The sequence below is a fragment of the Acidicapsa dinghuensis genome (assembly GCF_025685685.1).
Lineage (GTDB): Bacteria > Acidobacteriota > Terriglobia > Terriglobales > Acidobacteriaceae > Acidicapsa > Acidicapsa dinghuensis.
Window position 1 is genome coordinate 1 of the sequence record NZ_JAGSYH010000002.1, and the last position, 56,843, is coordinate 56,843.

Consider the following 56,843-nt stretch of genomic DNA (forward strand, 5'->3'; position numbering starts at 1 on the left):
CTCGACTGCGATAGCTCAGTCGGGCATTCTTATGAATGTCCATTCGATCCTCCGAAGATTCCTAGTTGCTCGTCACAACCAGCTTCTCCGGTCCAAATCGAATGGACAACCTCCTGAAAGATCACAGGTAATGCACTCTATTCGGTGTGCAGATAGCGGCTTGCGAATTCGATAAAAGTTGGCCAGTTCGGTGCTGGAGTGTGGCCGCCGGTGTGTTGGCGGAAGGCGAGGTCGCCTTGAATGAGCGGGGTTTCTATGGGAGGGAAGGTTGTGGTGTTCAGGCCCTTTGCTCCGAGCAGTTCGTAGACAGGGTTGGCTGCGGCGGCGGCCATGAACATGCCTTTGGCATCGACCCAGCCGTCGCCATCGCTGGCGTTACCGCTTGGCCCATTGGTTGCTCCGCCACTGATGAAGACCGGCCTGGGTGCGCACATGGCGATGAGTTCGTGCGCGTCGACGGGAAGATCGTTCCACTGCAAGGGGCCTGCGTACTTGAGGAAGTTGCCTGCCATCCAGTGATATTCGGTAGCGTTGGCTACGTTTTCGATGGGCTCGCCCCAGTTGCGGCGGCTGAGCTTGGCGCCGCCCTCACCTGAAGAACTGATGTAGCCGATTGCGATGCGCTGATCGTAGGCCATGGCAACAATGGCTGCTTTGCCATAGCGCGAGTGGCCGGTGATGCCGATTTCTTTTGCATTCACATCCTTGTCGGTTTCAAAGTAGTCGATGGCTCGGCTTGCTCCCCAGGCCCATGCTTTTAATGCACCCCAATCATCTGGTTTACGATATTGGCCTTTGTTGCATAAGCCGATGATGCCTTCGCGTAGACCTGCGCCATTGTCTGCCTGATACGACGCGGGGATGAGCTCCGCGTAACCCCAGCCTTTGGCGAGCACCTGCTGCTGCCATGTAGGTCCAGAAGGCGTAGGCGGGAACTTGAAGCCTTGCGCTTCGAAGCGCTTGCGCATGGCGGCCATGACTGCGGGGTCGATGCCGAACTCGATGATGACGGGGACGGGACCTTTGGCGTCCGCGGGGGTTGACAGCGTCATCTCGATGTTGACTGAGATGGCCGGATAGGACGAGTTATCGACGTGGCCGACGAGCTTTTTAGTGACGATATTGAAGTCGCCGTTTTTCTCGCGCGTGGTGCTTGTAACCTGCCATGTGACTTTGGGCAGGTGATAGGGAGCGAAGCCATACATCTCGCGATCGAACATCTCCATGATTTCGGAACGGCGCTCATGCCACCACATTTCAGAGGATGTAACTTTGCGGCCATCGTTCATGGTGAGTGGGTCCGGAAGATCGGGATAGGGATTGGCTTTGGACTCGTCGTAGTTGGTGTAGAGGGGATTTTTGGGGTCCATACCGTTGCGGAAGGGGCGCAGGGATTGGATGTGAAGCTGATCCATCATCTGCTGGTGGTCGGCTTCAGAATCATGCTGAATTTTTAGCTGCTCAGGCGATGGCGGAGGCGGTGCGGGTCTGGGAGTCGTGGCCGTTTGTGCACACAGGACAGAAGCGGAAATGAGAATGGCAACGATCGAAAGGCAGCGCGACGAAGTCGAGTGAGGAGGCATGATGGCTCCGATTTTCGATTTTCTACGGGAGTCAAACTAAAGGACGGAAAGAAGGATACAAAGTTCGAGCGGCGTTGACAAATTTGTTTTGCGACGATTCTCTCCTTGACAGCTTAGGAGAGCGGGCGTACTCTCCTAATCAAATTAGGAGGAGTAATGGGAGAACAGGCGCAACTGCTGCCGGGAACGCTGGATTTACTGATACTGAAGGCGGTTTCGCTTGGGCCGCTGCATGGGTATGGCGTGCTGCTGCGGATTGCGCAGATCTCGGGGAGCGCGCTGCTGGTGGAGCAGGGGGCGCTGTATCCTGCATTGTTTCGACTGGTGCGGCAGGGGCTGCTGAAGGCGAACTGGGGAACGTCTGAAAACAACCGCAAAGCGAAGTTTTATGAGCTGACTACGGCGGGGCGTAAGAGGCTGCGCGAGGAAGCCGATGGATGGAGCAGGCTGGCGAACGCGATGGCGGCGGCGCTGGCAGCTAAGGCGGAGGAGCTATGAGATTCTTCGACGCGCTGCGCGGTCTGTTCGCGAAACGGACGGCGGACTATGAACTCGATGCAGAGTTGCGTTCCCATATGGAGCATCGCGCGGATGATCTGGAGCAGGTGGGTGTTCCGCGTAAAGAGGCAGAGCGCCGTGCGCGCGTGGAGTTTGGGGGCTATGTGCGGTTTAAGGAAGAGAGCCACCGGGCTGCGGGTGGAAGATTTGTTGAGATTCTGGGGCAGGATGTGCGGTTTGCGCTGCGGGTGCTGCGTAAATCGCCGGGCTTTGCCATTACCGCGGTCGTGACGCTGGCGCTGGCGATTGGCGCGAATGCGGTGGTGTTTGGGGTGATGGATGCGTTTGTGCTGCATTCGCTGAATGTGCCGGATGCGAAGACGCTGTGGGGCACGGCGTATGGAGATGAATCGGGGTTTCAATCGTACGAGAACTACGTCGATCTGCGCGACCGTAATCACAGCTTTGAATCGCTGGCTGCGTTCAACTTTGATTTTCCAGGACTTGAGACAAATAACCAAACGGACGGAGCGGCGGCATTTGCGACTACGGCAAATTACTTTGATGTACTGCGCGTGCAGCCTTATCTGGGGCGGTTCTTTCATGCGGCGGATGAGCATGGATCGGGAAGCGCGCCTTACATTGTGCTGAGCTATGCGTACTGGCACAACCGCTTTGCGGATGATCGCAATGTGGTTGGCAGGGTGGTGCTGCTGAACAAGCATCCTTTCACGATTCTGGGTGTGGCTCCGCCGAACTTTCACGGGACGCTCATGTTCATGTCGCCGGATTTCTTTCTGCCGATTGTGAACCAGGATCAGGTGGATGGAACGAGTTTGCTGCATGATCGCTCAAGTCAGGGAACAGTGTTTGAAACATTCGGGCATTTGAAGCCGGGCGTGACAGCGGAGCAAGCAACGAACGATGTGAATGCCATTGGGGATGCGCTTGCGAAAGCGTATCCGAAGGATGTGAGTCATAAGGAATCGAAGCTGATTCATCCGGGGCTGACGGCGTTTGGCGGGCCTGCGAAGGCTTTTCTTGCGGGGTTGATGCTGCTGGCTCTGTTGATCTTGCTGGCGGCGTGCGCGAATCTGGGCAGCCTGTTTGCGGCTCGTGCGGCGGACCGTGGGCGCGAGATCGCTCTGCGGTTGGCGCTGGGGTCGAATCGCAGCCGCATTCTGCGGCAGCTGCTTACGGAGGCCATGCTGCTCTCGTTCGCGGGTGGTGCAGTGGGGCTTGCGGGGAGTGTAGTGCTGCTGCGCAGGCTGGCTACGTGGCAGCCGTTTCCAGGGGCGCCGATTCATCTGCCGGTGTCGCCGAATGCGGAGACTTACGTGGTTGCATTGATGCTCGCTGTTTTGTGCAGTTTGCTTTTTGGCACACTGCCGATGCGGCAAGTATTGCGGACCGATGCGCATGCGGTGCTGCGTGGCGGAGGTAGTGCCGCGGCGATGGGGCGGCGAATCACTGTTCGCGATGTGCTGCTGGTGGTGCAGATCGGGATTTGTGCGGTGCTTGTGACTTCATCGCTGGTGGCGGTGCGGGGGCTGTTGCGATCGATGCATGGTGAGTTTGGGATTGAGCCGCATCTGGCGATGACGGTGAATACCAATCTTGCGATGGCGGGCTACAGCGACGAGCGTGTACCAGTCATGCAGCGGCGCATGATTGAGGCGATGCAGGCGATACCGGGAGTGGAGCATGCGGGGCTAGTGGCTGGGTATCCGCCGCTGGTGTATACGGCGGGTGAGTCGGTGAATGTGTTTCGCAATGAGACAACAGACCTGAAGCAGGCGAATGCGGTTGCGGCTCCTTACAAGTATGTTGTTTCGCCGGGCTATATGGATGCGGCTGGAACGCGCTTTCTTGCGGGTCGAGATGTGTCATGGCATGACGATAAGAACGCGCCGGAAGTGGCGCTGGTGAATCGCCAGTTTGCGGAGAAGATCTTTGGATCGGTCGGTGGCGCGGTGGGGCGCTACTTCAAGTTGCAATCGGGGATGCGCGTGCAGGTGGTTGGCGTTGTTGAGAACGGCAAATATGTGACGCTAACGGAGGATCAGCAGGCAGCGGTCTTTCTGCCATTTCTGCAATGGCCTGTCAGTAACTCTTATCTGATTATTCGTTCGCGGAGAGAGGCTCAGCCGCTGATAGCGGATATCAAGCGCAGTCTGAAGCAACTGGATGCTGGATTGCCAGCAGATGTGGAGAGCTGGAGCTCGCTGATGGATGTGGTGCTGTTTCCGGCCAGAGTGGCGACTGCGGCGCTGGGGGTGATGGGAGCGATGGGCGCTCTGCTGGCGATCACAGGGATCTTTGGACTGGCTACGTACTCGGTGAGCAAGCGGCTGCGGGAGCTTGGGATTCGCGCGGCGCTGGGTGCGCAGCGGAGAGAGATTCTGGCTACAGCGCTGGGACGATCGCTACGGCTGCTGGCATTTGGCTCGATCGCGGGTTTGATTCTTGGACTGCTTGCAACGCGGGTGTTAGCTTCGATTGTGTACGATGCGACGCCACGCGATCCGCTCGTAATGGCTGGCGCGGTGCTGGTGATGCTGTTGCTTGGGTTGGTTGCTACGTGCATACCGGCGCGCAGAGCGCTCAAGGTGAATCCGCTGGTGTTGTTGCGCGAAGAATGACGCAGATCATTCCGCGCTGAAGTTTTTGTCCGCTTTCATCCACATTCCGGTGGAGCATGCTGAGAGGGTATATGTCATTGTTTCGATGGTTTCGGCGACGATCGCAAAGTTCTATCTCCGATCGAGAACTGGACGCGGAGCTGCGGGCGCACATGATGCATCGTGCGGATGATCTGGAACGAGAGGGATTGACGCGCGCGGAGGCGGAACGACGGGCGCATGTGGAGTTTGGCGGCTATGTGCGAATCAAGGAAGAGAGCCGCGAGGCGATGGGGCGGAACTGGATCGAGAACATCTGGCATGACGTGCGGTACAGCGCACGCATGCTGCGTAAAGCGCCGGGTTTTACTGCTGCTGCGGTGATTACGCTGGCGCTGAGCATTGGCGCGAATGCTGTAGTGTTCAGTTTGTTGAACGCGCTGATTCTGCGCCCTCTGGATTTACCGAATTCAGAAAGGCTGTACATGGTTGACCGAGGCGCCGATCACTCGCCTTCGCAGTCATATCCGGATTACAAAGATCTTCGTGACAGGGCGCGCAGTTTTGATGGTCTGGCTGCATACGACATGGCGCCTGCAGGTCTTAATGTGAATGGTCACATTATGCAGACGTGGCTGTATGAAGCGAGCGGGAACTACTTTGATGTGCTTGGTGTGCAGCCTTATCTCGGACGGTTCTTTCACGCGGCAGATGAGCATGGCTCCAATAGCGCTCCCTATCTCATACTGAGCTATGCGTACTGGCAGAGCCATTTCAATAGCGATCCGTCAGTTGTGGGACGCGCTGTTCTGCTGAACAAGCATCCTTTCACTATTGCCGGCGTTGCGCCGCCACGTTTTCGCGGGTCGGAATTGTTTTACGCCCCGGACTTGTGGGTACCGATGGTGGATGAGCAACAGGTGGAAGGCAGTAGTTGCCTCGAAGCAAGAACATGCAGGGGACGGTGGGTTGTGGGCCGCCTGAAGGCTGGTGTGACGGCACCGCAGGCCAAGGCGGATCTGCAATCGGTAGCGTTGTATCTACAAACGGCCTATCCCAAGGATGATGACAAGATTCAGTTTGGGCTGGTGCGTCCCGGCCTTCTGGGCGATATGTTGGGTGCGCCCGTGCGTGCGTTTGTGGCCGCGCTTATGCTGCTGGCGGGACTGATTCTGTTAGCCGCATGCGCGAATCTTGGCGCTTTGTTTGCTGCGCGGGCTGCGGACCGTGGGCGAGAGGTTGCGTTACGTCTGGCGCTGGGATCTAGCCGAGGTCGAATTCTGCGGCAACAGCTCTCCGAAGCAGTGCTGGTAGCGTTGGTTGGAGGGGCAGTTGGAACGGCGACTGGCGTGTTCCTGCTGAGGTGGTTAAGCGCGTGGCATCCAGTGCCGAATATCCCGATCAATATAGCCGTGCAGCCGGGCGTGGCTACTTATGCGATGGCACTTGCCCTAGCTGTTGTGAGTGGACTGCTGTTTGGCGCGGTGCCGATGCGGCAAATTCTGAAAGCCGACCCCTATCAGATCGTAAAGTCAGGCAGTGCTGCTGGAAGTGGGCGGCGAGTTACGCTGCGCGACGTGCTGGTGGCAGGACAGATTGCAGTGTGCGCGGTACTGGTGACGGCGTCGCTGGTCGCCATACGCGGCATGGTGCGATCGATGCAGAGCGCGTTTGGATTTGATCCGAATGGTGCGTACCAGGTGGACACAGATCTGGACATGGCGGGATATCAAGGCAACCAGGTACCGGTAGTGCAGAAGCGCATTCTCGACGCGATTGCAAACATTCCAGGCGTGAAGGATGTTGCATTTGCGGATCGCATTCCATTGGATTTGGGTTGGAGCGACTCGTATGTGTATTCAGACGCAACGACGGATTACCGGTCTTCAAACACGATGCTGGATGCGATGCAGTACAGCGTATCACCGGGGTATTTTGTCACTGCGTCGACGAAGCTGCTGACAGGACGCGAGTTCAACTGGCACGACAATATGAACGCGCCGAAGGTAGCGGTGATCAACAGCGAATTTGCGCGCAAGGCATTTGGATCGGCGCAGAAGGCGGTTGGATCGTTCTTCAAGACAGGGGACGGACAGCGGGTGGAGGTGGTTGGTGTGGCAGAGACGGGCAAGTACACAACGCTTGCCGAGGACCCACGACCGGCGATGTTCTATCCGATTTTGCAGGTTCCAAACAGCGATACCTGGCTGATTGTGCGGTCAGACCGCAGTTTAAGTGATCTGGAGCCGTCGATTGAGAATGCGGTGCATAGCGTCGATCCGGGGCTGCCGCTGGTGATCAACACGTGGAACAAGGAACTGGATACTGCGTTGTTTGCGCCGCGTACTGCAACGATCGCATTGGGTGTTCTTGGTGGACTGGGCGCGATGCTGGCGATCACTGGTGTGTTTGGCATGGCTTCATATTCGGTGAGCAAGCGCATGCGGGAGCTAGGAATCCGCATTGCACTGGGCGCCCAGAAGCGCGAGGTGTTGGCGACGGCTCTGGGGCGATCACTGAAGCTGCTGGCGATTGGCTCGCTGACTGGGCTTGGGCTTGGAGTTGCGGCCAGCCAGGTACTGACATCCATCGTGTATCAGGCAACATCACGCGATCCGGTGGTGCTGGGCGGCGTGGTGGTCGCGATGATGCTGCTTGGACTGCTGGCTACGTGGATTCCTGCAAGCCGGGCGCTGAGAGCTGATCCGCTGCTGCTGTTGCGGGATGAGTAGAACTGTCGTTCGAACTGAACCGGCTTTTGAAATTCAGCCCAGGTCTCAAAATCGAGACCTGGGGCACCCGTCGACAGAGGGGAAATGTGCATTGAGTATAATCGGCTGCATTCTCCTTTGGCGCACTCATCCCCCGAGCCTTGACGCCGGAAAGTCGGCATCGGATGCGGCTGCTCACTTCTTTGCGGATTTCAATCGCGTTGTTGTCCGTCGCGTTTTGCCTTGTTTGCATAGGGCAAGACAAACCCCAATTCAACACTGCCTCTGCGGGCGTCAAAGCCACGGATATCGAAGCTGCGATGCGGCTACTTTGCAGCCAGAAACATCTGACGCGCGACAAGGACGGCAGCGTCTCGGGATGCAGCGTGTGTCCCGATGGGGCTGCGTTTGCTGGAGACAACGCGAGCAAGCTTGAGATCTATGCGGAAACTCCGGGGCATTTCACCTCAGTACAGGCGAACAATCTGATTCTCAGCGGCTACGGTTGCGAGCCGCACTCGAATAATTTTGGCGGCAGCTATGTGTTCTCTGTTGAGGCAGGCAAGGCGCGGCTGCTGCATTACAGTGCCGGGCTCATCACGGATGAATGCCATAAATTTGCGTTTGCGGATGGGCGTGAGTATCTGATCTGCCGCGGTGGATGGGGTGGGCAGGGAGAAGCCGATGCGTATGTGTTCACGGCCGCGTTCAGCGCGGCGGGAACTGAAACACGCAAGACGCTGTTGTCTGTGAGGGATACTACGGGCGAATGCGGGGATGAGAGTCAGATTGAGCGAAGCTCTGAGATCAAAGGGTTGAAGTTTGTTCCTGCGGATACTGGGCAGATTACCGGTCTTACCATTACGGCGACGATGGGCGAAGTGACCTGCGGGCGCGTGGCCGCAGCCGAGAAGAGCAAATCGAAAGGTGAGTTGCCAGGCGTGAAGAGCTACGATGTGGAGTTTGTGTTTGATGGCAAGCGGTTCACTGTGAAGCCGGGGAGCCGGGCTGCTTTGAACAGGCTGACTCCGAATGATTAGACAATTAGCTGATGCACGGATGTAGCGTCTATGAGGCGGGCCTTCAGCCCGCGTGAGTCATTCCTGGCAATTCGGACCCAGGGCGTCATGCGAGCCGAATCTAACGATTCGGCTGGGCTATTTTGCCCTGGGCTGGTATGAGATGCGCCTTTGGCGCATTTTCAGACTGCTGACAAAGTCCGGCAGGAGTTGCATCCCTCAGCGGCTGAAGCCGTGTTCTATTTGCGGCTTTTACGGCACGAGTAAACTCGCGCCCTTTCAAAGCAGCGGGTTTGTCAGCATTCTCGATACGCCTTTGGTGTATGGGATTGAGGGGTGCGTTATGCCTCTGCGGGAGCCGAGGCAGGTAGGTCGCGCGAGTCGTCGTTCCAGCGCGGGGCGACGATGGCTGCGGCGGCGAGCGAGGTCATTAGGAAGAGATTGAAGAGATTGTCCCAGCCGTAGTGGAGGGCAAACCAGGTGACGAGCAGCGGGGAAAGCATCTGGCCGACGGAACCGGCTCCGTTGACGGCGGCGATGGCGCGGGCGGAGCAGTCGAGGGGGACAGACTCGAGGACGGCGACGGAAACCATAAGGGCATCGACGGCGTAGACCAGCAGACCCATGGCGGCGATGCTGACGGCGGAGGCCCACCAGCCGAAGGTGGAGACGATGGGCTGAATGAGAGCGAGGAATCCGAGACCGAAAAGCAGGATGGCAGCGACGGGATAGCGGCGAGACTGGAACCATCGCGCGGAGGCGCGGACGGCGAAGACTGCTCCGACGAAGCCGAAGAATTCAAAGAGCGCGGCGGTAGATGAGGCGCGGCTGGGAGCGAGCTGCGTGGTCTGGACGAGGTAGAGTGGAAGCCAGAAAAGCAGGGCGTAGCGCGTCATCTTCAGAAAGAAATACATGGCGGCGATGGTGCGGATGTGGCTGTTGGAGAGAACAGTCCACCATCCGGACCAGAGGCTGCGGCGCGGCTTGCGGTCGCCGGGCTCGACCGGTGTCAGGCCGACATCTTCCGGCTCGTCGCGAGTGGTGACGTAGAACCAAATTGATATGAGGATGAGAAGAAGCGGCGGAAAGAGAAAGCAGCGTTTCCATCCCCAGCTGGGCATGAAGAGCTGGGTGGTTGCAAACCAGAGCGTGAGGCTGCCTGCGAGCACTCCGCCTACGGAATAGCTGGCGCTCCACCAGGCGAGCACCCCAGGACGCTCCTGCTGACGGAACCAGACGGCGAGCATACGGGCGAGTGCTGGAAAGCCGAAGCCCTGAGCAAAGCCGTTGAGCAGATCCAAAGCAAGAAGCGCTGGGGTGGAGTGGGTCCACAGCATGGAGGCGGTGCAAGCGGCGGAGATGAGACCACCGACGAGCGCGACTTTGCGCGCACTGCGGAGATCGGAAAGGCTGCCGGAAACGACGTGTCCGATGACATAGGCGAGGGAGAAGTTGAAAAGGAGGCCCGTGAGATCATTTTGTGCCTGAGGTGAGCCGGGCAAGGTGCGGACGCTGCGGAGGTTTTCGCGGCAGAGGTAATAACCGGCATAGAGGAGCCAGCTCGATGTGAAGGCTGCCGAGCGCCATCGGGTGTAGGATGCCTGTCCGGTGGGCGCGCTCATTGTGCGTCTCCCCAAAAGGTATTGCGCTGCCAGGCGCCTGTGGCAGTGTCGCGGTATTCGAGAACCTGAAGCACGCCGCGGCTATTGAAATGCTCGGTGAGGCCGTGGGGGAAGTTGTGTTCAACGGTGAGGTCTTCGAGCAGATGCCGAATAGCTGCTGCGTCGGTGCCCTGGACGTGCAAGAGCGATGGATCCTCGGGAAGGATGGTCAGCAAAGCCATGGCCGCGTGAGGGATGAGAGCTGAACCCTTCTGCGTGGAGGAGCGATGGTCGACGAGGAGGGGCAGATTGCCGTCTGCTGGCTGGCTGGCGGTTGCGGCGGTTTCGTGAGGAGTGGCGGTTATGGTCCAGCGAAGACGGCTGTCGCCTGGCTCTGTGGAGCTAATGTAGCCGACCTGGACGGAAGCCAGGGCTTCGGGCTTGACGCCGGTCAGGGAGTCGCTCTGCATGGTTGCGTCAACGCCATAACGCCCTGCGACCCAGACCAGAGGATAGAGGCTGGAGGCGAGGCTGGGGCGATCCTGCGGAGAGACGGACAGGACGAGGGCGCTGCGGCCGGAGAGCAGACGGTCCCAGAAGCGGAGGTATTCTTCGCGATTCTCCAGTTTGTGACGCAGCAGAAGAGTGCAGAGAAGCAGAGCGAGAAGCGCAGGACGCATGAGCGTCAGGGAGCTGATGACCGGCACTACAGCGGATCGAGCTGGAAGCTGCGCGGCGATAGTTTCAGCAGTGCCATGTACTGTTTCAGGTTGCGTCGGGGCAGCTTGAGGGTGGAGCGGTATTGAGTCGGGTATGAACCGCGGAATGTAGGTGCCGGTGGGGAGCTCGATGCGGATGGAATGACTCTCGACCAGAGCGTCACCGGAAGCGTAATAGGACGACAGGCGTTTGCGGACTTCGTTGGCGCGGACGCGAACGGTAGCGTCGGAGCTGGGCTCGTACGACGTGTCCCTGCCGAAGAGATCGATACCGATGGAACGCTCTTTCAGGGAGTCGAGCCGACCGGAAAGCGTGACCTGAACGATATAACGAAGGAACTCGCAGGAACGCCGGCTGGAACGAAAGTGGGGGCTGCTACAAACACGCTCCAGCTCCGCTTCCACGGCGAGGTGTTGGCGGGCGGCGTCCTCAAAGCTCTTGGGCAGAGGCGGTGCGGCGGCCAAGGCAGCTCTCCTGATCTACAGTGACGAAGGTAGGAAATCTCCTTTTCAGCATAATCCAGGTTTGTGAATGCGGATTAAATTGCTTTGGTTTTCGCTTATGAAGTTTCACAGTTTCGTGAACATGTTGCGAATACCTGAAATATAACTTCAATGAAATCAATAAAACGCTCGGATGCTGAACCGTTAAGAACCTGCCTTTCCCGGGGAAATGCCTGTTTAGATATGTCATGCAGAGGCAAGTGGGGTATACGTGTGCCTCGCGGATTTACCTGTAGCGATCTGTTCACCGTCTTCATCCCCCGCTTTCACAACGCATTTCTTCGCACATAAACGGAATTGGCAGACAGAATCAGCAGCAATCTTCAGGAGGCAGTACGTATGCAAAAGGCCACACATCCATCGCGATTGCGGAATCTGCGATGGACATTAGCAACTGTCATCGCATTACTGACACTGTTTCACGTACAGCTGCACGCTCAGCAGACGCAGGGCTCAGTTGATGGCACGGTAAAGGATTCCAAGGGCGCATTAGTGCCCGGAGCGACCGTCACGCTGACGAACACGGACGAGGGCGCCGTTCGCTCAACCACGACCACTTCCAACGGTGGTTTTAGCTTCCAGGACGCCAAGGCTGCTCACTACAACCTTGTAGTGGAAGCGCCAGGATTCGAAACGTGGCGGACTGACGGTTTCGTGCTCGAAGTGCGGCAGCAGCTGCATCTGGACGCGACCTTGGCGATTGGTTCCGTTCAGCAGCAGGTAACGGTGAGCGCCGACGCTGCCTCAGCGATCGAAACGGAAAGCCCTACGATCAGCGGCACATTTACCTCGGATGACGCCACCAATCTGCCGGTGAACACCCGAGCCAGCTTCAGCGGAACCAGCGCATTTGCGATTCTTGGCGCGCTGCCCGGCATGCAGGCGGACGGCAACAGCGGCAGCAACGGTTTCTCACTTCAGGGGGCATTGCCCTTCCAGACCGACGTCACGGTTGACGGCGTCACGCTGAAGGATCCTGGCGGCAGCAACATCCTGTCGGAATCTTTCCCCTCGACCGAGTCGATCTCAGAAATCCGCGCTGACGGCGCCCTGAACAGCGCCGAATATGGCGAGCCAGGACAGGTAATCGTCACCACCAAAGGCGGCACCAACCAGTTTCACGGCGCGGGATTCTGGTACTACCAGAGCTCGGACTTCGATGCGATTGCCTACACCAACCCAACGACGACCACCAAGCCTTCGTTGATCGGCAACACCTTCGGCGCAAGCGCGGGCGGCCCGGTCGAGATCCCTCACCTCTACAACGGCCACAACAAGAGTTTCTTCTACGGCGCTTATGAAGGATGGCGCCACCCGTCCCAGGTGACGCAATTCGCCAAGGTTCCCAGCACCCTGATGAAGCAAGGCGACTTCTCAAAGTACTCCTCGTCGAGCCTCGACGGCGCACCTGATCTTGTGGACCCCTTCACCGGCGCGAACCTGGGGACCGCGCTCCCGAGCGGCCTCATTAACAAAATCTCCTCGGATACGCTTTCAACGTTCTTCCCCGACCCGAACATCGGCGATCCCACTGCCTACACGGACGACGGCACCCCTAACTGGGAAAAGAATGTGGATGCGAGCGCTCACTCAGATCAGTTCGATATCCGCGGCGACCAGTACTTCGGCTCCAACCAGAAGCTCCTTCTCTGGGGCCGGTTCACCTGGAAAAACGATGCTTCAAATGCCTATGCTCAATACAATTTGCCTTCGTATGTGGATAGTGGCAAGAGCCGCGTGCTGAAGGTCGATGCCAACTGGTCGATCAAGCCCAACCTCATCAACGAAGGCAGCTTTGGCTTTACTCGCTGGACCTCAACCAGCGTCAACCCATACAACGGAACAGCGTGGACCTCGGGAGAAGGCTGGGTTGGCCTGCAAGATTTGTGGTTCAATGGGCTACCCGACATGGGCTTCAACAACCTGACTGGCCTCACCGTTGGCCGTCTCAATAGTCCCAGTAAGTCGTATACCTACGACTATAACGATGTCCTGATCTGGTCCAAGGGCAGGCACACCATCAAGGCAGGCGTAAACGTCCAGACGGTGGAAGCGTACTCGACCCTCGGCTTCCAGGGAGACGACAACTACGGCACGTACTATTTCAACAAAAGCAACAGTTCGGGTCTTTTCGAACCCGTCGACTTTGCCGACTTCCTGCTGGGAACTCCTTATCAGAGCTTCTACGACGTCGTGCGGCAGGATAATGACGGTGTCTCGTTCAAGTACCATGCATTTGCCCAGGATGAGTGGCGCGTCTCTCCCCGCCTGACTCTGTCCTATGGCCTTCGTTATGAACTGCAGCCCGGCTACTACGACAGGGGCGGCGACATCGGCAACTTCAACACGTCTCCTGCACTCTCCGGCGGGATCATCTATCCAGACGGCAAGCAATCGCTACTGGCACAGGCTTATCTCGCGAGCGCCAATGCCTGCGATCCGGATGGTGTTACTGCGTCCAATAGCGCAACGGTCAACGGCGCGCCCTGCATGCCCGTACAGGACTACAGCCAGGCTGGTTTTCCGCAAGGCTTGAGGAAATATCCGAAGCTGCGCTTCATGCCGCGCCTTGGCTTTGCCTATCGCCCCACCTCAAGCGACAACTGGGTCGTACGCGGCGGCTATGGCATCTACAACAACACTCTCGGCGGCTCCGCTTTCTACTCGCTTACCGGTACCATCCAGGCTGCCACCGCTACTTATACCAACTCCTACAACGCTTCGACGCACGCGGTAGGCTTCCAGTGGCCGAATGTCTACGCCGGTTCCAACGGCGCCTGCACGAACTGCTACGGAAGCGACTACTTCGGCACCGCGAACAGCACCAACTGGAAAGATCCATACACGGAACAGTGGTCGCTGAGCATTGACCATGACCTGGGCAGCGGATATGCAGCCCGCATCACCTACATCGGTTCGGAAACACACCAGCTCATTTGGGCGCCGGATGAAAACACGCTTCCCTATTCGTCGACAGTTTCGGCCAACAACGAGCCTCTTTCGGCTAGCCGCTATCCCAACTGGGGCGTAATCAATACGCGCGCCACAGGCGCCGATGCGAGCTACGAATCCGTGCAGCTCGAAGCGAGCCATCGTCTGCAGCATGGACTGGAGTTCCACTCCACATACACTTTCGCCAAGGCGCTGGCCGATAACCAGGGCCCTGCCGAAAACGGATTCGCCGGGGAAAACGGCGGCAACCGTTCCACCACTCCCTTCACTCCCAACGTCGATTTTGGCAACGTAGGCGGCACCCGCCGTCACCGCTGGAACACGACGGTGCTCTATGATTTGCCGTTTGGCCGTGGCAAGATGTTCGGCTCAAACATGGCGCGTGCGGCTGATCTACTCATCGGCGGATGGCGCCTTACCTCAATCCTCACTGTGCAAAGCGGTGACTTCGAAACCCCGTACTTCGACGGCGGCGAGGGCGACCCTTCAGGAACCGGATCTGGCCTGGGCGGCACACTGGCCGGAGCTTCTCTGCCGGGACGCGCACAACATGCCGATGACGTTCCCGGTGTGAGCCGTGTTCCCAACGGCCGCACCCGTTTCAACTGGACTAACGGCGCAGCCTTTGCCTGCCCCGGAGACCCAAGCTGGACGCTCGGAACCTCCTGCACCACGGGCGCCGGGTATGACTCCAATGGCAATCCACTTAGCGATCACCCGCTGCCTATCGGACGCTTTGGCGGCAGTCAGGTCGGCTCGGTAGTTGGCCCTAACCTTGTCAATCTTTCCTCTGGCTTAAGCAAGAGCTTTGCAGTAACCGAACGAGTTCACCTGAAAGTGGAAGGCACGTTTACCAACGTACTGAACCACACCAACCTGAACGATCCGAACCTCGACTTGAGCTCGTCCAGCTTTGGCGTCATCAACAACGCCATCAGCGCGGACTTTGGCGGGGCGCGTACAGGACAGGTTTCAGCGCGGCTCGAATTCTAACTAAGCTTCACAGTAACTCTCTGGTTGGCGTGAGCCCATTTGGGCTCACGCATTTTTTTTGCGTTTAGAGAGGATTAGAGAAAGAAGAAAGATGCGGTTCAGTGAGCGGCCGCAAGGCTTTTTTTCATGGGGTGGGCTTCGGTGTTGAAGATGATGGAGTCGAAGTCGAGAGTGGACTCGGGAGAAAAGAGGAGATAGAGATACTTCAAGGTTTCGGCGAAGAAGAAGCTCTCCATGGAATCGGTTTTCTTTTTTGTGCGCACGTCTTTGAGCGCAGCAAAGGCGTCGCTGGTGCGGCAGTAGCGCATGATGTTATCGAAGTAGGTCTTGCCCATGGCGAGGTACTTTGCATCGTGCGTTGCGTGGTAGAGGTAGTAGGTTGACTCGATGATCTCGGGGCGCAGGGGATATTCGGGAGAAACGATCTTCATCTTCGCGTAGTCGAAACGTTCGGGCTCGATGCCGGCGACGTTCCACATTTTGTAGCCGGAGTCCTGGAGTTTGGCGGCGCGATCGATTTCATTGGAGAGGACGAGCACGGCTGGGAAGAAGGCGTCGAGTGCGCCGTAGGTAGCGCCGGTGCGTGCGCCGGTGTTCATGTCGGCTTCGCCATACCAGAGGCCGGTGGGACGCTCGTCGGCGAGGTACTGGTTGATGGCGGGAAGGCTCTCCTGCCACATCTTTGCGCAGTCCTTGTCGTCGAAAAGGATGGCGGCTTTGGCCATGTATTCATAGAAGGAATCCGTGCCACCCTGGATAGTAGCGGTCGAGTCGAGCCATTTGCCTGTTTCGATGTTGATGGTGGAACCGAAGAGTCCTTTAGCAGAGCGGCGGTTATACAACTCGACCATCGCGCGCTTGGCTTTGTCGTAGTATTCGGGTTTGCCGGTGAGGCGGGAAAGCATGCCGTATTCAATGAGCATTGTGCCGACTTCAGCCGGGTTGCTCTCGTTGCCTCGAACGGCGCCGGTGTGCAGATTGATGTATTCCCAGGGCATGCCGGTGGGTGAGTTGAACATGGGCAGCATGCGATGGCCAAGATCGTCGGCGAGCTCAAGCAAGCGCTTGTCTCCGGTGAGCTGATAGGACGAGAGCAGGCCGCCGATCATACGGATGGTGATCTCGAAATCTTTAACGTAGATGTCCTGATCGAAGTTGAGCTGGGTGTCGATGAGGCCGTGGGCTTCGTCGGCCTGTGGCTTGAGATCCATGATGACGAGTGTGTCGAGGGCGTCGACGGGAGTCATGAGGAGAGAATGGCCGTACCAGTCAAAGGGCTCGTGAGTGAGGGGATGCAGTTCATCATGGCCCCATGCGTATTTCTTGTAAGCGTTCCAGGCGCGGAGGGTTTCGGCTTTGACGTGGGTAGCGTATTGCGCTTTTTCGGCGTCGCTCATGGGGGTTGATGGAGCCACGGGGAGAGCATGCAGAGCGGAGGTGGCGAAAAGGGATAGGACGAGCAGGAGCCGGATTTTCATAGGTGCCATTGTAGGTGGGTGTACGGGGAGTGGTTCGGGTTCGCGCTTACACGCGAAGATGATGCGGATTCCTTGCGGAATGACAGCAAGAAAAGCAAAGACAAAAACGAAAAGCAGATCCTTCGCTGCGCTCAGGATGACAAGCGGCGATGGCAATGTGCGCGAGAGTGATTTTCACTTTGTCCGGAAAAATGCAGAAAGGATGGGCATCCGGGGAGTTTTGGCTGGGCAAAAATTCAGGCCGGCATCTGTGATGGATGCCGGCCCGGAATGAATGGTGTAGGGGTTTAGTTGACTGCTTCGGCTGGTTCCTTAGCTTCCTTAGCTTCTTTGGCTTCCTTGGCAACGGCTGAGGCCAGACGGCCGAGGTCGCTGGCGATGCGCTCGGTGGAGAACGCTTCGATGACGTCGCCTTCCTGGAGGTCGTTGTAGCCGAGGCCGACACCGCACTCCATGCCGTTGGTGACTTCCTTGACGTCGTCTTTGAAGCGGCGTAGCGAGGCGATCTTACCCTTGAAGACCTGCTCGGTGCCACGCATGAGCCGGAACTCGGCGTCGCGACGGAGGATGCCGTCGGTGACACGCGAACCGGCGACGGTGCCGATCTTGGGAATGCGGATGACGTTGATGATCTCCGCACGGCCAAGGTAGTTTTCGCGGAAAGTTGGATCGAGCAGGCCGAGCATCGCTTTGCGAATCTCATCCTGCAGTTCATAGATGATGGAGTGCAGGCGAATTTCGACTTCTTCCTGCTGCGCGAGCTCTTGCGACTTACGCTCAGGACGCACGTTGAAGCCGATGATGATCGCATTGGATGCGGAGGCGAGCAGGATGTCGCTCTCGGTGATGGCGCCGACGCCAGAGTGAATGACCTTGATGCGCACCTTCTCGGTGGACATGCGGACCAGCGAGTCGGCGATGACCTCGACCGAACCGGTAACGTCGCCCTTGATGATGAGCGGCAGGTCTTTGACGCCAGCGGTGCGGATCTGCTCGGCAAGACCCTCGAGCGAAACACGGCTCGACTTGGCAAGCTGCGCTTCACGCTCCTTCATCTTGCGGAACTGAGCGATGTTCTTGGCACGGTCGCGGTCGGCGACAACAAGGAAAGTATCGCCGGAGTCGGGCATGCCTTCGAGACCGAGGACTTCGACCGGAGTCGAAGGTCCGGCTTCGACGATGGCGCGGCCACGGTCATCGAACATGGCGCGGACCTTGCCGAAGGTGTTGCCGACGATATAGCTCTCGTTGACATGCAGCGTACCGTTCTGTACCAGAACCGTAGCCACGGTGCCGCGTCCGCGGTCGAGCTTGGCTTCGAGCACCGTGCCGACGGCCTTGCGGCCGGGGGTAGCGGTAGGAGCCTTGACGTCGGAGACGAGACAGATCATTTCGAGCAGGTTGTCGAGGCCGATCTTCTTCTTGGCCGAGACGTTGACGTAGTAGGTATCGCCGCCCCACTCATCGGGGACGAGTCCGCGATCGGCGAGTTGCTTCATGACCCGGTCCGGATTGGCATCGGGCTTATCGATCTTGTTGACGGCGACGATGATGGGAACACCAGCGGCCTTGGCATGATCGATGGCTTCGATGGTCTGCGGCATTGGGCCGTCATCGGCTGCGACAACGATGACAGCGAGGTCAGTGACCTTGGCTCCGCGGGCACGCATGCGTGTGAAGGCCTCGTGGCCGGGAGTGTCGAGGAAGACGATTTCGCGGCCTGAAGCCGGGGAGCCTTCCTTGGCGAATTTAACCTTGTAAGCGCCGATGTGCTGGGTGATGCCGCCGGCTTCGCCAGAGGCGACATCGGTTTCACGGATGGCATCGAGCAGCGAGGTCTTGCCGTGATCGACGTGGCCCATGACGGTGACGACGGGCGAGCGCGGAACTTCAGCTTCGTCGAGGTTGTCGCTTTCGAGAATCTCTTCGAGAGCCTGGTTGGCGATCTCGTCTTCGTAGCTGATGACGGTAGCGCCTGCACCGAAGCGGGCTGCGACGTCCTTGACCATTTCAGCGTCGAGAGACTGATTCACGGTTACGAAGACGCCGCGCATGAGCAGGGTTGCGATGAGGTCCTTGGCGCGAATTTCGAGCTTCTCGGCGAGATCCTTAACGCTGATACCTTCGGTAACGGTGATTTCCTTGGTAATCGGCGGCGGCTCACTGCCCAGGTACACGCCACCGAGACGCGGCGGCGGCGTGAAGCCCTTCATCGGGCCTTCCTTGGTCTTCGGATACTGCTGCTGACGGCCACGGCCCCTGGGGGCGTTTGGACCGCGCGATGGGCGCGGCGCTTCACCCGGCGGCGGAGCCATTCCAGGTCCGGCACCGAAACCGCCGGGGCGGGGACCGCCAAAACCAGGGCGGGAGCCACCAAAGCCCGGACGGGGACCGCCGGGGCCGCCGGGACCAGAACCGGCAAAGCCTGGGCGCGTGGGATGCTTGGGACGCGGGCCCGCAGGGTGCTGTGTGTGCGGACCGGCCTGTGGACGGGGTCCGTAGCCGCCACCCGGGCCGCCCTGAGGACGGCGATCAAAGATAGGTTTGCCGCGCTGGATTCCAGGGCCACCCGCAGACGGGGTGGGAGCCGCAGAAGGTGGCGGCGGTGGCGGAGCTTTGTAGACGGGACGCGGGCCGGTCTGAGGCATGACCACGCGGCGAACCTGCGGCGGAGGTCCGGATGGTGCGGCTGGAGCAGCCGGGACGGCGACCGCAGGAGCCGGGGTTGCCGGAGCAGCGGTTGCAGCAGGCGTTACGACAGCAGGAGCAACTGGGGTCGTGGCAACGGGTTCTGAAACCTCGGGTTTTGCGACAGGCTCGACAGGGGCCGGAGCAGCGGGCTCAACCACTGCAGCGGCGGGAGCGGCAACGGTTTTTACCGGCTCCGGGGTAGCGGGCACGGGCGGCGCTGCGGGAACAGTAGCAGCGGGTGCGACAGCCACGACAGGTGGAGCAGCCGGCTTGGGCTGGGTTACGACAACCACGGCTTGTGCCGGAGTTGCCGGAGCAGGGGCAGCGGGAGCCACGGGAGGCTTGACCACGACTGCACCGGCGGGCGGCGCTACGGCAACGGCCGGGCGCGCTGGTGCCGGAGTGGGTGCGGAGGCTGCCGGCTTGGCGACTACGGGGCCTGACGGTGGACGGGTGCCGATGGCGGGTCCTGAAGCTGGCGGCGGCTGCACAATAGGCGGAGCCTGACGAGGCTGCGGAACAATGCGACGCGGCTCAGGCTTGGCTGGCGCAGCCGGGGCAGATGCCGCTGAAGGCGCGACGCGAGCCGTGCCTGGCGCCGGAACCGCGGGACGAGGCGCTGCCGGAGCGGATGTAGGCGCACCAGACGGCGGCCTTACAACCACGGGCGGAGCACCGCCGGGGCGCTGAGACAACTGGGCCTGACGCTCCATCTCCTGCTTGCGGGCGAGAATAGCCTTGAGAGCATCGCCGGGCTTGGAAATGTTGGACAGGTCGATCTTGGGCTTTTGCTCTGCGTCGTGCCGCGCACCGGACGCTGGACGGGAGCCGCGCTCAAAATGTGCTCGAACACGCTCCGCTTCGCCCGCCTCAATGGAGCTGGAATGGGTCTTGCCCTCGGCCAGACCCATGGTCTCCAGGGCATCGAGAATCTGTTTGCTTTTAACCTCTAGCTCACGCGCCAGATCGTTGATTCGAACCTTGCTCATCCGCCTCTTTTCGTTGCCTTGCTCAACTTCAGTTAACCGGTCATAGCAACCTCACGGTATCCGGAGGCAAAACCAGCCAGGAAGTCTTTCGAGGCGGAGATTGTGTGCTCACTGTTAGCCCATACAGGCCACCGAGCTGCCGCGAAAGACTGTCCCCGAAGGCTGGAATTGCCGGGAACTACGCCTATTGCTATTATCCTTCGATTTCTCCCATGCGGGAGAGCCGATATTTACAGGGCGGCACATTACTCGCCGCCCTGCCCTTCCCGTTCGTTCTCATTGATGCCGTCGATGGCCGCTTCCTCAGCAAACTCAGTTTCCTCGAGAGTTGCTTCGGGGTTGGCCTCGTGGACAGGCTCGGTCTCTTCGCTCTCGACCGGGTGAGCCCGCTCTGGATCGGCGGCGTTTTCAGCTTCCATGGTTTCTGCTGCAGCCGTCTCCTCGTGCTCCGCGGAGAGTGCCGCTGTTGCTTCTTCGACCGGCTGATCAGGAGTGCCGGGCTCATCTTCTTCGGTTGCAATGGCTTCTTGAGAAGGGGACGTCTCAGCCTGCGGCTGCGCCTCACCTTCCTCATACTGGCCGAAATAGTGGCGGACTGCGACGCTGATGCGTTCAAGCGTCTTTTCGCCGATGCCGGGGATCTCTTCAAGCTGCTCGGGAGTCATGTCCGCAAGCGACTCGACAGTGGTGATGCCAGCAGCCACGAGCTTCTGGATGATGGTTTCGCCCAGCTCGGTGACAGCTTCGATCGGCGTGGTCTGACCAGCACCAAAGCCACCCATCTGCTGCTCGACTTCCTGCCGCTTTTCTTCCTCGCTCTTGATGTCGATCTTCCAGCCGAGGAGCTTGGCGGCGAGGCGCACATTCTGCCCCTTCTTGCCGATAGCGAGTGAGAGCTGCGTATCGTCAACGATGACTTCGAGTTGCTTTTCGCTAAGATCAACGATGGAGACACGGCTGACCTTAGCCGGCTGCAACGCTTTCTCGGCGAAAGTGGTGATCTCTTCGTTGAACTCGATGATGTCGATCTTTTCGCCGCGCAATTCACGGATGATGGACTGCACGCGCATACCCTTCATGCCGACGCAGGCACCGACGGGGTCGACGTCTTTGTCACGGGACATGACGGCGATCTTAGTGCGCTCACCTGCCTCGCGGGCGATGGCCCGAATGACCACGGTGCCATCATAGATTTCAGGAACTTCCGACTGAAAAAGGTTCGAAACCAGCTCCGGAGCGGCGCGGGAGACGATGACCTGCGGGCCTTTCGCGGCACGGTCAACCTTGAGCAGAACGACGCGGATGCGCTCGCCGATAGAGAACTGCTCAAGACGCGACTGCTCACGCTTGGGCATGCGGGCCTCGGCCTTGCCGAGATCGATGATGACGTCCTGCCCCTCAATGCGCTTGACAGTGGCGGAAAGGACTTCTTTTTCGCGGTGAGCGTATTCGTTGAAGACGGTGTCGCGTTCCGCTTCGCGGACCTTCTGGAAGATGACCTGCTTGGCAAGCTGGGCGGCAATACGGCCGAGCGGGCGCGTGTCTTTGTAGAGACGGATTTCGCTACCGGGCTCAAGCTCAGCTCCAGCGGCAATAGCCTGCGCCTCTTCGAGCGTGATCTGATTGACGGGATCTTCGATGTCATCCTCGCCCGCCATCACGGTCTTGTAGGCATAGACGGCGATCTCGCCTGTCTCTTTATTCAACTCCCCGCGCATGTTCTCCTGCGTTTTGTAGTACTTGCGGGTAGCGAGGGCGATTGCCTCTTCGACGGCACCTACAACGATCTCGGGGTCGATGCTCTTTTCACGGCTCAGCATCTCGATGCTCTGGTACAACGCACTGGACATAGTGTCAGTCTTCCTACCTTCGCTTGCTTCGGAGCGGTGCGCGATTAACGCTGCACATCGCCCCCAGAAAATCTCTACTGCACCGGACGCATGCCGGGCTGCAACGTTCCGGACAGTTCCGCCAGTGAAGGAGGATTCTGTCCCACTGTCCGGCTAGAACTCCGGAACCAGATGCGCCTTTTCGATATTGCTGAAGGCGATTTCGACCGTACTCACACCGGCCTTACGCGATTTGCTGTTCTGGCGCGTCGCGGTAAGGTCGAGCGTAATGGCCTCGGCACTTACGGCGATGAGGCGGCCTTGCCAGTGGCGATTGTTGGCGATGGGCTCGAAGGTCTGCACCTTGGCCAAAGCACCCTGAAACCGCTCGAATTCGTCCGGACGGGTGAGCTTGCGGTCAAGGCCGGGAGAGCTGGCCTCTAGCGTGTACTCCCCATCGGGGATTAAATCTTCCACGTCCAGCAGCGTTCCAAAATCGCGGCTGAACTCGGCGCAATCTTCGTGGGTGAGCCAGGAAAGATGCTGGGGGTTGAGGTTACCCTCGGCAAGCCGAGCGGGAGCAGTACTCTCATCGCCGCCCTCGATGCTCCCGGCTGCCTTGCGAATCAGTTCCTCTCGCCCCGCCGCATTCTTCTCCAGATAGATGCAAAGTGTGCGTTGTTTCGCTGTACCGGTCATTTCGACATCGACAACGTCGAGGCCGAGCGATGAAGCGACCCGGTCAGCCGCGCTTCGAATTGCATCCAGATTCACTGCCATCCGTTGAATTGCGCCTTAAAACTTTGCCTTTCGCGCCGAAAAATTTGAACCAAAGAAAAAGTGGGCGATTAGCCCACTCATCTCTCCGCCAGCCGGAATACGCACGGACCTCGCGGACAAATTCGTCTGCTCTTCTAGGATACGGCGAAATGTGCGGAAATACAACGTTGGGACGAGATTTACCTACGTTTACCGTTGCGCCTTGGCGGCTCCGCTACAATAGCGTGAAGCGCAAGCCCCTCCCGGAGCTGCCTGATCTGCAGTTTGAAGCGCCGGGGTGTATTCGCGCATCCGAATCTTATGTTGAATCATCCGCTTCCTGAAGCTCTGACGTTTGATGACGTCCTGTTAGTTCCTGCCTTTTCCGATGTCGTACCGACCCAGGTGAGCACACAGACACAGCTCACGCGCGACATTACGCTGAATACGCCGCTGATCTCTGCCGCGATGGACACGGTGACGGAGTCGCGCATGGCAATTGCCATGGCACAGCAGGGCGGCATTGGCATAGTGCACCGCAATCTCTCCATCACCGAGCAGGCAGGGGAGATCGACAAGGTAAAGCGCTCGGAATCGGGCATGATTGTCGATCCGGTGACGATTGAGCCGGATCAGCCGATTTCGGCGGCCCTGGATGTCATGCGGCGCTACAAGATCTCGGGCGTGCCGGTGACGCGGGGCAAACGGCTGGTGGGTATCCTGACCAATCGCGACCTGCGTTTTGAGACGCGGTCGGATGTACCGATCGACGACGTGATGACGAAGGAGAATCTCATCACGGTGCCGGTGGGAACGACGCTGGAAGAGGCGGAGCTGATACTACATCAGCATCGCGTGGAAAAGCTGCTGGTGGTGAATGACCAGTACGAGCTGAAGGGGCTGATTACTGTCAAGGATATTCAGAAGAAACTCAAGTATCCGAATGCCTCTAAGGACTCGAAGGGACGGCTGCGTGTAGGCGGCGCGATCGGCGCTACCGGCGACTTTCTGGAGCGTGCGGCGGAGCTGGTAAAAGCACGGGCGGATGTGCTGGCGATTGACTCAGCGCATGGGCACTCCTCGCGGGTGCTGGAAGCGGTGCGCGAGGTGAAGAAAGCATTTCCGAACATAGGTTTGCTGGCCGGCAATGTAGCAACATACGAGGCAACGCTGGCGCTGATCGATGCCGGTGCGGATGCGGTGAAGGTGGGATTTGGTCCGGGGTCGATCTGCACGACGCGCATGGTGACGGGTGCAGGCATGCCGCAGGTAACGGCGGTGTCTGAGGCCTATCGCGCTGCGAAGGAACGCGGTGTGCCGATCATCGCCGATGGCGGCATCAAGTATTCCGGTGAAGTGACGAAAGCAATTGCTGCGGGTGCGAGTTCGGTAATGATCGGATCGTTGTTTGCCGGTGTGGATGAGAGCCCAGGTGAAACGATCCTGTACCAGGGACGATCGTTCAAGTCGTATCGTGGCATGGGCTCGTTGACCGCGATGGCGTTGGGGTCGAGCGAGCGCTATTTTCAGTCGAGCAACGATGCAGGCTCATCGGCTGAGAATGTGGAGAACGTGGTGCAGCGGGAGAAGTCGAATCAGAACAGGCTGGCGAAATTCGTCCCCGAAGGCATCGAGGGACGGGTGCCGTATCGCGGGCCCCTGGAGAACATGGTGCTGCAGCTTGTGGGCGGATTGCGCTCAGGTATGGGCTATCTGGGCTGCGGGACGATCCAGGAGCTGCAGGAAAATTCGCGGTTTGTGCGCATTACGGGCGCGGGATTGCGCGAGAGCCATGTGCACGATGTGATCATTACGCGCGAGGCGCCGAACTACCACGTTGAGTAGCCAGACTGCTGCATCGACAACGGAGCACCGGAAGCTATGGCCCATGTTAAGCGCGTGGCTGCCGGTGCTGTTTTGCGTGCTGGTGATTGCTGTCGAATCGACGGCATATTTTGGTGCGGACCATACGACTGGGCCTCTCCGGCGGTTTTGCGAATGGCTGCTGCATCACCGTTTCGCAGATGCGCAATGGGATGAAGTTCACCACTACATTCGTAAATGCGGCCACTTCACGGGCTATGGCATTTTGTCTGCCGCGTGGTTTCGCGCGTTCTGGATGACTTTCAGGCAGCGCTTGACAGATTTTTCGGCACGGTGGAAATTGCATGGGCTGGCGCTGCTGGGAACTCTTCTGGTGGCTTCAGCAGATGAGTTTCACCAGAGCTTTTTGCCAAACAGGACGAGTTCGATCTATGACGTTCTGCTGGATTGTACGGGCGGATTGGTAGTACAGTTGCTGATCTGGACCGTAATGCGCGGGCGGAATCGAGACTCAAAACATGGAAGCCTGGCGGGTTAGGTCTCAACCGGTTCTTTTCCCCCGTGATTTGTGCATCTCGCGGCACGGTTTTGCCATCTGGATAGGGAAAGTATTTAAGCAGGTGCGCAGGGTTGGTTGAAACTCTGCTCCTGACGAGACGTTTGCGGAAATCTCTTATATTCAACTCCCGCGAATGTACCCAGAGACCGTTCATTTGATCGAAGGGATATTGCATGGCGACTGCCGCAGGGGCTCTGCCCGCCGGACAGGCTGTAACTAAATCCGGCGAACCCCAAGTTACTGTTGAGAACCCAAACGTTTCGGCGCATGCGCACTGGAAGCCGCGTGTCAATCCGTGGCTGATTGCGATGACGGTGGCGCTGGCTGCGTTTATGGAAGTGCTCGACACATCGATTGCGAACGTGGCGCTGCCGCATATTGCGGGCGATATGGGCGCGAGCACCGATGAAGGAACATGGGTACTGACGAGCTATCTGGTCTCGAATGCGATTGTGCTTCCGCTGGGCGGATGGGCTTCGAACCTGATTGGGCGCAAGAACTTCTTTCTCCTGTGCATCACAATTTTTACGGTTGCCAGTTTTCTCTGCGGCATTGCGCCAACGCTGCCGCTTCTGCTGTTGTGCCGGGTATTGCAGGGCGCAGGCGGCGGTGGATTGCAGCCAATGGCACAGGCCATCATGGCGGACAGCTTTGACGAGCGGCAACGCGGACAGGCCTTTGCGCTTTACGGACTTGTGGCCGTGCTGGCGCCGTCGATTGGGCCTTCGCTGGGCGGATGGATCACGGACAGCTACTCGTGGCGATGGATCTTCTACATCAACATTCCGGTTGGCATACTGGCGTATGTTCTGGTGACGCGCATGGTGGATGACCCACCGTGGATCAAGCCCGATCGCAAGAATCTGTTGAATGTGGACTACATCGGACTGGCGTTCCTGGCGCTCGCAATGGGCGGCTTGCAAATCATGCTCGATAAGGGCGAGGAGAACGACTGGTTCGCCTCGAATTTTATCCGCGTGTTTTGCGCGTTGTTTGTCTTCGGTCTTATCGGGTTGATTGCGTGGGAACTGCGGCAGAAGAATCCGCTGGTAAATCTTCGGCTCTACAAGTACAAGAACTTTGCGATCTGCTGTTTTCTGATGATGCTGGTGGGCGGCGTGCTCAATGCGAGCACGGTGCTGCAGCCGCAATTTTTGCAGCAACTCATGGGATACACTGCGACGGATGCGGGGCTGGCGTTGACCGCGGGCGGCTTTTCGCTTGTGGTGGTGATGCCGTTTGCTGGCATCCTGACGGGCAAATTTCCTGCGCGCAATATCGCCGCCGTGGGATTCTGCTTTTTTGCGCTGTCGTTCTGGGTGACGACGAAGGTGCTGAATCTGGGGATGAGTTTTGGTGCTTCTTCCTGGCTGCGCGTGCTGCAGCTTGCGCCAATTCCCTTCTGCTTTATTCCGATCACGACAGCGGCATATGTGGGCATTCCGCGCGAGCAGAGCAACCAAGTTGCGGGCCTGATCAACTTTGTACGCAATATCGGGGGTAGTATCTTCATTGCCATCACGGGCGCGGCGGTAACGAACCGGTCGCTATGGCACCAGGCGCGGTTGCAGGAGAGCATGTCGAACCTGAATCAGCCGTTTGCGCAACAGGCAAGCGGCCTGGGTGGATTCCTTGCGCAGCACTTCGGTACGGGCAACAGCCAGCGGATGGCGCTTGGCTCGATTTATGACCAGCTCAACTTGCAGGCGGGAATGCAGGGCTATATCGATGTCTTCATGATGCTGTTCTGGATGTCGATTGGGATGATCTTTCTGGCGTTTCTGCTGAATAAGAACCGGCCTGGTGCTGGTGGTGGCGGCAGCGCGGCAATGCACTAATTTTGGGCGTGATTGCGCCCCAATGCCGTTTACGGGTTACAGTATTTACAAGATCCGCCGACTCATCGAGCTAACTCGTCCATTGGCTGCAAGCAGTCTCCCCCGAAGAGGCTGAAGCATGAAGTTGTCATCTCTTAGTATTCAATCGAAGTTTTTGCTGGCCGCATTAACCCTATGGTGTGCGTCAATTCTACTAGTCAGTCGCGTAATTCCTGCCCCAAAGGACGTGACTATCCTGTGCCTGTTTGCCGAGATTTCACTTGCCATTTTGGGGACAACAGAAAAGAACAAGGAATTAGGCCGAATTGTCGAAGCAATGTGCATCGGCCTATATCAGGCTGCCTTTATTTATTTAAATAAGCTACAAGGTTTTCTGTTTTGGGCGATGCTGGCGACGGTGTTCGTAATGACGTGGGTGTTTGTAAGGAACTCCTACAAAGCGCTCATCAAGCTGCACTCGGGAGCTTATTGTCGACCTCCAGTGTCATCTGACGTTAGCTAGCGCTTCTTGCCGATTTTGCATGTTCAATCAGATCGTCCGGCGTAAGATTGTGGCTTACGCCGGGGTGGCCTATCAGACATCTGCTGAAGATTCCGGGAAGGCACACGGGCCAACTCCTTCTCCGCTATCTCTGCGCAGCCTGTGTTGTCACAGGAAGCTGTGCACTGATGACGAGCCAAACAACTCCGCCCCTCGCGAAAAACTCCCCGCCCTTCACAATCCAGAAAAATGTCGATCGAGTTCTGGTACCGGTCATCGTGCGCGACAAAGAGGGGCACATTGTCGAGCACCTGGAAGAGAAGGACTTCCAGATATTCGACAACGGCAAGCCGCGCGCTATTAACCTCTTCATGATCGAACGCCGGGTAAAGACGTTTTCTGCGACGGCAACGAACGGGTCGCGGGGCACGATTCTCCAAGATCCTGCGATCAAACGCCGCGAGAGGTCTGCTCCGCCGCGGTTTATCGTGCTGGTCTTCGACGATATGCACCTGAGCATCGAAGATATGGCGGCCGCGAAAAAAGCTGGCACCGAGTTGCTTGCGGGTTCTCTGCTGGACACCGATTACGTTGCTGTCGCATCACTATCGGGGCGCACCAACAGCGGCCTTACTCAGGATCGCGCGAAGCTGCAGGAGACGATTACGAGTCTGCAACCACGAAGCGTCTTAAAGCCGAACCAAACAGACTGCCCAAAGCTTGACTATTATGAAGCGGACTTGATCGAGAACAAACACGATCAGACAGCCCTGCAAGATGCCGAGCAACAGTTGAAGATATGCAGCACGCCTCCCCCGGATATGTTGGAAGAAATGGCAGAGATGGCAGCACGGCGCACGTTTTCGGCTGGTCAGCTGGATGTAAAGACATCCTTCGGATGGATCGAACGGTTCATCCACGCGATGTCGGATTTGCCGGGGCAGCGAACACTGATTCTGGTTTCTCCAGGGTTTTTGACGATTACCCCCGAATCGATGGACGCTGAGTCACACGTGATCGATGCGGCTGCGAGATCGGATGTGATGGTCAGTGCGATGGATGCGCGCGGCGTCTATGTAGCCGAGATGAATGCGAGTGACGATATGCGAGGGAGATCGCCGCGTGCGGTCACTGACTTTCGCCGGAGCGCGATGATGGGAGCAGGAGGTGTAATGTCGGAGCTTGCAGATGCAACGGGAGGAACCTATTTCCATGGCAGCAACGATTTGAGCGCCGGACTGGAAAAGCTTGCCGATGCACCCGATTGCGTTTACATGCTGGAGCTTTCGCTCGACGGTATAAAGCAGAACGGGACTTATCACCGGCTGAAGATCAAGATCGATCAAGAGGGAGTAAATGTGCAGGCGCGGCATGGGTATTTTGCGCCTAAGCCGGAAAAGAAGAAGTAGCTGTTCTACAGAAGCTTCTTACACTTCATTGTTCGAGAGCCATTTGAGACCATTAGGAAGTGGGATCGAAGCGTAATCGATATGAATCACACGTCGATGGCTGGGTGAGCTAGAAGGCGAGGATGCATGCAACAGTAGCGGTCGCATCAACAGCACTCCTCCTCGGTCGACTTCACAAACGGCTTCGCGTCCGAGTTCGCGAACAGCAGCAATCTCATTCTCTGCGATGCGTCCCTTGTTATGGGAACCGGCGATGACTCGTAACGCACCATTGTCAGCATGGCATTTATCCAGATGAATACGAACAGTAAGTATCTTTTCGAGAATGCATGCGGGTGGCTGAACATGCAGAACGTCGGACTTGATGGACCAAGGGCCGAAACCTTCCGTCTCGATTCGCTGCTGCACGGCGATTGTCAGATCCTGATGCCAGGGAACCTTCCAGTTCGCATCGGGAATCTTGTCGAAGAGGATGCCGCGGACCGGGAAGAATTTGTCGCCGAGAACAGGCTCAACAAGGTTCCGGATGTTGTTGGAGTGAGCGAGTTCGCAAACGTCTGAAGAAACATCGAGGAGATTGCGGATGGCGAAGATGCCGCCGCGTCTGCGAACGGAATCAGTCTCGTTAATGTGACTCAGCGCCGCTATCAAATCAGTTACATATTCTTCAGAAGTGACCTCGCTATAAATTGCGAATCCGCTTTGCGAGATTTGTTCTGCAACCGACATAGATGCGAGCATGCCTTACTCTAACAGGCAGTGATCGCAATCATGTCTGGACACTAGGACGCGAGCGCTTCGATGGCAACGCAAAGGCTACAATCGTGTCTCCGAGCGCCGCTGACTGACGTGAAAAAAGGAAAGCGCCCACCATAAAAGATGGGCGCTTTTGTTTTTTTGATCAACCGCTGTTAATTACATCGGTTTCATAAACGTTTCAAATGTTTTATGCGGCTTCTTCGCCGCCCTCTTGCTGCTTCTGAGCCTCAAGCTCCTTTTCGAGAGCTTCGCGCTTCTTAGCCTTGACTTCGGCGCGCTTCTGGCGCTTCTCGTCGAGTTGCTTCTCGGCTCCGAGGAGCTCGACGAAGGCCTTTTCGGCGCCGTCGCCCTTCTGGAAGCCAGTTTTGACGATGCGCAGATAGCCGCCCTGACGATCACCGTAGCGGGGCGCGACGGTCTCGAAGAGGCGGGTGACCGACTCATCGGTGGTGAGGAAGGCCAGCGCCTGACGGCGTGAGTGGAGATCGCCCTTCTTGCCGAGGGTGATCATCTTTTCGACCAGCGGGCGGACAGCCTTGGCCTTGGCCACGGTGGTCTCGATACGATCTTCGAGGATGACGGACGTAGTCAGATTGCGCAGCAGCGCGCGGCGATGGTCCGTCTTGCGTCCGAGTTTGAATCCTGCATTGCGATGGCGCATGATTGTTGCTCTCTTTCAATTCAGTAGCCGCAACTCATGCGGCAGTAACTAAGTGTGAGTGTGGAGTGTGAGTGTGAAATGCGACCGGAAGGGGTTCACACTTCACACTTGCACACTCACACTCGGTTAGAAATTCTCGGTTTCGGTCGGCAGCATCATGTCCACCGAGTCCAGAAGCTCATCCTCATCGTCGAAGCGGCCAAAGCCACCGGCGAGCGCAGCGGAAGGAAGAATGCTGGTCGGTCCGGGTACGGCGTTGCCGTTTTCGTCGATCTTCATGCCGAGCGAAAGTCCCATCTGGGCGAGGATTTCCTTGATCTCGTTGAGGCTCTTGCGACCGAAGTTCTTGGTCTTGAGCATTTCGGCTTCAGTCTTCTGCACCAGTTCGCCAATGGTCTGGATGTTGGCGTTCTTGAGGCAGTTATAGCTGCGAACCGAGAGCTCGAGCTCTTCCACAGAGCGATTCAGATTGTCATTGCGGAGCAGCATGTGGCCGGCTTCGCCATGGGTGTCGGTTTCGATTTCTTCCTCGAAGTTGATGAAGATGTTCATGTGGTCCTTGAGCAGCTTGGCGGCGAGGCCCACGGCGTCAGCCGGGAGCACAGCTCCGTTGGTCCACACTTCGAGAGTCAGTTTGTCATAGTCGGTGATCTGGCCGAGACGAGCGGCTTCTACAACGTAGTTCACACGGCGCACAGGCGAGTGCACTGAGTCCACCGGGATAAATCCGATCCCTAAGTCGGCGTCGAAGTTCTTGTCGGCGGAGACATAGCCGCGGCCTCGCTTGAGGCGCATTTCCATGTCGAGCCGACCTCCTTCGCTGACGGTCGCGATGTAGATGTCCTTATCGAGAATCTCGACATCGCCGTCGGCCTCAATCATGCCGGAGGTGACAACGCCGGGCTGATCGGCGCGCAGATAGAGCGCCTTCGGACCATCGCCATTGAGCTTAAAGGGAATCTGCTTGAGGTTGAGGATGATGTCGGTCGCGTCCTCAACTACGCCAGCAATGGACTGGAACTCATGCAGCACGTCTTCGATGCGGACGGCGGTAACCGCGGCGCCTTCGATCGAGCTCAACAGGGTACGGCGCAGAGCATTGCCGATCGTGGTGCCAAATCCGCGCTCAAAGGGCTGTGCGCTGAACTTGCCGTATTTGTCTGTAAGTGTCTCCGCATCGAGTGCAAGACGCTTCGGTTTCTGGAATCCTCTCCACAACATCTCTTATTTCCTTTTCCTGCGCGGGATATACGCCGCGAAGCATTTTGCGGCGGGACCGTGCTGGTTATCCTTCGTTTCGGATGACCCGGACAGCGTGTTAGTCCGGGTGGTACTAGTGCGAGTGTGAAAGTGTGAGAAACAGCCGAATGGCTTTTCACACTTCACACTCACACTGGCTTACTTGCTATACAGTTCGACGATCAGCTGTTCGTTGACCGGGAGCTGAACTTCATCGCGCTTAGGCAGTGAGAGCACCTTACCCGAGAGGTTCTCATAATCGGGTTGGAGCCACGCTGGTGCATGGTTCTGCTGCGCGTAATCACGGGCACCTTCGACGATTACCAGTTTCTTCGAGCCTTCGCGGATGGCGATGGTGTCGCCAACCGAGACCTGATAGGAAGGAATATTGACCTTGCGGCCGTTCACTTCCACGTGGCCGTGGCGCACAACCTGGCGAGCCTGACGACGGCTGATGGCAAAACCCAGACGATAGGCAACGTTATCGAGGCGGCGCTCAAGCTGTTGGACGAGCAGTTCGCCGGTGACGCCGGTGGCGCGGCTGGCTTTCTCGTAGTACTCGCGGAACTGGGTCTCGAGGGTGAAGTAGATGCGCTTCGCCTTCTGCTTTTCGCGGAGCTGGAGGCCGTAGCCCACAACCTTGGCCTTACGGCTCTGGCCGTGCTGGCCGGGTGCGAAGTTGCGCTTTTCGATGGGGCACTTGTCTGAGAGGCACTTGTTGCCTTTCAGAAAGAGCTTGGTGCCTTCGCGGCGACAAAGGCGGCATACGGGGCCGGTATAACGTGCCATTCTTTCTCCTAAGTTCGGATGTCGATCGCTTTACACGCCGTGGCGCTTCGTCGCGATCCCTTGAAATTCAAGTGTGGAGTGCGAGTGTGAAGTGTGAAGTGTGAGAAGCGATCTTCACACTCCACACTTCACACTCACACCAGGTGTCTTACACGCGGCGGCGCTTGGGCGGACGGCAGCCGTTGTGCGGTACCGGCGTGACGTCACGGATCGAGCGAACATCAATGCCGGCGGCAGCCAGAGCGCGGATGGCCGATTCACGACCCGAGCCCGGGCCGGCGACGCGAACGTCGACAGCGCGCAGACCGTGATCGCGAGCGGCATTAGCGGCGTTCTGAGCAGCCTGCTGCGCCGCGAAGGGCGTGCCCTTACGCGAACCGCGGAAGCCGAGAGAGCCTGCGCTCTTCCAGCTCAGCGTGTTACCCATCGGATCCGTAATGGTCACGATGGTGTTGTTAAACGTGGCCTGAATGAAAACCAAACCTAGCGGCACATTCTTACGCTCACGCTTCTTGAACTTCTTGTTCTTGCCTGCCTTGCCTTGAGCGGCGCTTTGTTGCTTAGCCATTAGGTCTTGGTCGCTTTCTTCTTACCAGCAACGGTTGCCCGGCGGGGACCCTTGCGAGTGCGAGCGTTGGTGCGGGTGCGCTGGCCGTTCACAGGCAGCGAGCGCTTGTGGCGCGTTCCGCGATAGCTTTGGATATCCATCAGACGCTTGATGTGCATGCTGACATCTTTGCGAAGATCGCCTTCGACGCCGCCTTCATCTTCAATGACCTGACGGATGCGGTTGACCTCGTCCTCGTCCAGATTCTGGATGTGCTTGAAGGCATCCACATTCGCCTTCTCCAGAATCTTCAGAGCACGCGGATTACCGATTCCGTAGATGTACGTGAGCCCGATCCGCGCCTGTTTGTTGCGGGGCAGATCGACGCCAGCAATACGTGCCATGAGCTTCCTTCTCTGGTGCTACAGGTTGTGTGCCTCCGGCCTCTATCCGGTCCGCACGGTTAAGCGATGATTTTCCGGGGTTCAACGCAAGCCTTTTCGAACTTACTCAAAAGTTCCGGCTAACTAGCCCCTGAGATTCTGATGGACTTGGTTTCCCGTTGCCCAATCCCAGGAAAACATCGCAAGAATCAGAGCTGAACTTATCCCTGACGCTGCTTATGCTTTTGGTTTTCGCAGATCACACGCACCACCCCGCGGCGGTGAATGACCTTGCACTTGTCACAAATCTTCTTTACTGATGCACGAACCTTCATTGCTTCCGTTTCCCATCTCCGCGCCAGGCAAACCAGTGCGGGAAGTGTCAGATTTACTTGTAGCGGTACACGATCCGTCCGCGATTCAGGTCGTAGGGGCTAAGCTCAACCGCTACGCGATCACCGGGAAGGATGCGGATAAAGTTCTTTCGCATGCGCCCGGAGACGTGAGCCAGCACCTGATGCTCATTCTCCAGCTTGACCTTAAACATGGCATTGGGCAGGGTTTCAAGAACCACTGCCATCACCTCAATCGCGTCTTCCTTCGACAAGCCCTGTTCCGCTTCCGCCAGCTTCGATTACACCGGCCTGTTGTACTACTCGGTTAAAACCATCGCCCCGGTGGCAGTAACTGCAACCGTATGCTCAAAATGAGCGCTCATACTGCCATCTTCGGTCACTGCCGTCCAGCCGTCTTTCAGGACTTCGACGCCCGGCTTGCCGGCGTTGACCATCGGCTCGATGGCGATCACCATGCCTTCTTTCAATTTCATGCCACGGCCGCGCTCGCCGAAGTTGGGCACCTGCGGGTCTTCGTGCATCCGTGTCCCGATGCCGTGCCCGACAAAATCACGAACCACGGAAAAACCTTCTGCTTCGACCAGTTCCTGCACTGCCGCGCCAATGTCTCCCAGCGTCGCGCCGGGCTTGACCGTCTCGATCGCCGCCTTGAGTGAGGCCTGTGTCGCGTCCAGTAACCGGCGAGTCTTATCGTCGATTTTCTCGCCCACCGGAACAGTGATGGCCGCATCGCCATAGAATCCGTCGACAATCGCTCCGCAATCAATGGAGACGATATCGCCTTCTTTCAGCACGCGGCTCTTCGACGGGATGCCGTGGACCACTTCGCTGTTGACCGAGGTGCAAAGAACTGCGGGATAGCCGTGATAGCCCTTGAATGCCGCCTTGGCATTGAGCTTCTTTAGCAGTGCTTCGGCTGCATTCTCAAGGTCTTGAGTCGTGGCGCCAGGCTTAACCAGGTCGCGCACGTGATCGAGCACCTGACGGACAACCTTGCCCGCACGCCGCATGTGCTCAACTTCCCGCGCCGACTTGAGAATGACTGCCATTAAAAATCCTTCTACTCACACACCAACCCGCCGAGACAAACTGCTGCTTAGTGAGAATTCAACTAAGCCCGCAACCGCTCGACAGAAGACACAATACTGGCGGCCACTTCGGCCACCGGCTGATCCCCATTGACCTCAAAGAATCTGCCCTGCCCGCGATAGTGCTCAATCACAGGAGCCGTCAGTTTCTCGTAGGTTTCCATCCGCCCCGCAAAACACTCTTCTGTATCGTCGCTTCGTTGCTGCAGCGACGCACCTTCTAAATCACAGATACCCGGAACTTTGGGTGGATTGAGATAGATGTTGTAGATCGTTCCGCAGACAGGGCAGTTCCTGCGGCCCGCAATGCGCCGCAATAACTGAGTATAGTCGACTTGAATCCGAACCGCAACCACCGGAAGGCCGGCTGCGCCGGTCTGCTTTGCGAGATGGGCATCAAGCCAATCTGCCTGGGCAAGAGTGCGAGGAAATCCGTCGAGGATGAAGCCGCGAGCGCAATCGGGCAGCGTCAGCCGCACGGCAACCATCTGATTCACCAACTCATCGGTGACGAGCTGGCCTTTTTCCATGATCTCTTTCACCTGATGGCCCAGGTCGGTACCGCTTGCGGCGGTGGAACGGAGCAAATCGCCGGTGGAGATCTGCGGGATGCCCCAGAGTTTCATTAACTCTTTTGCTTGCGTTCCTTTACCTGCGCCAGGAGAACCCAGCAGGAGGATCGGACCGGGTACGACTTCGTGATGTGAGCTCATGTCGGCTGCCGGAGAAGAAACTGCCGAGGCCATTACCACGCCTTCCTTCCGCGTACGCGGCCGGAGCGCGGCGAGAAGCCGTCATAGTGACGCATGATGAGCTGCGACTCGACCTGATTTGCCGTATCCATGGCCACACCGACCACAATCAGCAGCGAGGTGCCGCCGAAGTAGAAGTTCAAACCCATGCCGTTGGTAATCCAGGTGGGCAGATGCTCGAACCAGCTACCGATCAGCCAAAGATGGTTCAGATGGAAACCAGAGATCAGGAAGGTCGGCACCAGCGAAATCAAGATCAGGTAGACGCCACCCACGAGCGTGATGCGGGTGAGGATGTCATTGATGTAGTCCGATGTGCGCTTGCCAGGGCGGATGCCGGGAATGAACGAGCCGGACTTGCGCATGTTGTCGGCAATGTCATCTGGGCGAAAGACAATCGAGATATAGAAGTAGGCGAAGAAGATGATCGACACTGCGAAGAGGACCAGATACCAGGGCTCGCCGGGCTGGAGATTCTGGAGGATGTTCGACAGAAGCTTATTGGATTGTACGAAGCCGACCTGACCGAAGAGCAGCGGAGCCGAGAGGATGGACGCCGCAAAGATGACCGGCATGACGCCACCGGAGTTGACCTTGAGCGGAAGGTGCGAGCTGACGCCACCCATCTGACGGCGGCCCACGATGCGCCGCGCCGATTGGATGGGGATGCGCCGCTCTGCGCGCTCTACATAAACGATGAAGGCGACCAGCGCGACCATGGCGGCCAGAAGGAGCAGTACCGCGATGCCGGTAAAGGCGCCCCAGGCATTGGTCTTGACCTTATCGGCGATGCCGGCGATGCCGCGGGGAATACCAACGATGATGCCGGTAAAGATGAGCAGGCTCATTCCGTTGCCGATACCGCGATCGGTGATCTGCTCACCCAGCCACATGATGAAAGCAGAGCCCGTCGTCAGGGTAATGACGGTGAGGATGATGAACCATGGGCCAGAGATCGATGGAATAACCATGCCCTGGCTGTTGAGGCCCCAGGCAATGGCAATTGACTGAAAGGCCGAGAGGACGACCGTTACATAGCGGGTCCACTGGGTGATCTTGCGGCGGCCAAGTTCTCCTTCTTTCTGGAGACGGGCCAGCGGCTCGTAGACCACGGTAAGGAGCTGGAAAATAATGGACGCCGTGATGTACGGCATAATACCGAGGGCGAAGATGGTGAACTTGCGCAGGTTGCCGCCGGTAAACATATCGAGCAGGCCGAGCGCGGAACCACCCTGGGTTTTAAAGAACTGGTTCAGCAGCGCGGAGTTAATGCCGGGCGTGGGGAGCTGCGCACCGAGGCGATAGATCGCCAACAAAGCTGCTGTGAAGAAAACCCGATTCCGCAGATCTTTGATGCGGAAGATATTCAGGAACTTATCGAAGATGGATGGCATAGCTGGTAATTCTGCTCCCCGCGGCGCTGATACCGGTGCTCGATTGCTCTTAAAGAAAACGATGCGTTCCCTGTCGAGCTGGCAGGGACCGCAAGTATCATCCTACGCTCGATTGGGGTGAGCTGTCTTCGTCCACCCCAACTGAAACGCACATGCCTTACTTTGCGGCAGCTGCCGGCTCACCGAGCGTGAGCGCCTTACCACCCGCCTTCTCGATCTTTTCCTGCGCGGACTTCGAGAATTTGTGGGCGGTGATGGTGATAGCGGTGGCAAGTTCGCCGTTGCCGAGGATCTTGACCAGCTCTTTCTTGCTGCTGACCAGACCGAGCTTTGGGTAGTCCTCGATGGCGATGGTGGTAACGTTCTTTTCTGCGGCGACCGAAGCAATACGGGTCAGGTTGATGACCGTGTACTCAGTGCGGAAGATGTTGTTGAAGCCGCGCTTGGGAAGGCGGCGATGCAGCGGCATCTGGCCGCCTTCAAATCCGCGCATGAGGCTCGAACCGGAACGGGAGCCCTGGCCCTTGTGGCCGCGGGTTGAGGTCTTGCCCATGCCAGAGCCCATACCGCGGCCAACACGCTTGCGCCCCGTGTTTGCCTTCTTGGGGGCGCGTAGATTAGATAGATTCTTTGCCATGATTTCCTCGCTCATGCGCCGGAGAGGAGATTCCCTCTACGACTCGCGTTCGTGGCAAGTGTGAGTGTGAGTGTGAAGTGTGAAAGGCGGAATCGCTGTCTTTCACACTTCACACTCACACTCTTACACTCGCTGTTAGTCGAGAATGCGGACCAGGTGCGGAACAGCTTTGACCATACCGCGGACCGATTCGTTGTCCACGCGCTCGACGATCTGGTTGAGCCGCGTGAAGCCCAGGCCCTTGATGACCAACTTGTGCTTGACCGGGGTGCAGATGGCCGAGCGGTAATACTGGATGCGGATCTTCTTTGCTTCGGTCATGATTAGAGCTCCTCGACCGCCTTGCCGCGCATGGTGGCAACTTCGTTCTTATCGCGAAGCTGCGTAAGCGCGTCAAAGGTAGCCTTGATGACATTGTGCGGATTGGCGGTACCGAGGCTCTTGGTCAGTACGTTCTGCACACCGGCCGAAGTCATGACCGCGCGAACCGCGCCGCCGGCGATGACACCGGTACCTTCGGGAGCCGGCTTGAGCAGAACCTGGCCGGAACCGTAGCGGCCGAGGACCTGATGTGGAATCGTGGTCTCGGTCAGATTGACCTTCACGAGGTTCTTCTTGGCCGACTCGATTCCCTTGCGGATCGCCTGGGGAACTTCCTTGGCCTTGCCCGAACCGTAGCCCACCACCCCGGCAGTGGCGTCGCCCACCACGACCAGCGCGGCAAACGACATGTTCTTACCGCCCTTGACCACCTTGGTCACGCGGTTGATCGCCACTACCTGATCATTGAGCTTGTACTGGTTGGCGTCGAGTTTCTTGATAAATGCCATTGCTCGTCCGTTTCCTTCTGAGGCTTTCGCCTCTTCAACCCTTCTGCGCAGTCAAGCTGCGCAGCTTAGAACTCCAGCCCTGCTTCGCGAGCCGCATCGGCCAGAGCCTTGATGCGTCCGTGATAGAGGTAACCGCCACGATCAAAGACCACCTTCTTTACGCCCTTAGCCAGCGCCAACTCGGCTACCTGCTTGCCAACTTCCTTGGCTGCCGCCACGTTGCCGCCGGTCTTGATCTTGGCGGCCATGGTGGAGGCCGAAGCCAGCGTGACACCGTTGGAGTCGTCGATCACCTGCGCGTAGATGTGGTTGAGCGAGCGGTACACATTGAGGCGCGGACGCTCGGTGGTGCCCGCCAGCTTCTCGCGTATGCGAGTATGAACCCGCTGGCGAATCAGATTTCGTTCTGTCTTTGCAATCATGATCGTCTCTTCCTATCAGCGGAGCGAACCTATCACCCCGTTCGGTTGTGATAATGCCAGTGTGGGTGTGGAGTGTGAAAGGTTTCTCACACTCGCACCTTCGCACTCACACTCTTACTTTGATCCCGACTTGCCAGCCTTCTTCTTCAGCTTCTCGCCGGTGTAGCGAACGCCCTTGTTCTTGTACGGATCGGGCTTGCGCAGCGAACGCATGTCGGCGGCTACCTGGCCAACCTTCTGACGGTCGATGCCACTGACGGTCAGATGAGTCTGCTTGGGATCGATAGCAACGTCGACTCCGGTGGGCAGCGGGAACTCGATCGGATGCGAGTAACCGAGGGTGAACACCACGGTGGTCTTACCCTTCATTTCAGCGCGGTAACCGATACCGACGATGTCGAGCTCTTTCGTCCAGCCCTGCGTAACGCCGTGGACCGCGTTGAATACGAGAGCGCGGGTCAGACCGTGGAAGGCAGCGGACTTGTCGTCATCGCGTGTAACGTTAAGAACACCATCGCCCTTCTCGAGCTTGATACCGGGAGCGATCAACGCCGAGACTTTGCCTTTAGGCCCTTCGACCAGAACCGTGTTGCCGTCCACCGTGTACTTCACATTTGCGGGAAGCGGAATCGGCTTCTTACCAATACGAGACATTGCTTCTTATCCTTTGCGGCTTGCGAGTCCTTCCGGGCGTGGCCCGCGAATTCCACTGCAGCCGAGAACAGCTCCTAGCTATTAGCCTCTAGCTCGTTCTCTTTAGCTGCTGCACTTCTGTCCCTCAGGACAAAGCTGGGAGCTAGCGGCTAAGAGCTAGAAGCGGTGGTAACTACCAGACTTCGCAGAGAATCTCGCCGCCGACGCCCTCACGGCGCGCTTGACGGCCGGTCATGACGCCCTTCGGGGTGGTCATGATGGAGATGCCCAATCCGCCCTGGACGCGCTTGATCTCATCACGGCCGATATATACACGGCAGCCGGGACGCGAAATGCGAGCCAGATCGCGGATGGCAGCTTCGGAACCGGAGCCGTACTTCAGGTACACGCGCAGGACGGCCTTACCTTCCTCTTCCTGAGTCTTGTAGTTCGAGATGTAACCCTCTTCCTTGAGGATGCGGGCGATCTCGGTCTTCAGCTTCGACGCTGGAACATCCAGCTTTTGGTGGCGGGCCCGGATCGCATTCCGGATGCGCGCTAGAAAATCTGCTACTGGGTCGGTCAGACTCATTCCTTCTCCTTCATCTCCCGTTCGCTCCGCTTATCCAGCAGAGAACCTGCGGAGATGGTTAAAACAGCTCTTAGCTTCTAGCTGCCAGCTTCTAGCTCGTTTTCAGCCACCGCGACTTTGTCGACTTCCGACCATTCGCTGAAAGCTAAGAGCTAGATGCTAGAAGCTCGTCTCTTTACCAGCTCGACTTCACCACACCTGGGATCTCTCCCTTGTGAGCCAGCGCGCGGAAGCACAGACGGCAGATACCGAACTTGCGCAGGAATGCACGCGGACGTCCGCAGAGCTGGCAGCGGTTGTGTTTGCGGCAGCTGAACTTCGGCTTGCGCGCATCCTTGACTCGTTTTGCAGTAGTTGCCATGTTTCCTCGTATCTCTCGTGCCCGGTTTTACGCGCCCTGGCGGAACGGAATGCCGAACTGCCGGAGAAGCGCACGCGCCGAGTTGTCATCGGTGGCCGAAGTCACGATGGTAATGTTCATGCCCTTCAGCTTCTCCACCTTCGAGTAATCGATCTCAGGGAAGATAAGCTGATCGCGCAGGCCGAGCGTGTAATTGCCGCGCCCGTCAAAGCTCTTGGTCGAAACGCCACGGAAGTCACGCACACGAGGCAGCGCGATAGAGATCAGGCGATCAAGAAACTCGTACATCGTGTCGTTGCGCAGTGTAACCATGGCGCCGATGGACATGCCGGCGCGCACTTTGAAGGCTGCAATCGACTTCTTGGCCTTGGTCGTCACCGGCTTCTGGCCGGTGATCTGTGCCAAATCCGCTACCAGCGGATCAAGCATCTTGGTGTTCTGCGTTGCTTCGCCGAGACCCATGTTTACGACGATCTTCTCGATGCGCGGAACCGCCATCACATTCTCGATTCCCAGCTCCTTTTGCAAGGAGGCGCGAATCTCGTTGTTGTATTTCTCTTTCAGCCGTGCTGCCATTTCGCTTCTCTCTTTCTTCCGGTCTTCGGAGTGGGCCCGATCTTTCGGCCTGGCCCGTTTACCGTTACGGAAGGTTTTCCGTTGTTACAAAAGCCTGCTTACTTCGACTTGGTCGGCAAAGCCGTGCCGCACTTCTTGCAAACACGTGTCTTGCTGTCACCCTCAACCTTGTAGCCCACGCGCGTCGGCTTGCCACAGCTTGCACAAACCAGCATGACGTTAGAGACGTTGAGCGGAGACTCCTGCTCGGCAATACCGCCCCTGGTATTCTGGCCGCTTTTCGAGCTGATCGTCTTCTTGACCACGCGGACGTGCTCAACCAGAATCTTTCCCTGATCGGGGAAGACGCGCAGTACGCGGCCACGCTTGCCAGCATCAGCGCCCGTGATGACCTCGACCGTGTCGTTGCGATGAATATTCAATCCAGCCATTTTCTTCTCACCTGCCGCGCCACTGCTGCGGCTCAAATTCAAATACCCTTGTGCTCCGACCTAAGTTAGATAACCTCGGGCGCGAGCGAAACAATCTTGAGGAACTTCTTTTCGCGCAGTTCGCGGGCAACTGGCCCGAAGACGCGCGTTCCAACTGGCTCACCAGCTTCATTGATCAACACGGCGGCATTCTCGTCGAAGCGGATGTAGGTTCCATCGCGGCGGCGCGACTCCTTGCGCGTGCGCACGATCACGGCCTTGACAACCTTGCCCTTTTTTACGGTGCCATCGGGTGAAGACTCTTTCACTGCGGCGGTTACAACATCGCCGAGGCCGGCGTCGCGACCCGCGCCACCGCCCAGGGGAAGGATCACCTGCAGCTTGCGCGCGCCGGAGTTATCGGCTACCGCGAGCATTGTTCTCATCTGTACTGCCATATGCTTAACTCTCCTTCCCTCGATCCGGCAGCGCGCCAACCGGGCACTGCACGGACGTCAAATGCAACTAGACAGCCTGTTCGGCAACGTCTTCTGCCTGGCTCAGGTTCGAGCGGCGAACAATCTCTTCAAGAGACCAGCGCTTCAGCTTGCTCAGCGGACGCGTTTCGCGGATGCGAACTACATCGCCAACGCGTGCCGAATTCTGCTCATCATGCGCGTAGAACTTCTTCGAACTCTTCACGATACGCTTGTACTTCGGGTGCGCCTTGCGCATCTCGACTTCGACGACGATGGTCTTCTGCATCTTGGTCGAGACCACGTTGCCGACCTTTTCATTGCGGCGCGATGCGGCTTCTGCTGCCGGCGCCTGCGTAGCTTCTGTAGCGGCCATGATTTACTTGGCCTCCTTCTTGGACTTCTTTGCCTTCTTGATCGGCGCAGCTGAAACCGCGACAGCTTCCGCACCGCGAATGTTGAGTGAGCGCTCGCGAGCGACTGTCTTGATGCGCGCGATATCCTTGCGCAGCTCACGCAACTTCTTCACACCGTCGTTCTGCCCCAGCTTGGCCTGGAAGCGAATGCGGAAAAGCTGCTCGGAGGCCTTTGCGCCTTCCACCTTCAGCTCTTCATCGCTCCAGTTGCGAATCTTCGTCAGTTCCATCACATTTCTCCGGGTGAGCTGTTGGCTCTCTCCCATTTCCCTCACGCCCGAGGGCGTGCGTTCCTTTGCAGCCTTACTCTGCGGCTTCAGCCACTGCAGCCTTTACGATTGCCGGGCGCTGCACAAACTTGGTCTTGAGCGGCAGCTTGTTTGCCGCCAGACGCATCGCTTCCTGCGCGATCTCCGGAGCAACGCCTTCCATCTCGAAGAGGATCTTGCCAGGGCGAACCACAGCGACCCAGTGGTCAAGCGCACCCTTGCCGGATCCCATTCGGACTTCAGCCGGCTTCTTGGTTATCGGCTTGTCCGGGAACAGGCGCAGCCACACCTTGCCGCCGCGTTTGATGAAACGAGTCATCGCGATACGGCTGGCTTCGATCTGGCGGTCGGTGATGTAACCACACTCGAGCACCTTCAATCCATATTCGCCAAAGCTCAGCGTCGAGCCACGCCATGCCTTACCACGGCGCTTACCCTTCTGCTGCTTGCGAAACTTAACTTTCTTCGGCATCAACATAGCGAAATCCTCAAACTTAGCTGCCGGCCGCTATAGCCGGCGCAATCCTTAGCTCTGAAAAACCGATGCGCCAATTTGCTGCGGCTGGCGACGCTTCTGCTCGTAGATATCGCCACGATAGATCCAGGTCTTGACGCCGATCACACCGTAGGTGGTGCGGGCTTCGCTGAATCCGTAGTCGATATCGGCGCGCAGCGTGTGCAGCGGCAGACGGCCCTGGAGATACCACTCAGAACGCGCGATTTCGTTGCCGTTCAAGCGGCCTGACACACGCACCTTGATACCCTTGCAGCCGAAGCGGAGGGCCGAGTCCACGCTCTTGCGCATGGCGCGGCGAAAGCCGACGCGCTTCTCAAGCTGCAGGGCGATGTTCTCGGAGACAAGCTGGGCATCGAGCTCCGGCTTGTTGACCTCGAGAATGTCGATGAAGACATCCCTGCCGGTGCGCTTAGCCAGCTCACCCTTGAGCTTTTCAATCTCCGCGCCCTTACGGCCGATAATGATGCCCGGACGCGCGGTGCGGATAATGAAGCGCAGCTTGTTGCCGGGACGCTCGATCTCAACCGAGCTGACGCCAGCGGCCTTGAGCTTGTCTTTCAGCTCGGCCTTCAGCTTCACATCCTCGACCAGAAGCTTCGAGTAATCGCGCGCTCCAAACCAGCGCGAGCGCCACGGCTTATTTACGCCAAGCCGGAATCCATACGGGTGGACTTTCTGTCCCATGCTTCCCTCTCAAATCCTTTACTGCAAAACCCTGTTACTTGAAACCTGAACTAAGCTGCTGCCTTCTTCTTGCTGGCAGGCTTCTTCGCCGTGGACTTGGCTGCGGACTTCTTGGCAGCCTTCTTAGCGGCTTTCTTCGCCGGAGCAGCATCTTCGGCACGGGTCACCAGCGACGGGTTCCCTTCGCGTTCAGCCACCGAAACGATGATGTGCGTGAGGCGGCGCTGGTAGCGGAAAGCCCGGCCCATAGGGGCAGGACGGATACGCTTCATACGCGGTCCCTCGTTGGCGATTGCCTTCTTGACGTAGAGGTTGTCCACATCAAGATCGAGGCCCTTTTCATCCGACAAGTGCTTTGCGTTGTCCAAAGCCGAAGTCAAAACCTTGTGGATCACCGGAGCGATCCGCTTCTTTGTAAAGGCAACCGTCTCCAGTGCCTCCTGGACTCCACGGCCCTTAATCAGATCCAGCACCAGACGCGCCTTCTGCGGCGACACCCGCTGAAACCTCGCTTCGGCCCGAAATTCTTGTGTCTCGACTGCCATCTCTAACCTTCCTGAGCAGGACTCGCCTATGACAAGTCCCTAATTCCTATTCCTTACCGAGCCTTCGCGCCTGATTCGGCTGCCTTCTGCGTATGCCCCTTGAAGGTGCGCGTCGGCGAAAACTCGCCAAACTTGTGGCCAACCATGTTCTCTGTCACGTAGACAGGAATGAACTTTTTGCCGTTGTGAACGGCAACCGTATGACCGACAAACTCGGGGAAGATCGTCGAGCGCCGTGACCAGGTCTTGATGACCTTCTTGTCGTTGGCGGCGTTGAGCACTTCCACCTTTGCTATCAAATGTGCATCTACAAAAGGACCTTTTTTCGTCGAACGTGCCATCGAAATCTCCTGTTACTTCGCCCGGCGGCTGACGATGAATGCGTCGGTCCGCTTGTTGTTACGCGTCTTGTAGCCGCGAGTCGGCTGGCCCCACGGGGTTACCGGATGGCGTCCGCCCGAAGTCTTACCTTCGCCACCGCCGTGCGGATGGTCGACCGGGTTCATCGTGACGCCGCGGTTCGTAGGACGAATGCCCTTCCAGCGATTACGGCCCGCCTTACCGATCGCCACGTTCTCGTGATCGGTGTTACCAACCTGGCCAATTGTCGCCATGCAGTCCACCAGCACCTTGCGAGTTTCGCCGGAAGGCAGCTTGAGCAGCGCGTAGTCGCCTTCCTTTGCCACAAGCTGAGCCTGCGCGCCGGCCGAACGAGCCATCTGCGCACCCTTACCCGGACGGAGCTCGATGTTGTGTACCGTTGTACCAGCCGGAATGTTTTTGAGCGGCAACGCATTGCCAATCAAAATGTCTGCATCCGGGCCGCTCATAATCTTCATGCCGACCTTGAGACCAACTGGCTGGATGATGTAACGCTTCTCGCCATCCACGTAATGAATGAGCGCAATACGCGACGAGCGATTGGGATCGTACTCGATAGTCGCTACGGTTCCGGGCACGCCATACTTATCCCGCTTGAAATCGATCAGGCGAATCTGCTTTTTGTGACCGCCGCCGTGATGGCGCATCGTCAGATCGCCGGAGTTACGGCGTCCGCCCGTGCGCTTGCGCGTCACCAGCAGTGGCTTATGCGGCTCATTGGTCGTAATGTCATCCGTCGTCAGCGTCGTCTGAAACCGCAGCGTCGGAGTTATCGGCCTGTATGTCTTGATTGCCATCTTCTGTTTCCTTCGAGGGACTTGCCCGCCAAGCGCTCACTTCTCATGCCCGGCTAAGCTACCCACGTTTCTCCGGAGCCCAACTTTCACTCCGATATGTACTGCCACTTCCTTCGAGCTACCCGCCCCGGAACTCGGGAACTTAGTAGTTGGCTACGTATTCCGGCATCTTCTCGCCGTCTTTCAGGCGAACGTAAGCCTTCTTCCAATCCGGCCTGAAGCCGGCAAACTTGCCCCGGCGCCGCTCTTTGCCCAGCACATTTGCCGTGCGAACCGCAGCGACCTTGACCTTAAACAGCGCCTCAACAGCCTGCTTGACTTCTGTCTTGCTGGCGTTGGGAGCTACGTCAAAAACCAGTGTCCCTTCGGTCTCCTTCACAGCAAGACCCTTTTCCGTAATCAGGGGGCGGCGAATCACTTCATAGAGAGTCGGCATTACGCCACCTCCTTCTGCGCGAGCTTGCGCTTCGATACGGTCTTGATCAGCGACTCACCCAAGGTCTCAATCGCAGCCTTCGAGAAGATGGCCCGGTCGTTGCGCAGCAGATCGTAGGGGTGAACCTCGCCGTTGAGCATCAGCTCAACCTTGTCGAGATTGCGAACACCGAGGAACAACGCCTGCGAGAGCGACTTGCTGTGCTCAACGATCAGCGTCGTGCGATCTGCACCGAGCTTGTCGAGAGCCGAACGATAGAGCTTGGTCTTCGCTTCCTTGAGCTCCAGCGAATCGACAACCGTTAGCTTGCCGTCGGCCAGCTTGGCCGCGAGAGCGGAGCGCAGAGCGCCCAGCAGCTTCTTGCGCGGGAAAGCATATTCGTAGCTGCGCGGCTGAGGTCCGTGAACCGTGCCGCCATGACGCCACAGTGGCGAACGCACTGAGCCGATACGCGCCCGGCCTGTGCCCTTCTGCTTCCACAGCTTCTTGCCCGAACCTGCAACCAGCTTACGGTTCTTCGTCGCGTGGGTACCCTGGCGCAGCGCGGCGCGATAATGCTTAACCGCTTCCCACAGGAGAGCTTCGTTGACCGTGTCGGCGCCGAATACTTCGTCGGCTAGCTCGACCGTGCCCACTTTCTCTCCGTTCAGATTAACTACATCCACGTTTGCCATCGTCTTCTTCTTCCGGGCTGTTCGCCCAACCAACTCTGGGCTCACAGCCCCGTGAAACTCATCTCAGACTTGCTGAGTTACTTCTTCTTACCTGCGGAAGCCTTCTTCGAAGCCTTTAGAGGATCAACCGTACCGGAGCCGGCAAATCCACGGCGCTCGCGCGGCGGAGCCTTGGCCTTCGAGATCAGCACATATCCATCGCGAGGACCAGGAACTGCGCCCTCAACCATCAGGAGATTCTCTTCCGTGTCGATGCCGCGGATGCGCAGGTTGCGCACCGTCACCTGATCGACGCCGAAGTGGCCAGGCATACGCTGCCCCGGGAATACACGGGACGGGAAGCTCGATGCACCGATTGAGCCCTGCACCTGGAACATATGTCCGTGCGACTTGGGACCACCGCCAAAGTTGTGGCGGCGAACAACACCCGCAAAACCACGGCCCTTTGAGGTACCAATCACATCGACAAACTTTTCGTCGGCGAAGATATCCACCAGAACCCGGTCGCCAGCCTTCACATCACCGTTGCCGTCGGTTCCAGCTTCCAACGAAACCTCACGGATTTCCTTCACCGGAGGCGCGTCGCTTTTGGCAAAATGGCCAGCCAGCGGCTTGGTCACACGTGACGCCTTGACAAACTCGATCAGGCCGATCTGGGCCGCATCATATCCATCGCCGAGCACAGTCTTGAGCTGCGTCACAACGCAGGGGCCTGCCTGCAGAACGGTGATCGGGTGCACTTCGCCCTTCTCGTCGAAGACCTGCGTCATGCCGATCTTTTTACCTAAAATTCCAGTTACTGGCATATTTCCCTTCCCTCATCATGCCTACAATCAGAGGCACTGCCGGAGTTGCGGCTTACTTTTCGAAAGCCTTGATTTCTACGTCCACACCTGCCGGAAGATCAAGCTTCATCAGCGCGTCCACCGTTTGCTGCGTGGGCTCGAGGATGTCGATCAACCGTTTATGCGTGCGGATCTCGAACGACTCTCGCGACTTCTTGTCGACGTGCGGCGAACGCAGCACGCAGTACTTGTTCTTCACCGTCGGCAGCGGGATAGGTCCAGCTACCTGAGCTCCGGTACGCTTCGCGGTCTCCACAATCTCGCCCGTCGAAGTATCCAGCACTCGGTAGTCGTACGCCTTAAGCCGAATTCGAATTCTCTGTCCTACCATCTGCTTCAATCTTTCCCGCGGCGGGCTTTACGCTCTGCCTCTTCCGCGATACCATTCGAACTTCTCTGGCTAAGGAGCAGGTTTGTTATTCCCTGCCCCTTGCCCCTATTCCCTGCTCATTACGCGATGATCTCGCTGATGGCGCCGGCGCCTACGGTGCGGCCGCCTTCGCGAATGGCGAAGCGCAGGCCCTTTTCCATGGCCACTGGCGTGTGCAGCTCGATCTCCAGCTGGATGTTGTCCCCAGGCATCACCATTTCGGTTCCAGCGGGCAGCTTTGCAGTCCCCGTGACGTCTGTGGTCCGGAAGTAGAACTGGGGACGGTAGCCGTTGAAGAACGGCGTGTGACGGCCGCCCTCTTCCTTCGACAACACGTAAACTTCGCCCTTGAACTTGGTGTGCGGCGTGATCGAGCCGGTCTTCGCCAGAACCATGCCGCGCTCCACGTCTTCCTTCGGAATACCGCGCAGCAGCAGTCCTGCATTGTCGCCAGCCAGACCTTCGTCCAGCTGTTTCTTGAACATTTCAACGCCCGTCACTACCGTCTTGCGCGTCTCGCGGAAGCCCACGATCTCGACTTCCTCGCCTACCTTGACCTTGCCGCGCTCGATACGGCCGGTCACCACGGTGCCGCGGCCGGAGATCGAGAAGATGTCTTCGATCGGCATCAGGAACGGCAGATCCACCATGCGGTCAGGCTGCGGAACGTTCTTGTCCACCGCATCCATCAGCTCGTCGATCTTCGCTTCCCACTGCGCTTCGCCATTCAGCGCGCCCAGGGCCGATCCGCGGATTACCGGAACGTCGTCGCCGGGGAACTGGTACTTCGACAGAAGCTCGCGCACTTCCATCTCCACCAGGTCGATCAGCTCCGCATCCTCTACCGCGTCGCACTTGTTCAGGAACACNGGCACACCCACCTGACGGGCCAGGAGCACGTGCTCCTTGGTCTGGGGCATCGGGCCATCGGTCGCCGCTACGACGAGAATTGCGCCATCCATCTGCGCCGCGCCGGTGATCATGTTCTTGATGTAGTCGGCGTGGCCGGGGCAGTCGACGTGGGCATAGTGACGGTTCGCCGTCTCATACTCTACGTGCGCCGTGGCGATCGTGATACCGCGCTCGCGCTCTTCCGGTGCGTTGTCGATCGTGTCAAACGAACGGAACTGGATCTTCGGGTTGTGCTTCGACAACACCTTCGTGATCGCCGCCGTCAACGTCGTCTTGCCGTGATCGATATGCCCAATCGTCCCCACATTCACATGCGGCTTCGAACGATCAAATTTCTCCTTCGCCATGTCCCTTATCCTCGAATTCCCTTGCGGGGTTCGTACTACTTTTCACTCTCGGGGCGCCGGCGTTCCGGCTCCAGCCCCCTGAAACTTTGCCTAAACCTACTTGCCCTGCGCGCGGCCGATAATCTCGTCGGCGATCATGCGCGGCGCTTCTTCATAGCGCGCAAACTGCATCGAGTACGACGCACGGCCCTGTGTCGACGAGCGGATATCGTTCACATATCCGAACATTTCCTTGAGCGGCACTATCGCTTTGACCAGCTGCGAACCTGCTGCATGCTCGAGCGACTCGATACGTCCGCGGCGCGAGTTAATATCGCCGATGATCGTGCCGACGAACTCTTCAGGCACCGTAACCTCGACTGCCATCACCGGCTCAAGCAGCACAGGGCTGGCCTTGCGCGCAGCTTCCTTGAAGGCCATCGAACCGGCGATCTTGTACGCCATTTCGTTCGAGTCGACATCGTGGTAGCTGCCGTCATAGAGCGTCACCATCACATCGACCATCGGATAGCCCGCGAGAACGCCGCCTTCCATCGCCTCGCGAATACCCTGATCGATAGGCTTGATGTATTCCTTCGGAATCGAGCCGCCCTTGATGTCGTTGATGAACTCGTAGCCCTTACCTGGCTCGTTCGGAGCCATTCGAATCTTGCAATGGCCGTAGTTACCCGAACCGCCGGTCTGACGAATGTACTTGCCTTCCGCGTCGGACTCTTTGCGGATCGTCTCACGGAACGCAACCTTAGGCTCACCGACGTTCGCTTCCACACGATGCTCGCGCTTCATGCGGTCGACGATGATTTCAAGATGCAACTCGCCCATGCCCGAGATGATGGTCTGACCCGAATCCTCGTCCGTGCGAACCTTGAAGGTTGGATCCTCATCTGAAAGCTTGCTCAGCGCAATACCCATTTTCTCCTGATCAGCCTTCGTCTTCGGCTCGATCGCTACCGAGATAACAGGCTCAGGGAAGGTAATTGCCGAAAGCGCAATCGGAGAAGACGGCGCGCAGAGCGTGTCGCCGGTCTTCAGCTCCTTCAGGCCCACGCATGCGCAGATGTCGCCTGCCATGATCTCCGTGATGTCTTCACGCTTGTTGGCGTGCATCTTCACGAGACGCCCAACCCGCTCCGTCTTGCCGGTACGCGGATTCAGAATCGTATCGCCAGTCTTCAGTACGCCCGAATAAACGCGGATGAAACCCAGCTTGCCAAAGGGATCATTGATCAGCTTGAAGCCCAACGCCGAAAATGGCTCGCTGTCGTCAGAATGCCGGATAAAAATTTCTTCAGGATTCGCCGGATTCAAACCCTCAATCGGAGGAATATCCAGCGGGCTAGGCAGATAATCGACCACCGCATCGAGCAGCGTCTGGACGCCTTTGTTCTTGAAGGCCGATCCGCAGATCACTGGAAAGAGCTTCAGGCCAAGCACAGCGTTGCGCAGTCCCTTCTTGAGCTCCGCCACTGTCGGCATCTCGCCCTCAAGGAACTTCTCAAGAATGTTGTCGTCCGTCTCGGCGACGAGCTCGATGAGCTGCATACGGAAGGCTTCCGCCTTCTTCACCAGATCAGCCGGAATCTCTTCGACCGAATACTTCGCGCCCATGGTCTCGTCATGCCACAGAATCGCCTTCTGCTCAATCAGATCAACTACGCCCTTAAAGCCGGCTTCCGCACCGATCGGAATCTGGATCGCAACAGGACGCGCACCGAGGCGCTTGCGAATCGAGTCAAGAACAGCCTCAAAATCCGCGCCATTTTTATCCATCTTGTTCACGAAGCATATACGGGGGACGCGATACTTGTCGCCCTGACGCCATACCGTCTCGGTCTGCGGCTGGACGCCAGATACGGAGTCGAAAAGAGCCACCGCACCATCAAGCACGCGCAGCGAGCGCTCCACTTCGGCCGTGAAGTCCACGTGGCCAGGCGTATCGATAATGTTGATGCGGATATCTTTCCAGGTGCAGGTCGTTGCAGCAGAGGTGATCGTGATGCCACGCTCCTGCTCCTGCTCCATATAGTCCATGGTCGCGGTGCCTTCGTGCACCTCGCCAATACGGTGCGTGATGCCCGTATAGAAGAGGATGCGCTCCGTGCAGGTCGTCTTTCCGGCGTCAATGTGCGCCATGATTCCGATGTTCCGGCAACGTTGTAACGGTACTGTGCGAGCCACGATAATTCTTCCTGCGAACCTTACGTTCGCCGTTTCCTTGCTACTTCCGGCATACGGCGAAGTCCATATGAACTTCGCCCTCCCTAATCCCAACCTGCGGCCACTTATGCGGCCGCTACGCAACTACCAGCGATAGTGAGCGAAAGCCTTGTTGGCCTCGGCCATGCGGTGCACGTCTTCCTTCTTTTTCATCGCCGCGCCGCGACCATTGGCCGCGTCCAGCAGCTCGTTCGTCAGCTTGTCGATCATGCCCTTTTCGCCACGGGCGCGACCGTAGGTGATCAGCCAGCGGATCGCCAACGAAGTACGGCGCTCCGGGTTCACCTCAATCGGCACCTGATAGTTCGCACCACCCACGCGGCGGGACTTGACCTCAAGCAACGGCTTGCAATTTTCAACCGCGCGCTTGAAGAGCTTCAGCGCCTCGTCACCACCACGCTGCTCCAGGTTGGTCATCGCGGTGTAGAAGATGCCCTGCGCCGTCGACTTCTTTCCATCCCACATGAGTGAGTTCACGAACTTGGTAACCAGCGTCGAACCATACACCGGGTCTGGCGCTACTTCCCGCTTGGCAATGTGACCTTTTCTCGGCATTCCTAAATTCCTTTAGCCCTTTCAGGCTTTCCATCCAAAGTCGTTAACGGCGACTACTTCTTGCCGCCCTTGGCCGGGGCCGCTCCGCCCTTGCCGCGCTTCGCTCCATACTTGGAACGGCTCTGCGTACGCTTCGCGACGCCGACCGAGTCAAGCGTGCCGCGCACTACGTGATAACGCACACCCGGCAGATCCTTCACACGGCCGCCGCGGATGAGCACGATCGAGTGCTCCTGCAGGTTATGGCCCTCGCCCGGGATATAGCTGGTGACTTCAATGCCATTTGTCAGGCGGACACGGGCAACCTTGCGCAGCGCCGAGTTCGGCTTCTTGGGGGTCTGCGTATACACGCGCGTGCAAACTCCACGCCGCTGCGGCGAAGCCTGCAGTGCCGGTGAGGCCGTCTTATACCGTGGCGCCGTGCGCCCCTTGCGAACCAATTGGTTGAATGTAGGCAAACCGCAACTCCTTGCAACCGCCGCCGGATTTCCCGGCAAATCTTCTAAATCCCACAGAAGCGCGCAGCACATTCGGCTCTTTGCACGCGCGGCACCCATCAGGGCGCAACCCAAGCGCAAGCCCGTATTTGCTGCTTCGCGTCTGCTTTCGTACCAATCCAGACGAAAATTGGGACGGTGACCGAGCGTTTCCCTAAGAAAGCCGATTCCGTTTCCGCAATTTCGGCCTGCATAGTCCTCCAAGGTGGAGGGTGTCGCAGGCACCGTAGCGACAAGTCCCAGCCCGCACAAGAAGCGAGCAACTTCAGGACTGATTTGGAGGAGCCGTTAGACCCTATCCATGCGGATCCTTCCTTCTCGCCTGCCTCAACTACTTCAAAAGGCTCTACTATCGGGCTGGAAGTCCGCTCCGTGACGCCGGTGGGTTCATCACACACGCAGCCCCACTCTTGTGGAACCTTTTAAAGATAACAAGAACCGGGCAAGAGGTCAACGGTCCGCGGCTTTGGTTGTCCCGCACGACCGAGATTTTTATGCAAAAGGATCATTCTCCCAGTTTTCCTGTCCGACAGAAAGCCCACTAGAGGATTTGCAGTAGACAATCTACAGGCATAGATGTAGATTGTCTACTGCCATGGCGAAACAATCGGGACGCTATCAGAACCGGATCGAGCTGCTGCAGGGCACGCTCGACATGCTTATTCTTCAATCACTCCAGTGGGGAGCTCAGCACGGTTACGGGATCGCCCAGGCGATCCGGTTAAAGTCGTCGGAGCTTCTTCAGGTCGAGACTGGCTCGCTTTACCCTGCATTGCACCGGTTGGAGCGCCAGGGATGGGTTTCATCCGAATGGAAGCTGACGGAGAGTCGCCAGAGGGCGAAGTTTTACCAGATCACGGTTCTCGGCAAGCAACAGCTGGCCTTCGACCGGGCGAAATGGGAGAGCATGGTCCGCGCCATCGCATCGGTGATGGAGAGTCCTGAGCCGGAAGGCGGCGCCGCATGAGCGACGAAGGCAGAAGAGCCCGTTGGACCTGGCAGCGGCGGAAAGAAGATCTGTGCGAAGAGCTCGAAGCCCATCTGCGACTCGCAATCGCAGACCGCGTTGCAAGGGGAGAGAACCCAGAGGAGGCTCGCGCCGCCGCTCTGAAAGAAATGGGCAATCTGCCGCTAATCGCGGACGTAACGCGCCGGCAATGGGGATGGGAGTGGGCCGAAAGTCTTTGGCAGGATCTGCGCTATGCGATGCGTCAGTTGCGCAAGAGTCCCGGATACACGATGACCGCGCTGCTTACTCTGACGCTTGCGATTGGGGCGAACACGGCCATCTTTGGACTGATGTATGCGCTGCTGCTGCGAAGCCTGCCTGTCTACCGGCCTGATCAGTTAGTTCAGGTCGAGCTAAAGATTGGCCCTGCGAACTCCTCTCGTAAGCCGAACGACAGAATATCCGGCGGCGAATACGATGTACTGAATGGCAGTCAACATGTCTTTCAAGGCATGTGCGGATGGTTACCCTGGCCGTCCGATCTGCATGATCGCGGCAACACAATACCGATTCCCACGGCTCGCGTCACCGGTGGCTGTTTCGAGATGCTGGGCGTACACGCAGCTCTAGGACGACTCTTGACAGCAGCGGACGACCGGCCTGGCGGAGGCCCCGAGGGTTATCCTGCCGTTCTGGGCTACGACTACTGGCGCACCCGCTTCGGAGCTGACCCACATGTGTTGGGCCATGTGCTCAACATTCACACCGGCTTTTCAGGAATCGAAACAAAATGCGTAGTTGTAGGAGTGATGGAGCCCGGCTTTCAGAGTGTGAATGTTGAGGAGCGCCCCTGGGTCTATCTTCCTTCTGATATCTCGACGAAAAACGGGCGGCACGGCTTCGGCTCCTTCAGCATGACTTTGCTGGCGCGGCTCAGGCCTCGCATCTCACCGGCCGCAGCGCAGGCACAGATCGATCCACTGTTTGGTGCAAAGCTCAAGACCGAGAAGTTCCAATACGCCACGAGCGACAACGGAAGTATCCAGCAAACCTCCGAAGCGCATCTCCTGGTAGTTCCAGCCAAGACAGGCTTTTCTGACTTGCGAGAGAATTATGCGAAACCCCTCTATCTGATTGAAGGCATGGTCGGCCTATCGATGTTGGTGGCCTGCGCTTTCCTCGCCACGCTCGCTTCGACACGAGCACTGGCAAGGAGGCGAGAGCTGGCGCTGCGCATCGCACTCGGCGCGAGTCGCATACGCGTCATCCGGCAGCTCTGCTGCGAGAGCCTGTTGCTTGCCACAGGAGGCAGCCTCCTCGGTATTTTCTTCGCATGGATCTCTGAACAACTCCTGCTTGACCTCATCGCCACGCCAGGCAGCGAACCGCCAGCGCTTAGCGTCACTCCCGACACGGTTGTGCTGCTCTTCACAGTGGGCCTCTCGGTGCTAACGGTTTTCCTTGCTGGAGTTGGCCCCGCATGGCGCGCGACGCGAATTGATCCAACCTCCGATATCAAGGCTGGAGAATCGTACGTGCTCAGCCGCAGGGGTTCGAACCTGGGCTCACTATTGATTCCCATCCAGATCGGCTTTTCGCTCACCATCCTTGTTATCGCCGCCCTTATGTCTTCCACGGTGGCACGTCTGCTGGCGGTCGATCCAGGATTTCGCACCAGCGGCGTCACTTTTTTCAGCGCGGACTTTTCTCCGCGCGCGAAAGGCTATAGCGCACCTCTGCCACTGGTGCTGAGTCTGCTTGATCGGATTCGTCAATTTCCGGGTGTGGAGTCAGTCAGCGTCTCGCAGGCGCACCAACTTCAGAGCTTTTATTATGTGCAGTCAGCCAAGACAATAGCGTCCACAGGAGAGAAGCGCGAAGATCCCATGATTCCTGCTCTCTCTGTCGGGCCTGGCTATTTCCAGACACTTGGCATTCCGCTCATCGCAGGTCGCGATTTCACAAGCGAAGATAGGAATACGAACGCTCAGGTCTGCATCCTGAGCCGCACAGCGGCTAATTTTTTCTTTCCGGACAAACACGCGCTGGGAGCCACACTGCTCATACCGGATGGCCACAAAGAAGTGCAGGTTCAAGTGATTGGCATCACCGGAGACACTCTGTACCAGGACTTTCGCGATCACCCGCGGCGCATTCTGTACCAGCCCTATCTTTCGGGTGAAACCTGGAACCCCATTGGACAGATCGCCGTTCGCTCAGCCAACACCGCTGCGGCCGTTGAAGCAGTACGCACCAGCTTTCGAGAGCTTGCGCCGGAGGTAGCGCTCGACAATCCCGAAACAATCTCGGAACTCGTCGGTCACTCGATGAGCCGCGAAAGACTGTTAGCCGTGCTCTCCAGCTTCTTTGCTGTGCTTACGCTTGGCCTCACCGCTATCGGCCTCTATGGGCTGCTTAGCTATGCAGTCATACGGCGCAGACCTGAGATAGGCGTGCGCATGGCTCTCGGCGCGTCGCCGGCCGGTGTGGTTCGCATGATTGTGCGCGATGCTTCGCGACTGGTGCTGCCGGGGATCCTACTGGGCGCTTTGGGAGCGTGGGCTTCTACGCGGCTGCTGGGCAATCTTCTCTTTGGGATCAAACCGCTCGATCCAGCTGCCTGCGCTGCGAGCGTCCTGCTGCTTGCCGCGGCGGTGACGCTGGCTTGCGTTCTGCCGGCAAAGCGGGCGGCCAGCGTACAGCCGATGGAAGCGCTGCGCCGAGAGTAGCAATGCGCAACACCATCCGTTCCAGGGACACTTCAGAAAGTGTCACAAGTGCCCGTTTTCTGACGAATGCGCCTGCCTAGGATCAATCTTCAAGAGGCTGCTGCCGGTGAAGGAGCAGCCGAGAGAAGGTCCGATGGCTGATGAGCAAACTATTCTTCGATATGTTTCGGGTGCGCTGGATGCTGGAGTTCCTTACGATGCCGTTGTGGGCATGCTTCGCGCTCGTGGCTGGCGCGATCGGGAGATCTACAAAGCGCTAGGCGTGCGTTACAGCGACGTCACCGGTATGCAGGTTCCGCTGCGCGCCAGCCCGGCAGCGGGAGCAAAGGATGCCTTCCTTTACCTGCTCGCCTTTTCTACCCTTGCCACATGGACGATCGCTTCAGGCTCGCTTGCCTTCCGGCTGATCGAGCGCTGGTTTCACGATCCACTGTTCTCAGAGCCTTACCAGCAATACCAGACATACGAGATCACCTGGTCGTTGGCTGCGATTCTGATTGCCTATCCACTCTACATGCTGATCACGCGAACGATCCTGCGCGAGGCTGCGGTTGATCCGGACAAGCTCGACTCCAGCATCCGTAAATGGCTTACCTACATGGCGCTCGTGATCGCTGCCTCTATCTTCATGGGTGACCTTATCACCGCGCTCGCATTTCTGCTTCGAGGAGAGCTGACGTCACGCTTCGTCGCCAAGTCTATTGTTGTGCTGCTGCTTTCCGGCGGAGTTTTCTATTACT

At 58.0% G+C, this 56,843-nt stretch carries 57 protein-coding genes (1 of these 57 running past the window's edge); 14 read left to right on the plus strand and 43 right to left on the minus strand.

Annotation, left to right across the window (positions count from 1 at the left end):
* Positions 1-137: 137 nt before the first annotated feature.
* Positions 138-1,583, minus strand: a complete 1,446-nt coding sequence (locus OHL22_RS03535) for a glucuronyl esterase domain-containing protein (protein ID WP_263333321.1) — start codon at positions 1,581-1,583, stop codon at positions 138-140.
* Between the two features lie 156 nt (positions 1,584-1,739).
* Here OHL22_RS03535 and OHL22_RS03540 point away from each other — a divergent pair, with 156 nt between their 5' ends.
* The 4 genes from OHL22_RS03540 to OHL22_RS03555 all read left to right on the plus strand — a co-directional run bounded on the left by OHL22_RS03540 (position 1,740) and on the right by OHL22_RS03555 (position 8,453).
* The gene (locus OHL22_RS03540) at positions 1,740-2,081 is read left to right on the plus strand and encodes a PadR family transcriptional regulator (RefSeq protein WP_263333323.1); all 342 of its coding nucleotides are present in this window, start codon (positions 1,740-1,742) and stop codon (positions 2,079-2,081) included.
* Positions 2,078-4,723: an ABC transporter permease gene (locus OHL22_RS03545; protein WP_263333325.1), complete on the plus strand. Its 2,646-nt coding sequence runs from the start codon at positions 2,078-2,080 to the stop codon at positions 4,721-4,723. The genes OHL22_RS03540 and OHL22_RS03545 overlap by 4 nt, the downstream gene beginning before the upstream one ends.
* Before the next feature lie 71 nt (positions 4,724-4,794).
* Entirely contained in the window at positions 4,795-7,434 is a 2,640-nt protein-coding gene (locus OHL22_RS03550; RefSeq protein ID WP_263333327.1) for an ABC transporter permease, read from the plus strand.
* Between the two features lie 164 nt (positions 7,435-7,598).
* Positions 7,599-8,453: a hypothetical protein gene (locus OHL22_RS03555; RefSeq protein WP_263333329.1), complete on the plus strand. Its 855-nt coding sequence runs from the start codon at positions 7,599-7,601 to the stop codon at positions 8,451-8,453.
* A gap of 320 nt (positions 8,454-8,773) precedes the next feature.
* Here OHL22_RS03555 and OHL22_RS03560 read toward each other — a convergent pair whose 3' ends face one another.
* Both OHL22_RS03560 and OHL22_RS03565 read right to left on the minus strand, forming a co-directional pair.
* Entirely contained in the window at positions 8,774-10,054 is a 1,281-nt protein-coding gene (locus OHL22_RS03560; RefSeq protein WP_263333331.1) for an MFS transporter, read from the minus strand.
* The gene (locus tag OHL22_RS03565; protein ID WP_263333333.1) at positions 10,051-11,217 is read right to left on the minus strand and encodes a hypothetical protein; all 1,167 of its coding nucleotides are present in this window, start codon (positions 11,215-11,217) and stop codon (positions 10,051-10,053) included. Before OHL22_RS03565 ends, OHL22_RS03560 begins: the two co-directional genes overlap by 4 nt.
* A gap of 378 nt (positions 11,218-11,595) precedes the next feature.
* Between OHL22_RS03565 and OHL22_RS03570 the strand changes: the two genes are divergently transcribed.
* Positions 11,596-15,201, plus strand: a complete 3,606-nt coding sequence (locus OHL22_RS03570) for a TonB-dependent receptor (protein ID WP_263333335.1) — start codon at positions 11,596-11,598, stop codon at positions 15,199-15,201.
* A 98-nt stretch (positions 15,202-15,299) separates the two neighbouring features.
* On the opposite strand, the gene OHL22_RS03575 is transcribed toward OHL22_RS03570, so the two are convergent.
* Positions 15,300-16,679: a glycoside hydrolase family 47 protein gene (locus tag OHL22_RS03575; protein WP_263333337.1), complete on the minus strand. Its 1,380-nt coding sequence runs from the start codon at positions 16,677-16,679 to the stop codon at positions 15,300-15,302.
* Between the two features lie 79 nt (positions 16,680-16,758).
* Here OHL22_RS03575 and OHL22_RS03580 point away from each other — a divergent pair, with 79 nt between their 5' ends.
* Positions 16,759-16,953, plus strand: coding sequence for a hypothetical protein (locus tag OHL22_RS03580; RefSeq protein WP_263333339.1), 195 nt, complete (start codon positions 16,759-16,761; stop codon positions 16,951-16,953).
* Positions 16,954-16,966: 13 nt separating this feature from the next.
* Here the strand turns inward: OHL22_RS03580 and infB are convergent, their stop codons facing one another.
* The 3 genes from infB to OHL22_RS03595 form a co-directional block, all read right to left on the minus strand.
* Positions 16,967-20,359 (minus strand): translation initiation factor IF-2, encoded by a 3,393-nt coding sequence (gene infB / locus OHL22_RS03585; RefSeq protein WP_263333341.1) that lies wholly within the window; start codon positions 20,357-20,359, stop codon positions 16,967-16,969.
* A gap of 245 nt (positions 20,360-20,604) precedes the next feature.
* Entirely contained in the window at positions 20,605-22,209 is a 1,605-nt protein-coding gene (gene nusA, locus OHL22_RS03590) for a transcription termination factor NusA (protein ID WP_263333343.1), read from the minus strand.
* A gap of 153 nt (positions 22,210-22,362) precedes the next feature.
* A complete protein-coding gene (locus OHL22_RS03595) occupies positions 22,363-22,968 on the minus strand; it encodes a ribosome maturation factor RimP (RefSeq protein ID WP_263333345.1) in 606 nt (201 codons plus the stop codon).
* A gap of 300 nt (positions 22,969-23,268) precedes the next feature.
* Here OHL22_RS03595 and guaB point away from each other — a divergent pair, with 300 nt between their 5' ends.
* The 5 genes from guaB (at position 23,269) to OHL22_RS03620 (ending at position 29,058) form a co-directional block, all read left to right on the plus strand.
* On the plus strand, positions 23,269-24,792 hold the full coding sequence (gene guaB / locus OHL22_RS03600; protein WP_263333347.1) for an IMP dehydrogenase: 1,524 nt from the start codon (positions 23,269-23,271) through the stop codon (positions 24,790-24,792).
* Positions 24,793-24,835: 43 nt separating this feature from the next.
* Positions 24,836-25,309 carry a VanZ family protein gene (locus OHL22_RS03605; protein ID WP_263333349.1) on the plus strand — a complete coding sequence of 158 codons (474 nt, stop codon included), beginning with the start codon at positions 24,836-24,838 and terminating at the stop codon, positions 25,307-25,309.
* A 329-nt stretch (positions 25,310-25,638) separates the two neighbouring features.
* Complete coding sequence (locus OHL22_RS03610) at positions 25,639-27,168, plus strand: DHA2 family efflux MFS transporter permease subunit (RefSeq protein WP_377819920.1); 1,530 nt, start codon at positions 25,639-25,641, stop codon at positions 27,166-27,168.
* Between the two features lie 118 nt (positions 27,169-27,286).
* Positions 27,287-27,670, plus strand: coding sequence for a hypothetical protein (locus OHL22_RS03615; protein WP_263333354.1), 384 nt, complete (start codon positions 27,287-27,289; stop codon positions 27,668-27,670).
* 167 nt (positions 27,671-27,837) lie between these two features.
* A complete protein-coding gene (locus OHL22_RS03620) occupies positions 27,838-29,058 on the plus strand; it encodes a VWA domain-containing protein (RefSeq protein ID WP_263333356.1) in 1,221 nt (406 codons plus the stop codon).
* 18 nt (positions 29,059-29,076) lie between these two features.
* Here OHL22_RS03620 and OHL22_RS03625 read toward each other — a convergent pair whose 3' ends face one another.
* From OHL22_RS03625 to rpsL, 36 genes are all read right to left on the minus strand, one after another.
* Complete coding sequence (locus OHL22_RS03625) at positions 29,077-29,799, minus strand: phytanoyl-CoA dioxygenase family protein (RefSeq protein WP_263333357.1); 723 nt, start codon at positions 29,797-29,799, stop codon at positions 29,077-29,079.
* A 205-nt stretch (positions 29,800-30,004) separates the two neighbouring features.
* The gene (gene rplQ, locus OHL22_RS03630; protein WP_317890884.1) at positions 30,005-30,478 is read right to left on the minus strand and encodes a 50S ribosomal protein L17; all 474 of its coding nucleotides are present in this window, start codon (positions 30,476-30,478) and stop codon (positions 30,005-30,007) included.
* Positions 30,479-30,604: 126 nt separating this feature from the next.
* The gene (locus OHL22_RS03635; RefSeq protein WP_263333359.1) at positions 30,605-31,699 is read right to left on the minus strand and encodes a DNA-directed RNA polymerase subunit alpha; all 1,095 of its coding nucleotides are present in this window, start codon (positions 31,697-31,699) and stop codon (positions 30,605-30,607) included.
* 177 nt (positions 31,700-31,876) lie between these two features.
* Positions 31,877-32,506, minus strand: a complete 630-nt coding sequence (rpsD, locus tag OHL22_RS03640; protein WP_263333361.1) for a 30S ribosomal protein S4 — start codon at positions 32,504-32,506, stop codon at positions 31,877-31,879.
* 148 nt (positions 32,507-32,654) lie between these two features.
* Positions 32,655-33,074 carry a 30S ribosomal protein S11 gene (rpsK, locus tag OHL22_RS03645; RefSeq protein WP_263333363.1) on the minus strand — a complete coding sequence of 140 codons (420 nt, stop codon included), beginning with the start codon at positions 33,072-33,074 and terminating at the stop codon, positions 32,655-32,657.
* A complete protein-coding gene (gene rpsM, locus OHL22_RS03650; protein ID WP_263333365.1) occupies positions 33,074-33,457 on the minus strand; it encodes a 30S ribosomal protein S13 in 384 nt (127 codons plus the stop codon). Before rpsM ends, rpsK begins: the two co-directional genes overlap by 1 nt.
* Before the next feature lie 200 nt (positions 33,458-33,657).
* Positions 33,658-33,771 carry a 50S ribosomal protein L36 gene (gene rpmJ, locus OHL22_RS03655; protein WP_020709038.1) on the minus strand — a complete coding sequence of 38 codons (114 nt, stop codon included), beginning with the start codon at positions 33,769-33,771 and terminating at the stop codon, positions 33,658-33,660.
* Positions 33,772-33,824: 53 nt separating this feature from the next.
* Complete coding sequence (gene infA / locus OHL22_RS03660) at positions 33,825-34,043, minus strand: translation initiation factor IF-1 (protein WP_263333370.1); 219 nt, start codon at positions 34,041-34,043, stop codon at positions 33,825-33,827.
* Between the two features lie 45 nt (positions 34,044-34,088).
* A complete protein-coding gene (map, locus tag OHL22_RS03665) occupies positions 34,089-34,841 on the minus strand; it encodes a type I methionyl aminopeptidase (protein WP_263333372.1) in 753 nt (250 codons plus the stop codon).
* Between the two features lie 62 nt (positions 34,842-34,903).
* Complete coding sequence (locus OHL22_RS03670; protein ID WP_263333374.1) at positions 34,904-35,626, minus strand: adenylate kinase; 723 nt, start codon at positions 35,624-35,626, stop codon at positions 34,904-34,906.
* Positions 35,626-37,017, minus strand: a complete 1,392-nt coding sequence (gene secY / locus OHL22_RS03675) for a preprotein translocase subunit SecY (RefSeq protein ID WP_263335406.1) — start codon at positions 37,015-37,017, stop codon at positions 35,626-35,628. The genes OHL22_RS03670 and secY overlap by 1 nt, the downstream gene beginning before the upstream one ends.
* Positions 37,018-37,183: 166 nt before the next feature.
* Positions 37,184-37,663, minus strand: coding sequence for a 50S ribosomal protein L15 (gene rplO / locus OHL22_RS03680; RefSeq protein ID WP_263333376.1), 480 nt, complete (start codon positions 37,661-37,663; stop codon positions 37,184-37,186).
* 135 nt (positions 37,664-37,798) lie between these two features.
* Entirely contained in the window at positions 37,799-37,984 is a 186-nt protein-coding gene (gene rpmD, locus OHL22_RS03685; RefSeq protein ID WP_263333378.1) for a 50S ribosomal protein L30, read from the minus strand.
* A 2-nt stretch (positions 37,985-37,986) separates the two neighbouring features.
* On the minus strand, positions 37,987-38,493 hold the full coding sequence (gene rpsE, locus OHL22_RS03690; protein WP_377819904.1) for a 30S ribosomal protein S5: 507 nt from the start codon (positions 38,491-38,493) through the stop codon (positions 37,987-37,989).
* Between the two features lie 65 nt (positions 38,494-38,558).
* On the minus strand, positions 38,559-38,915 hold the full coding sequence (rplR, locus tag OHL22_RS03695; protein WP_263333379.1) for a 50S ribosomal protein L18: 357 nt from the start codon (positions 38,913-38,915) through the stop codon (positions 38,559-38,561).
* 114 nt (positions 38,916-39,029) lie between these two features.
* The gene (gene rplF, locus OHL22_RS03700; protein ID WP_263333382.1) at positions 39,030-39,569 is read right to left on the minus strand and encodes a 50S ribosomal protein L6; all 540 of its coding nucleotides are present in this window, start codon (positions 39,567-39,569) and stop codon (positions 39,030-39,032) included.
* 172 nt (positions 39,570-39,741) lie between these two features.
* Positions 39,742-40,140, minus strand: coding sequence for a 30S ribosomal protein S8 (gene rpsH / locus OHL22_RS03705; protein ID WP_263333384.1), 399 nt, complete (start codon positions 40,138-40,140; stop codon positions 39,742-39,744).
* A gap of 175 nt (positions 40,141-40,315) precedes the next feature.
* The gene (locus OHL22_RS03710) at positions 40,316-40,501 is read right to left on the minus strand and encodes a type Z 30S ribosomal protein S14 (RefSeq protein WP_263333386.1); all 186 of its coding nucleotides are present in this window, start codon (positions 40,499-40,501) and stop codon (positions 40,316-40,318) included.
* Between the two features lie 27 nt (positions 40,502-40,528).
* The gene (gene rplE, locus OHL22_RS03715) at positions 40,529-41,077 is read right to left on the minus strand and encodes a 50S ribosomal protein L5 (RefSeq protein WP_263333387.1); all 549 of its coding nucleotides are present in this window, start codon (positions 41,075-41,077) and stop codon (positions 40,529-40,531) included.
* Positions 41,078-41,175: 98 nt separating this feature from the next.
* Positions 41,176-41,508: a 50S ribosomal protein L24 gene (gene rplX, locus OHL22_RS03720; protein ID WP_263333389.1), complete on the minus strand. Its 333-nt coding sequence runs from the start codon at positions 41,506-41,508 to the stop codon at positions 41,176-41,178.
* Between the two features lie 65 nt (positions 41,509-41,573).
* Complete coding sequence (gene rplN / locus OHL22_RS03725) at positions 41,574-41,945, minus strand: 50S ribosomal protein L14 (RefSeq protein WP_263333391.1); 372 nt, start codon at positions 41,943-41,945, stop codon at positions 41,574-41,576.
* A 67-nt stretch (positions 41,946-42,012) separates the two neighbouring features.
* A complete protein-coding gene (rpsQ, locus tag OHL22_RS03730; RefSeq protein WP_263333393.1) occupies positions 42,013-42,339 on the minus strand; it encodes a 30S ribosomal protein S17 in 327 nt (108 codons plus the stop codon).
* A 3-nt stretch (positions 42,340-42,342) separates the two neighbouring features.
* Complete coding sequence (gene rpmC, locus OHL22_RS03735; RefSeq protein ID WP_263333396.1) at positions 42,343-42,609, minus strand: 50S ribosomal protein L29; 267 nt, start codon at positions 42,607-42,609, stop codon at positions 42,343-42,345.
* A 73-nt stretch (positions 42,610-42,682) separates the two neighbouring features.
* Complete coding sequence (gene rplP / locus OHL22_RS03740) at positions 42,683-43,126, minus strand: 50S ribosomal protein L16 (RefSeq protein WP_263333399.1); 444 nt, start codon at positions 43,124-43,126, stop codon at positions 42,683-42,685.
* Between the two features lie 48 nt (positions 43,127-43,174).
* Positions 43,175-43,849: a 30S ribosomal protein S3 gene (gene rpsC / locus OHL22_RS03745; protein ID WP_263333401.1), complete on the minus strand. Its 675-nt coding sequence runs from the start codon at positions 43,847-43,849 to the stop codon at positions 43,175-43,177.
* A gap of 50 nt (positions 43,850-43,899) precedes the next feature.
* Positions 43,900-44,394, minus strand: coding sequence for a 50S ribosomal protein L22 (rplV, locus tag OHL22_RS03750; RefSeq protein WP_263333403.1), 495 nt, complete (start codon positions 44,392-44,394; stop codon positions 43,900-43,902).
* A gap of 53 nt (positions 44,395-44,447) precedes the next feature.
* The gene (gene rpsS / locus OHL22_RS03755) at positions 44,448-44,735 is read right to left on the minus strand and encodes a 30S ribosomal protein S19 (RefSeq protein WP_263333405.1); all 288 of its coding nucleotides are present in this window, start codon (positions 44,733-44,735) and stop codon (positions 44,448-44,450) included.
* 12 nt (positions 44,736-44,747) lie between these two features.
* A complete protein-coding gene (gene rplB / locus OHL22_RS03760) occupies positions 44,748-45,572 on the minus strand; it encodes a 50S ribosomal protein L2 (protein ID WP_263333407.1) in 825 nt (274 codons plus the stop codon).
* A 142-nt stretch (positions 45,573-45,714) separates the two neighbouring features.
* On the minus strand, positions 45,715-46,008 hold the full coding sequence (locus OHL22_RS03765) for a 50S ribosomal protein L23 (protein WP_263333409.1): 294 nt from the start codon (positions 46,006-46,008) through the stop codon (positions 45,715-45,717).
* Positions 46,008-46,682 (minus strand): 50S ribosomal protein L4, encoded by a 675-nt coding sequence (gene rplD / locus OHL22_RS03770; RefSeq protein ID WP_263333411.1) that lies wholly within the window; start codon positions 46,680-46,682, stop codon positions 46,008-46,010. Before rplD ends, OHL22_RS03765 begins: the two co-directional genes overlap by 1 nt.
* A 77-nt stretch (positions 46,683-46,759) precedes the next feature.
* Positions 46,760-47,488, minus strand: a complete 729-nt coding sequence (rplC, locus tag OHL22_RS03775; RefSeq protein WP_263333413.1) for a 50S ribosomal protein L3 — start codon at positions 47,486-47,488, stop codon at positions 46,760-46,762.
* A gap of 52 nt (positions 47,489-47,540) precedes the next feature.
* The gene (gene rpsJ / locus OHL22_RS03780) at positions 47,541-47,858 is read right to left on the minus strand and encodes a 30S ribosomal protein S10 (RefSeq protein ID WP_263333415.1); all 318 of its coding nucleotides are present in this window, start codon (positions 47,856-47,858) and stop codon (positions 47,541-47,543) included.
* A gap of 119 nt (positions 47,859-47,977) precedes the next feature.
* Positions 47,978-49,156: an elongation factor Tu gene (gene tuf / locus OHL22_RS03785; RefSeq protein WP_263333417.1), complete on the minus strand. Its 1,179-nt coding sequence runs from the start codon at positions 49,154-49,156 to the stop codon at positions 47,978-47,980.
* 96 nt (positions 49,157-49,252) lie between these two features.
* On the minus strand, positions 49,253-51,334 hold the full coding sequence (fusA, locus tag OHL22_RS03790) for an elongation factor G (RefSeq protein ID WP_263333419.1): 2,082 nt from the start codon (positions 51,332-51,334) through the stop codon (positions 49,253-49,255).
* A 123-nt stretch (positions 51,335-51,457) separates the two neighbouring features.
* Entirely contained in the window at positions 51,458-51,928 is a 471-nt protein-coding gene (gene rpsG, locus OHL22_RS03795) for a 30S ribosomal protein S7 (protein ID WP_263333421.1), read from the minus strand.
* Positions 51,929-51,981: 53 nt separating this feature from the next.
* Complete coding sequence (gene rpsL, locus OHL22_RS03800) at positions 51,982-52,386, minus strand: 30S ribosomal protein S12 (RefSeq protein WP_263333423.1); 405 nt, start codon at positions 52,384-52,386, stop codon at positions 51,982-51,984.
* 634 nt (positions 52,387-53,020) lie between these two features.
* Between rpsL and OHL22_RS03805 the strand changes: the two genes are divergently transcribed.
* The 3 genes from OHL22_RS03805 to OHL22_RS03815 all read left to right on the plus strand — a co-directional run.
* A complete protein-coding gene (locus tag OHL22_RS03805) occupies positions 53,021-53,392 on the plus strand; it encodes a PadR family transcriptional regulator (RefSeq protein WP_263333425.1) in 372 nt (123 codons plus the stop codon).
* On the plus strand, positions 53,389-56,103 hold the full coding sequence (locus OHL22_RS03810; RefSeq protein WP_263333427.1) for an ABC transporter permease: 2,715 nt from the start codon (positions 53,389-53,391) through the stop codon (positions 56,101-56,103). The genes OHL22_RS03805 and OHL22_RS03810 overlap by 4 nt, the downstream gene beginning before the upstream one ends.
* Positions 56,104-56,236: 133 nt before the next feature.
* Positions 56,237-56,843: the 5' portion of a DUF5671 domain-containing protein gene (locus OHL22_RS03815; RefSeq protein ID WP_263333429.1), read on the plus strand. 458 nt of this gene lie beyond the right edge of the window; 607 of the gene's 1,065 nt are visible here — the first part of the coding sequence; its start codon is at positions 56,237-56,239; the stop codon falls past the right edge of the window.

Coding starts and splice junctions, on each gene's coding strand:
- OHL22_RS03535 (WP_263333321.1), bottom strand. CDS start 1,583: ATGCCTCCTCACTCGACTTCGTCGCGCTGCCTTTCGATCGTTGCCATT.
- OHL22_RS03540 (WP_263333323.1), top strand. CDS start 1,740: ATGGGAGAACAGGCGCAACTGCTGCCGGGAACGCTGGATTTACTGATA.
- OHL22_RS03545 (WP_263333325.1), top strand. CDS start 2,078: ATGAGATTCTTCGACGCGCTGCGCGGTCTGTTCGCGAAACGGACGGCG.
- OHL22_RS03550 (WP_263333327.1), top strand. CDS start 4,795: ATGTCATTGTTTCGATGGTTTCGGCGACGATCGCAAAGTTCTATCTCC.
- OHL22_RS03555 (WP_263333329.1), top strand. CDS start 7,599: ATGCGGCTGCTCACTTCTTTGCGGATTTCAATCGCGTTGTTGTCCGTC.
- OHL22_RS03560 (WP_263333331.1), bottom strand. CDS start 10,054: ATGAGCGCGCCCACCGGACAGGCATCCTACACCCGATGGCGCTCGGCA.
- OHL22_RS03570 (WP_263333335.1), top strand. CDS start 11,596: ATGCAAAAGGCCACACATCCATCGCGATTGCGGAATCTGCGATGGACA.
- OHL22_RS03575 (WP_263333337.1), bottom strand. CDS start 16,679: ATGAAAATCCGGCTCCTGCTCGTCCTATCCCTTTTCGCCACCTCCGCT.
- OHL22_RS03580 (WP_263333339.1), top strand. CDS start 16,759: ATGACAGCAAGAAAAGCAAAGACAAAAACGAAAAGCAGATCCTTCGCT.
- infB (WP_263333341.1), bottom strand. CDS start 20,359: ATGAGCAAGGTTCGAATCAACGATCTGGCGCGTGAGCTAGAGGTTAAA.
- nusA (WP_263333343.1), bottom strand. CDS start 22,209: ATGTCCAGTGCGTTGTACCAGAGCATCGAGATGCTGAGCCGTGAAAAG.
- OHL22_RS03595 (WP_263333345.1), bottom strand. CDS start 22,968: ATGGCAGTGAATCTGGATGCAATTCGAAGCGCGGCTGACCGGGTCGCT.
- guaB (WP_263333347.1), top strand. CDS start 23,269: ATGTTGAATCATCCGCTTCCTGAAGCTCTGACGTTTGATGACGTCCTG.
- OHL22_RS03605 (WP_263333349.1), top strand. CDS start 24,836: ATGTTAAGCGCGTGGCTGCCGGTGCTGTTTTGCGTGCTGGTGATTGCT.
- OHL22_RS03610 (WP_377819920.1), top strand. CDS start 25,639: ATGACGGTGGCGCTGGCTGCGTTTATGGAAGTGCTCGACACATCGATT.
- OHL22_RS03615 (WP_263333354.1), top strand. CDS start 27,287: ATGAAGTTGTCATCTCTTAGTATTCAATCGAAGTTTTTGCTGGCCGCA.
- OHL22_RS03620 (WP_263333356.1), top strand. CDS start 27,838: ATGACGAGCCAAACAACTCCGCCCCTCGCGAAAAACTCCCCGCCCTTC.
- OHL22_RS03625 (WP_263333357.1), bottom strand. CDS start 29,799: ATGCTCGCATCTATGTCGGTTGCAGAACAAATCTCGCAAAGCGGATTC.
- rplQ (WP_317890884.1), bottom strand. CDS start 30,478: ATGCGCCATCGCAATGCAGGATTCAAACTCGGACGCAAGACGGACCAT.
- OHL22_RS03635 (WP_263333359.1), bottom strand. CDS start 31,699: ATGTTGTGGAGAGGATTCCAGAAACCGAAGCGTCTTGCACTCGATGCG.
- rpsD (WP_263333361.1), bottom strand. CDS start 32,506: ATGGCACGTTATACCGGCCCCGTATGCCGCCTTTGTCGCCGCGAAGGC.
- rpsK (WP_263333363.1), bottom strand. CDS start 33,074: ATGGCTAAGCAACAAAGCGCCGCTCAAGGCAAGGCAGGCAAGAACAAG.
- rpsM (WP_263333365.1), bottom strand. CDS start 33,457: ATGGCACGTATTGCTGGCGTCGATCTGCCCCGCAACAAACAGGCGCGG.
- rpmJ (WP_020709038.1), bottom strand. CDS start 33,771: ATGAAGGTTCGTGCATCAGTAAAGAAGATTTGTGACAAGTGCAAGGTC.
- map (WP_263333372.1), bottom strand. CDS start 34,841: ATGGCAGTCATTCTCAAGTCGGCGCGGGAAGTTGAGCACATGCGGCGT.
- OHL22_RS03670 (WP_263333374.1), bottom strand. CDS start 35,626: ATGGCCTCGGCAGTTTCTTCTCCGGCAGCCGACATGAGCTCACATCAC.
- rplO (WP_263333376.1), bottom strand. CDS start 37,663: ATGGCAAAGAATCTATCTAATCTACGCGCCCCCAAGAAGGCAAACACG.
- rpmD (WP_263333378.1), bottom strand. CDS start 37,984: ATGACCGAAGCAAAGAAGATCCGCATCCAGTATTACCGCTCGGCCATC.
- rpsE (WP_377819904.1), bottom strand. CDS start 38,493: ATGGCATTTATCAAGAAACTCGACGCCAACCAGTACAAGCTCAATGAT.
- rplR (WP_263333379.1), bottom strand. CDS start 38,915: ATGATTGCAAAGACAGAACGAAATCTGATTCGCCAGCGGGTTCATACT.
- rplF (WP_263333382.1), bottom strand. CDS start 39,569: ATGTCTCGTATTGGTAAGAAGCCGATTCCGCTTCCCGCAAATGTGAAG.
- rpsH (WP_263333384.1), bottom strand. CDS start 40,140: ATGAGTCTGACCGACCCAGTAGCAGATTTTCTAGCGCGCATCCGGAAT.
- OHL22_RS03710 (WP_263333386.1), bottom strand. CDS start 40,501: ATGGCAACTACTGCAAAACGAGTCAAGGATGCGCGCAAGCCGAAGTTC.
- rplE (WP_263333387.1), bottom strand. CDS start 41,077: ATGGCAGCACGGCTGAAAGAGAAATACAACAACGAGATTCGCGCCTCC.
- rplX (WP_263333389.1), bottom strand. CDS start 41,508: ATGGCTGGATTGAATATTCATCGCAACGACACGGTCGAGGTCATCACG.
- rplN (WP_263333391.1), bottom strand. CDS start 41,945: ATGGCAGTACAGATGAGAACAATGCTCGCGGTAGCCGATAACTCCGGC.
- rpsQ (WP_263333393.1), bottom strand. CDS start 42,339: ATGGCCGCTACAGAAGCTACGCAGGCGCCGGCAGCAGAAGCCGCATCG.
- rpmC (WP_263333396.1), bottom strand. CDS start 42,609: ATGGAACTGACGAAGATTCGCAACTGGAGCGATGAAGAGCTGAAGGTG.
- rplP (WP_263333399.1), bottom strand. CDS start 43,126: ATGTTGATGCCGAAGAAAGTTAAGTTTCGCAAGCAGCAGAAGGGTAAG.
- rpsC (WP_263333401.1), bottom strand. CDS start 43,849: ATGGGACAGAAAGTCCACCCGTATGGATTCCGGCTTGGCGTAAATAAG.
- rplV (WP_263333403.1), bottom strand. CDS start 44,394: ATGGCAGTCGAGACACAAGAATTTCGGGCCGAAGCGAGGTTTCAGCGG.
- rpsS (WP_263333405.1), bottom strand. CDS start 44,735: ATGGCACGTTCGACGAAAAAAGGTCCTTTTGTAGATGCACATTTGATA.
- rplB (WP_263333407.1), bottom strand. CDS start 45,572: ATGGCAATCAAGACATACAGGCCGATAACTCCGACGCTGCGGTTTCAG.
- OHL22_RS03765 (WP_263333409.1), bottom strand. CDS start 46,008: ATGCCGACTCTCTATGAAGTGATTCGCCGCCCCCTGATTACGGAAAAG.
- rplD (WP_263333411.1), bottom strand. CDS start 46,682: ATGGCAAACGTGGATGTAGTTAATCTGAACGGAGAGAAAGTGGGCACG.
- rplC (WP_263333413.1), bottom strand. CDS start 47,488: ATGCCAGTAACTGGAATTTTAGGTAAAAAGATCGGCATGACGCAGGTC.
- rpsJ (WP_263333415.1), bottom strand. CDS start 47,858: ATGGTAGGACAGAGAATTCGAATTCGGCTTAAGGCGTACGACTACCGA.
- rpsG (WP_263333421.1), bottom strand. CDS start 51,928: ATGCCGAGAAAAGGTCACATTGCCAAGCGGGAAGTAGCGCCAGACCCG.
- OHL22_RS03805 (WP_263333425.1), top strand. CDS start 53,021: ATGGCGAAACAATCGGGACGCTATCAGAACCGGATCGAGCTGCTGCAG.
- OHL22_RS03810 (WP_263333427.1), top strand. CDS start 53,389: ATGAGCGACGAAGGCAGAAGAGCCCGTTGGACCTGGCAGCGGCGGAAA.